55 protein-coding genes and 8 pseudogenes (1 of these 63 running past the window's edge) are annotated in these 55675 nt (G+C 72.7%); 29 read left to right on the top strand and 34 right to left on the bottom strand.

The features are described 5' to 3' along the window. The 3 genes and pseudogenes from H0S67_RS08165 to H0S67_RS27980 all read left to right on the top strand — a co-directional run. Positions 1-338: the 3' portion of a hypothetical protein gene (locus tag H0S67_RS08165; protein ID WP_180936185.1), read on the top strand. Its footprint begins 199 nt before the window's first position; 338 of the gene's 537 nt are visible here — the last part of the coding sequence; the start codon falls outside the window, past its left edge; the stop codon is at positions 336-338. A gap of 151 nt (positions 339-489) precedes the next feature. Beyond that, positions 490-1353 (top strand): annotated as a pseudogene (locus H0S67_RS27985) (S1 family peptidase); the annotation flags it as partial. Positions 1354-1510: 157 nt separating this feature from the next. Further along, positions 1511-2014, top strand: coding sequence for a zinc-ribbon domain-containing protein (locus H0S67_RS27980; protein WP_425489926.1), 504 nt, complete (start codon positions 1511-1513; stop codon positions 2012-2014). Positions 2015-3308: 1294 nt separating this feature from the next. On the opposite strand, the gene H0S67_RS23335 is transcribed toward H0S67_RS27980, so the two are convergent. The 4 genes from H0S67_RS23335 to H0S67_RS08135 all read right to left on the bottom strand — a co-directional run bounded on the left by H0S67_RS23335 (position 3309) and on the right by H0S67_RS08135 (position 5278). After that, complete coding sequence (locus tag H0S67_RS23335; protein ID WP_219635572.1) at positions 3309-3659, bottom strand: APC family permease; 351 nt, start codon at positions 3657-3659, stop codon at positions 3309-3311. Continuing rightward, on the bottom strand, positions 3649-4062 hold the full coding sequence (locus H0S67_RS08145) for a hypothetical protein (RefSeq protein ID WP_180936184.1): 414 nt from the start codon (positions 4060-4062) through the stop codon (positions 3649-3651). Before H0S67_RS08145 ends, H0S67_RS23335 begins: the two co-directional genes overlap by 11 nt. Before the next feature lie 24 nt (positions 4063-4086). Next, entirely contained in the window at positions 4087-4398 is a 312-nt protein-coding gene (locus tag H0S67_RS08140; protein ID WP_180936183.1) for a hypothetical protein, read from the bottom strand. Positions 4399-4489: 91 nt separating this feature from the next. Beyond that, entirely contained in the window at positions 4490-5278 is a 789-nt protein-coding gene (locus tag H0S67_RS08135) for a glycosyltransferase 87 family protein (RefSeq protein ID WP_180936182.1), read from the bottom strand. Between the two features lie 93 nt (positions 5279-5371). Between H0S67_RS08135 and H0S67_RS08130 the strand changes: the two genes are divergently transcribed. The 3 genes from H0S67_RS08130 to H0S67_RS08120 all read left to right on the top strand — a co-directional run bounded on the left by H0S67_RS08130 (position 5372) and on the right by H0S67_RS08120 (position 9612). Further along, entirely contained in the window at positions 5372-7093 is a 1722-nt protein-coding gene (locus H0S67_RS08130; RefSeq protein WP_180936181.1) for a SulP family inorganic anion transporter, read from the top strand. Between the two features lie 102 nt (positions 7094-7195). Beyond that, positions 7196-7576 carry a response regulator gene (locus tag H0S67_RS08125; protein WP_180936180.1) on the top strand — a complete coding sequence of 127 codons (381 nt, stop codon included), beginning with the start codon at positions 7196-7198 and terminating at the stop codon, positions 7574-7576. Then, positions 7573-9612: a sensor histidine kinase gene (locus H0S67_RS08120; RefSeq protein ID WP_180936179.1), complete on the top strand. Its 2040-nt coding sequence runs from the start codon at positions 7573-7575 to the stop codon at positions 9610-9612. Before H0S67_RS08125 ends, H0S67_RS08120 begins: the two co-directional genes overlap by 4 nt. Before the next feature lie 16 nt (positions 9613-9628). Here the strand turns inward: H0S67_RS08120 and cls are convergent, their stop codons facing one another. From cls to H0S67_RS08105, 3 genes are read right to left on the bottom strand one after another with little or no spacing between them, the layout of a single operon-like run. Further along, positions 9629-11080 (bottom strand): cardiolipin synthase, encoded by a 1452-nt coding sequence (gene cls, locus H0S67_RS08115; RefSeq protein WP_180936178.1) that lies wholly within the window; start codon positions 11078-11080, stop codon positions 9629-9631. Next, the gene (locus tag H0S67_RS08110; protein WP_180936177.1) at positions 11077-12444 is read right to left on the bottom strand and encodes a chloride channel protein; all 1368 of its coding nucleotides are present in this window, start codon (positions 12442-12444) and stop codon (positions 11077-11079) included. The genes cls and H0S67_RS08110 overlap by 4 nt, the downstream gene beginning before the upstream one ends. A 49-nt stretch (positions 12445-12493) precedes the next feature. Further along, positions 12494-18031 (bottom strand): ATP-binding protein, encoded by a 5538-nt coding sequence (locus tag H0S67_RS08105; protein WP_180936176.1) that lies wholly within the window; start codon positions 18029-18031, stop codon positions 12494-12496. A gap of 379 nt (positions 18032-18410) precedes the next feature. On the opposite strand from H0S67_RS08105, the gene hypF reads away from it, so the two are divergent. From hypF to H0S67_RS08070, 7 genes are all read left to right on the top strand, one after another. Beyond that, the gene (hypF, locus tag H0S67_RS08100; RefSeq protein ID WP_219635571.1) at positions 18411-20714 is read left to right on the top strand and encodes a carbamoyltransferase HypF; all 2304 of its coding nucleotides are present in this window, start codon (positions 18411-18413) and stop codon (positions 20712-20714) included. After that, positions 20705-21046 carry a HypC/HybG/HupF family hydrogenase formation chaperone gene (locus tag H0S67_RS08095; RefSeq protein WP_180936174.1) on the top strand — a complete coding sequence of 114 codons (342 nt, stop codon included), beginning with the start codon at positions 20705-20707 and terminating at the stop codon, positions 21044-21046. The genes hypF and H0S67_RS08095 overlap by 10 nt, the downstream gene beginning before the upstream one ends. Next, positions 21043-22173, top strand: coding sequence for a hydrogenase formation protein HypD (gene hypD, locus H0S67_RS08090; protein ID WP_180936173.1), 1131 nt, complete (start codon positions 21043-21045; stop codon positions 22171-22173). The genes H0S67_RS08095 and hypD overlap by 4 nt, the downstream gene beginning before the upstream one ends. After that, positions 22166-23245, top strand: coding sequence for a hydrogenase expression/formation protein HypE (gene hypE / locus H0S67_RS08085; RefSeq protein WP_246355215.1), 1080 nt, complete (start codon positions 22166-22168; stop codon positions 23243-23245). Before hypD ends, hypE begins: the two co-directional genes overlap by 8 nt. Position 23246: 1 nt before the next feature. Then, positions 23247-23540: a muconolactone Delta-isomerase family protein gene (locus H0S67_RS08080; protein ID WP_180936172.1), complete on the top strand. Its 294-nt coding sequence runs from the start codon at positions 23247-23249 to the stop codon at positions 23538-23540. Next, positions 23530-23928 carry a helix-turn-helix domain-containing protein gene (locus tag H0S67_RS08075; protein WP_180936171.1) on the top strand — a complete coding sequence of 133 codons (399 nt, stop codon included), beginning with the start codon at positions 23530-23532 and terminating at the stop codon, positions 23926-23928. Before H0S67_RS08080 ends, H0S67_RS08075 begins: the two co-directional genes overlap by 11 nt. 162 nt (positions 23929-24090) lie before the next feature. Then, a complete protein-coding gene (locus tag H0S67_RS08070; protein ID WP_180936170.1) occupies positions 24091-24564 on the top strand; it encodes a hypothetical protein in 474 nt (157 codons plus the stop codon). A 44-nt stretch (positions 24565-24608) separates the two neighbouring features. Here the strand turns inward: H0S67_RS08070 and H0S67_RS08065 are convergent, their stop codons facing one another. Then, positions 24609-25007, bottom strand: coding sequence for an NUDIX domain-containing protein (locus H0S67_RS08065; protein WP_246355214.1), 399 nt, complete (start codon positions 25005-25007; stop codon positions 24609-24611). A gap of 24 nt (positions 25008-25031) precedes the next feature. Next, entirely contained in the window at positions 25032-25610 is a 579-nt protein-coding gene (locus H0S67_RS08060) for a GNAT family N-acetyltransferase (protein WP_180936168.1), read from the bottom strand. 88 nt (positions 25611-25698) lie between these two features. Between H0S67_RS08060 and H0S67_RS08055 the strand changes: the two genes are divergently transcribed. The 7 genes from H0S67_RS08055 to H0S67_RS24715 all read left to right on the top strand — a co-directional run bounded on the left by H0S67_RS08055 (position 25699) and on the right by H0S67_RS24715 (position 32651). Then, positions 25699-27354, top strand: a complete 1656-nt coding sequence (locus H0S67_RS08055; protein WP_219635569.1) for a bifunctional 3'-5' exonuclease/DNA polymerase — start codon at positions 25699-25701, stop codon at positions 27352-27354. Between the two features lie 246 nt (positions 27355-27600). After that, entirely contained in the window at positions 27601-28932 is a 1332-nt protein-coding gene (locus H0S67_RS08050; protein ID WP_180936166.1) for an HNH endonuclease, read from the top strand. Between the two features lie 85 nt (positions 28933-29017). After that, the gene (locus tag H0S67_RS08045; protein ID WP_180936165.1) at positions 29018-30184 is read left to right on the top strand and encodes a sensor histidine kinase; all 1167 of its coding nucleotides are present in this window, start codon (positions 29018-29020) and stop codon (positions 30182-30184) included. Then, positions 30181-30825, top strand: coding sequence for a response regulator (locus tag H0S67_RS08040; RefSeq protein ID WP_180936164.1), 645 nt, complete (start codon positions 30181-30183; stop codon positions 30823-30825). The genes H0S67_RS08045 and H0S67_RS08040 overlap by 4 nt, the downstream gene beginning before the upstream one ends. Positions 30826-30925: 100 nt before the next feature. Then, positions 30926-31852, top strand: a complete 927-nt coding sequence (locus H0S67_RS08035; protein ID WP_180936163.1) for an ABC transporter ATP-binding protein — start codon at positions 30926-30928, stop codon at positions 31850-31852. After that, positions 31849-32334 (top strand): hypothetical protein, encoded by a 486-nt coding sequence (locus H0S67_RS24720; protein WP_246355213.1) that lies wholly within the window; start codon positions 31849-31851, stop codon positions 32332-32334. The genes H0S67_RS08035 and H0S67_RS24720 overlap by 4 nt, the downstream gene beginning before the upstream one ends. Continuing rightward, positions 32235-32651 (top strand): hypothetical protein, encoded by a 417-nt coding sequence (locus H0S67_RS24715; protein ID WP_246355212.1) that lies wholly within the window; start codon positions 32235-32237, stop codon positions 32649-32651. Before H0S67_RS24720 ends, H0S67_RS24715 begins: the two co-directional genes overlap by 100 nt. A 3-nt stretch (positions 32652-32654) precedes the next feature. Here H0S67_RS24715 and H0S67_RS08025 read toward each other — a convergent pair whose 3' ends face one another. The 23 genes and pseudogenes from H0S67_RS08025 to H0S67_RS07955 all read right to left on the bottom strand — a co-directional run bounded on the left by H0S67_RS08025 (position 32655) and on the right by H0S67_RS07955 (position 47624). After that, complete coding sequence (locus H0S67_RS08025) at positions 32655-33449, bottom strand: phosphatase PAP2 family protein (RefSeq protein WP_180936162.1); 795 nt, start codon at positions 33447-33449, stop codon at positions 32655-32657. Positions 33450-33613: 164 nt separating this feature from the next. Beyond that, positions 33614-33715: a DUF6893 family small protein gene (locus tag H0S67_RS27975; protein ID WP_425489900.1), complete on the bottom strand. Its 102-nt coding sequence runs from the start codon at positions 33713-33715 to the stop codon at positions 33614-33616. Continuing rightward, positions 33712-34278, bottom strand: a complete 567-nt coding sequence (locus H0S67_RS08020) for a hydrogenase maturation protease (RefSeq protein ID WP_180936161.1) — start codon at positions 34276-34278, stop codon at positions 33712-33714. The genes H0S67_RS27975 and H0S67_RS08020 overlap by 4 nt, the downstream gene beginning before the upstream one ends. After that, a complete protein-coding gene (locus H0S67_RS08015; RefSeq protein ID WP_219635568.1) occupies positions 34278-35159 on the bottom strand; it encodes a hypothetical protein in 882 nt (293 codons plus the stop codon). Before H0S67_RS08015 ends, H0S67_RS08020 begins: the two co-directional genes overlap by 1 nt. Positions 35160-35612: 453 nt before the next feature. Continuing rightward, positions 35613-36317, bottom strand: a complete 705-nt coding sequence (locus H0S67_RS08010) for a DUF6084 family protein (protein WP_219635567.1) — start codon at positions 36315-36317, stop codon at positions 35613-35615. Continuing rightward, complete coding sequence (locus H0S67_RS08005) at positions 36314-36949, bottom strand: DUF5947 family protein (RefSeq protein WP_180936160.1); 636 nt, start codon at positions 36947-36949, stop codon at positions 36314-36316. The genes H0S67_RS08010 and H0S67_RS08005 overlap by 4 nt, the downstream gene beginning before the upstream one ends. Continuing rightward, positions 36946-37821, bottom strand: a complete 876-nt coding sequence (locus H0S67_RS08000) for a NifU family protein (RefSeq protein WP_180936159.1) — start codon at positions 37819-37821, stop codon at positions 36946-36948. Before H0S67_RS08000 ends, H0S67_RS08005 begins: the two co-directional genes overlap by 4 nt. Continuing rightward, entirely contained in the window at positions 37799-38056 is a 258-nt protein-coding gene (locus H0S67_RS27970; RefSeq protein WP_425489899.1) for a GTP-binding protein, read from the bottom strand. The genes H0S67_RS08000 and H0S67_RS27970 overlap by 23 nt, the downstream gene beginning before the upstream one ends. Positions 38057-38126: 70 nt before the next feature. Next, positions 38127-38573, bottom strand: a pseudogene (gene hypB / locus H0S67_RS27965) (hydrogenase nickel incorporation protein HypB); the annotation flags it as partial. A gap of 367 nt (positions 38574-38940) precedes the next feature. Continuing rightward, positions 38941-39276 (bottom strand): annotated as a pseudogene (locus H0S67_RS27960) (nickel-dependent hydrogenase large subunit); the annotation flags it as partial. A gap of 367 nt (positions 39277-39643) precedes the next feature. Further along, complete coding sequence (locus H0S67_RS23325; RefSeq protein WP_219635565.1) at positions 39644-39781, bottom strand: hypothetical protein; 138 nt, start codon at positions 39779-39781, stop codon at positions 39644-39646. Beyond that, the gene (locus tag H0S67_RS24710) at positions 39772-40020 is read right to left on the bottom strand and encodes a hypothetical protein (RefSeq protein ID WP_246355211.1); all 249 of its coding nucleotides are present in this window, start codon (positions 40018-40020) and stop codon (positions 39772-39774) included. Before H0S67_RS24710 ends, H0S67_RS23325 begins: the two co-directional genes overlap by 10 nt. Beyond that, on the bottom strand, positions 39969-40301 hold the full coding sequence (locus H0S67_RS24705) for a hypothetical protein (protein WP_246355210.1): 333 nt from the start codon (positions 40299-40301) through the stop codon (positions 39969-39971). The genes H0S67_RS24710 and H0S67_RS24705 overlap by 52 nt, the downstream gene beginning before the upstream one ends. Before the next feature lie 106 nt (positions 40302-40407). Then, positions 40408-40470 (bottom strand): annotated as a pseudogene (locus tag H0S67_RS27955) (nickel-dependent hydrogenase large subunit); the annotation flags it as partial. Next, positions 40448-40648 (bottom strand): hypothetical protein, encoded by a 201-nt coding sequence (locus H0S67_RS23315; protein ID WP_219635563.1) that lies wholly within the window; start codon positions 40646-40648, stop codon positions 40448-40450. The pseudogene H0S67_RS27955 and the gene H0S67_RS23315, both read right to left, overlap by 23 nt. A gap of 235 nt (positions 40649-40883) precedes the next feature. After that, positions 40884-41180: pseudogene (locus tag H0S67_RS27950) on the bottom strand (hypothetical protein); the annotation flags it as partial. Further along, a pseudogene (locus H0S67_RS27945) lies at positions 41135-41662 on the bottom strand (NADH-quinone oxidoreductase subunit B family protein); the annotation flags it as partial. The pseudogenes H0S67_RS27945 and H0S67_RS27950, both read right to left, overlap by 46 nt. 174 nt (positions 41663-41836) lie before the next feature. After that, a complete protein-coding gene (locus tag H0S67_RS07980; RefSeq protein WP_180936158.1) occupies positions 41837-42586 on the bottom strand; it encodes an SbcC/MukB-like Walker B domain-containing protein in 750 nt (249 codons plus the stop codon). 27 nt (positions 42587-42613) lie between these two features. After that, on the bottom strand, positions 42614-43786 hold the full coding sequence (locus tag H0S67_RS07975) for a hypothetical protein (RefSeq protein ID WP_180936157.1): 1173 nt from the start codon (positions 43784-43786) through the stop codon (positions 42614-42616). After that, positions 43783-44703 (bottom strand): hypothetical protein, encoded by a 921-nt coding sequence (locus H0S67_RS07970; protein ID WP_180936156.1) that lies wholly within the window; start codon positions 44701-44703, stop codon positions 43783-43785. The genes H0S67_RS07975 and H0S67_RS07970 overlap by 4 nt, the downstream gene beginning before the upstream one ends. A 274-nt stretch (positions 44704-44977) precedes the next feature. Beyond that, complete coding sequence (locus H0S67_RS07965; RefSeq protein ID WP_180936155.1) at positions 44978-45358, bottom strand: ATP-binding protein; 381 nt, start codon at positions 45356-45358, stop codon at positions 44978-44980. A gap of 2 nt (positions 45359-45360) precedes the next feature. Then, positions 45361-46134: a DUF4194 domain-containing protein gene (locus H0S67_RS07960; protein ID WP_180936154.1), complete on the bottom strand. Its 774-nt coding sequence runs from the start codon at positions 46132-46134 to the stop codon at positions 45361-45363. Further along, positions 46131-47624, bottom strand: a complete 1494-nt coding sequence (locus H0S67_RS07955) for a DUF3375 domain-containing protein (RefSeq protein ID WP_180936153.1) — start codon at positions 47622-47624, stop codon at positions 46131-46133. The genes H0S67_RS07960 and H0S67_RS07955 overlap by 4 nt, the downstream gene beginning before the upstream one ends. A gap of 206 nt (positions 47625-47830) precedes the next feature. Between H0S67_RS07955 and H0S67_RS07950 the strand changes: the two genes are divergently transcribed. Then, a complete protein-coding gene (locus tag H0S67_RS07950) occupies positions 47831-48742 on the top strand; it encodes a glutaminase (RefSeq protein WP_219635561.1) in 912 nt (303 codons plus the stop codon). Positions 48743-48775: 33 nt separating this feature from the next. On the opposite strand, the gene H0S67_RS07945 is transcribed toward H0S67_RS07950, so the two are convergent. Then, complete coding sequence (locus tag H0S67_RS07945) at positions 48776-49447, bottom strand: hypothetical protein (protein WP_180936151.1); 672 nt, start codon at positions 49445-49447, stop codon at positions 48776-48778. Positions 49448-49604: 157 nt separating this feature from the next. Between H0S67_RS07945 and H0S67_RS07940 the strand changes: the two genes are divergently transcribed. After that, positions 49605-51467, top strand: coding sequence for a sensor histidine kinase (locus H0S67_RS07940; protein WP_180936150.1), 1863 nt, complete (start codon positions 49605-49607; stop codon positions 51465-51467). Beyond that, on the top strand, positions 51464-52105 hold the full coding sequence (locus H0S67_RS07935; protein ID WP_180936149.1) for a response regulator transcription factor: 642 nt from the start codon (positions 51464-51466) through the stop codon (positions 52103-52105). Before H0S67_RS07940 ends, H0S67_RS07935 begins: the two co-directional genes overlap by 4 nt. Positions 52106-52162: 57 nt before the next feature. On the opposite strand, the gene H0S67_RS07930 is transcribed toward H0S67_RS07935, so the two are convergent. Next, complete coding sequence (locus tag H0S67_RS07930; protein WP_180936148.1) at positions 52163-52696, bottom strand: ribonuclease H family protein; 534 nt, start codon at positions 52694-52696, stop codon at positions 52163-52165. 124 nt (positions 52697-52820) lie between these two features. On the opposite strand from H0S67_RS07930, the gene H0S67_RS07925 reads away from it, so the two are divergent. The 6 genes and pseudogenes from H0S67_RS07925 to H0S67_RS24695 all read left to right on the top strand — a co-directional run. Further along, a complete protein-coding gene (locus H0S67_RS07925) occupies positions 52821-53417 on the top strand; it encodes a 2-oxoacid:acceptor oxidoreductase family protein (protein ID WP_180936147.1) in 597 nt (198 codons plus the stop codon). A 149-nt stretch (positions 53418-53566) separates the two neighbouring features. After that, positions 53567-53713, top strand: a complete 147-nt coding sequence (locus H0S67_RS27940) for a hypothetical protein (RefSeq protein ID WP_219635560.1) — start codon at positions 53567-53569, stop codon at positions 53711-53713. Further along, a pseudogene (porA, locus tag H0S67_RS27935) lies at positions 53665-54023 on the top strand (pyruvate ferredoxin oxidoreductase); the annotation flags it as partial. The gene H0S67_RS27940 and the pseudogene porA, both read left to right, overlap by 49 nt. Before the next feature lie 254 nt (positions 54024-54277). Further along, positions 54278-54667, top strand: coding sequence for a hypothetical protein (locus tag H0S67_RS27930; protein ID WP_425489925.1), 390 nt, complete (start codon positions 54278-54280; stop codon positions 54665-54667). A 9-nt stretch (positions 54668-54676) separates the two neighbouring features. Then, the gene (locus H0S67_RS23295) at positions 54677-54892 is read left to right on the top strand and encodes a hypothetical protein (protein WP_219635557.1); all 216 of its coding nucleotides are present in this window, start codon (positions 54677-54679) and stop codon (positions 54890-54892) included. Beyond that, positions 54859-55329, top strand: a pseudogene (locus tag H0S67_RS24695) (thiamine pyrophosphate-dependent enzyme); the annotation flags it as partial. The gene H0S67_RS23295 and the pseudogene H0S67_RS24695, both read left to right, overlap by 34 nt. Between the last annotated feature and the right edge of the window lie 346 nt (positions 55330-55675).

The following is a 55675-nucleotide window of genomic DNA, read 5'->3' as shown; positions in this document are numbered from 1 at the left end:
TGCCGCCCGGGTCCCGGATCCTGTCGGTCGACGCACCACAGCCCCTGGTCCTGACCGGGCAGACCAACGCCTCGCGCTTCCAGGTCTTCAGCGGCGGCCTGACGGCCTACCTCCAGGACACCTGGCCCGGCGGCACCCAGGGCTACGGGGAGTGGGTGGCGGAGCAGGCGCCGACGGTCATCGCCCTCGGCAACGCCGGCGCTCCCGGCTGGCTCGACCCCGTGCTCGCGGAGTCCTACCACCGCCTCGGGCGCTCGAACGGCTGGACCTGGGCGGTCAGCGACAGCGTGCCGCTCGCCGACCGCGAGGCGATCCGCGCGACGCTCGCCGAGAACTGAGGTGTCCCTGCGCGCGCTGGGCGGGGGTCGGGTGCTCGGCCCCAAGTGACTCGGGCCCGAGTGACTCAGCCCCAAGTGAAGGGCAAGCCGCCTCCAAGAGGCGCGGCGCACGCTCCTGGTGAGTCAGGAACCACCCCACCAGGAGACCCCCATGAACCGCACGACCCGATCCCTCGTCCGCCGCACCGTCGCCTCCGGCGCGGTGCTCGCCGCGGCCTCGCTGACCCTCGCGGGTCCGGCCTTCGCCGACGGCCCCGCCACCACTCCCTCGAGCTCGCCGGGCACCGCGACCGAGGCGACGCCGGTCCAGGTGGCCCCGCTGGTCCAGCCGTCGGTGGTCTACGAGACCGTCAGCTGGTCGGGCTACGTCTACGACCGCTTCAACGGCCAGTACCTGCAGAACAAGCCGTTCCGGGTGACGATGCAGTGCACCGGCTTCGTGGTGAACCCCGACGGGTACGTCGCCACCGCCGGCCACTGCGTCGACCCGGAGGGCGGCAAGGACGCCATCCGGCGCGTGGCCGCCCAGTGGGCGCTGCAGCACTACTACAACACCCCCGGCGCGCTCACCGTCGACGACGTCCTCGGCGACTACCGCGTCGACATCCTCGGCGACGGCAACCAGGTGCTGCACAACCGCGTGGACCGCGAGGTCGGCGTCTCGTGGGGCGCCTCGGTCTCGGGCGTGAAGGTGCAGAAGCAGAAGCCGGCCCGCGTGCTCGCGTTCCAGCAGTACGACGAGGGTGACGGCGCCCTGCTGAAGGTCGACGAGACCGACCTGAACGCCATCGAGCTGGCCGACACCTCCGGCGTCGAGATCAACTCCGGCGCGGTCGCGATCGGCTACCCGGCCATCATCGACTCGTTCACCGACCCCGACCTGACGCCGACCTTCGACGCCGGCAACGTCAGCTCGATCAAGACCGTGGCCCACGGCCTGCTCTCGGTCTTCCAGCTCTCGGCCCAGCTCTCCGGCGGCATGTCCGGCGGTCCCACCGTGGACGCCGAGGGCCACGTGATCGGCGTGAACAGCTCCCACTTCGTGGGCGAGCCGTTCAACTACGCCGTCCCCGCCGAGCGGATCAAGGAGCTGCTCGACAGCGCCGGCGTGGACAACACCGTCTCGCAGACGACCGAGACCTACCGGGACGGGATCCGGGCCTACTTCGAGGGTGACCGGACCACCGCGGTCGCGGACCTGTCCAAGGTGCTGCGGGACCAGCCGGCCAACGGCCTGGCCGAGACCTACCTCGGCAAGGCCAGGGACCTGCCGGCACCGGAGCCGGCCGACAGCGGCACCGCCTGGGCCTGTGGGCGGCCGTCGCGGCCGGCGTGGTCGCCGCGATCGGAGGGGCCTGACCGCCCTGGTGCTCCTGGTGCGCCGCCTGCGCCGGCGCCCGTCGCCGAGCATCGCGACGGTCACCCAGCCCGCTCCGGCAGCCCCGCCCGCTCCGGCCGCCCCGGCCTGGGCACCCGAGCCCGCGGACCGTACGGTCCCCACGGGGTTCTCCCCCGCCGGGGCTCCGGGCTCCGCGCCCCTCGGCCAGGCGCCCCGGGCCCAGGCCGCCGGCGTCGCCACGGCCACCGTGGCCACCCCGGCGTACTGCCCGTCGTGCGGGCACTCGCTCGAGGCCGGGGCGCGCTTCTGCGGCTCGTGCGGCGCGGCCCGTGCGTGACCGGATCGACCGCCTCCCGACCGAAGGGGCCCGGACCAGACGGTCCGGGCCCCTCCGGCGTCAGTCGCGGAGCTCCTCGGGGACGACGTAGCCCTCCATCTGCTTGGCGGTGCGCTTGGGAGCGTCTCCCCCCGGAAGTACGCCGGCATGAACACCCAGGTGATCACCATGAGGACCAGTCCCAGCACCAGCGCCCCGATGCCGGTCAGGAAGATGCCGCCGATCTCCCAGTGCGGTGCGAACGGCAGCTTCCACGACGTGGTCGAGTCGGCGTTGGGACCGACCTGCCAGTAGTCGTGGGCGGCCTGGATGAACGCACCGAGCAGGATCAGCCCACCGAGGAACGGGATCACGCCCCGCACCAGGAAGTGGCGGACGGAGCTGGTCAGTGTGTGCCGGTAGAAGACGGGAGCCGTGAAGCCGGTCATCCCGTAGTAGAAGGCGATCAGCAGCCCGATCGACGCGATCGAGTCTGCGAGCACGTTCCCGCTGAGCGCGGTGAGCCCGACGTAGAAGGCGATCGACGCCAGGCCCATGCCGATCGTCGACCAGGTCGGCGTCATGAAGCGGTCGCTGACACTGGCGAACCGGCTCGGGATCGCCCGGTGGGCCGCCATCGACAGGGTCGTGCGCGCGGTGGGCAGGATCGTGGTGAGGGTGGAGGCCGCGGCCGAGCTGAGGACCATGAGGACGAGCAGGTGGACGGCGAAGCTGCCGATCGCGCTGCCGCCGAACACGGCCCGGCCGAGCACCGAGAAGACGTCGTCGCGTTGTTCGGGTTGCCCAGGCCGATCCCCGCCGTGCCGACGCCGGCGTACGCCTGCGTCGCCGTCGTCACGACGACGTAGATCGCGAGGAGCACGAATGTCGCGGTCACCGCTGCCCGACCGGGCGTCCTTCGGGCGTCCTTCGTCTCCTCGTTGACCGAGACGGCCGTGTCGAACCCCCAGTAGATGAAGACCGCCAGGAGCAGGCCGCTGGCGAGCGCGCTGGTGCTGTGGATGTCGAACGGGTTGAACCACGACAGCGGGGTGGATGGAGACGCCGTGCACGGCGTTGTTCGCGTAGACCCGGATCAGGGCGACCACCGAGAACACCGCCAGGACGAGGACCTCGATGCCGAAGAGCGCGTACTGGACCCGTGCCGAGATCTCGATCCCGATGTAGCAGATGGCGGTCAGCAGCACGATCCAGCCCACCCCGACCACCGTCGGCCAGAACACCTGTCCGGCGACCGTGTCGGCGTTGAAGAGGAGGAAGAAGTACGAGCCGGCGATCGCCGCGAGGTTGGCCATCACGATGACGTCGGCGGCGACGATCCCCCATCCGCCATCCAGCCGGTCCGCGGGCCGAAGGCACGCGCCGCCCAGGTGAACGTCGTGCCGGCGTCCGGCTCGGCCTCGTTGAGCTCCCGGTAGCCCACGGCGACGCAGTACATCGGGATGAACGCCAGGACCATGATGACGGGTGCCTGGAGGCCCACGGTGATGACGACGAAGCCGATGGTCGCGGCGAGGCTGTAGGCGGGGGCGACCGAGGCCAGCGCGATGACGGTGCTGGACAGGAAGCCGAGCGCACCCGGTTTGAGTCCCTTCTCGAGGATGTCGAAGCCCGCGTCCTGCAGCTCCGACCGGTCAGTTGTCATGACGGTCCTTCCTGTGCGGGCCGGGCACCGGGCCGACGGCCCGCCCGGCGGTGTGGGTGCCGTGGGTCGCCGCTCCCGGCGCCGTCGGCGAGGTCGCCAGCAGCTCGTAGCCCGCGCCGCGGCCCAGCACGGTGAGCCCGTCGATCACCCGGAGGGTGTGCGCGCTCAGCCCGTCCGCGTGCGGGCGCGACAGCAGGGTCGCGTCCCCGGAGAGCAGGTAGGCACGGAGGTCGTGCTGCCAGGCACGGTTGCGGCGGCGGGGCAGCCGGCCGGCGGTCTGGACGGACGCCGAGTCGCGGTCGTAGGTCAGGCCGCTGACGTCGACCATCACCCTGCAGCCGCGGGCGAGGTCGCGGCTCAGGACGTCGAGGAGGACGAGGTCGACGGGCGAGTCGGCCGTCACGCAGGCTCGACGCGGTCAACCGGCTCAGCTCCGCGGTGGGCAGGGCGACGCCCACGGAGGTCTCGGCGTCGACGGTGACCAGCCAGGCAAGGCCGACTCCGACCGCCACGAGTGCCGGACGCCGCGCCCGCGCCGCGCGCGCGACCGTTGTCGTGCGTGCTCGGGCGAACCCGGCATCGAGGACGGCCACGCCGCCCGCGACGCCAGGGCGAGCGCGGGCGCGGGGTAGGCCGCGTAGAACGAGAAGTACGACGGGCTGAGCACCAGGACCAGCACCTGAACGGCCAGCATCCCCACCGCCCAGCGGGCCAGGGACCTGCGGGAGAGCAGCGCCATCGCGACCAGGGCGCCCAGGCACAGCGCCGTGGCCCAGGCCCAGGGAGTCCACGACGAGAACCCGAGGATGCCGCCAGCCGCTGCGAGGTGGTCACCCGGAGGTGAGGCCGGCCCAGCTGGTCGAGGACGACCATCCGGAACATGTCGCTGCGAGCTGCGAGCCAGAACGGCACCGCGACCACCGCTGCGCGCTCACGCCGGCCGCGGCAGCCACACGGAGCGTCGCCCGGGTGCCGAGCCGCGACCGGCAGAGGAGCAGCACCACCAGGACCGGGACCACCGCCCAGATCTTGACGACCAGGGCGAGCCCCAGCGCGCAGCCGGCGAGGACCTGCGCGCGGCGGGAGCGCTCACCCAGCGGGTTGGCCAGCACCAGCAGCCCGACCAGGACGCCGAGGCTCACCAGCGGCTCGAGCCGGGTCGTCGTCTCGGTCACGGCGACCGGCTGCCACACGGCGTAGAACAGTCCCCCGGCCAGCGCGGCGACCAGGCCCAGCCGGCGTGCGACCCCCAGCACCAGCACGGCGTTCACGGAGCCGAGGAGCATCCACCCGATGCGCGCGCTCTCGAAGCCCAGCGCGTCGTGGGTGAGCCGACCGAGCACTGCGAACGGCGCCAGGGCCAGCACGATGCCGGGCGGGTGCAGCAGGATGAAGTCCCGGTAGGGCAGCCGCCCCCACACCAGGGCGTCGGCCGCCGAGTAGTAGACGCCGTCGTCGTAGGCCAGCTTCCCGTCGAGGCCGCTCCCGCGCAGCACCATCGCCAGCCGCACCGAGAACGCGGTCACCGCCACCGCCACCGCGGCGGCGGTCCACAGCCACGTCGGCTCCCGTCCCGGCGCGCCCGCGACGGAGGGTGCGAGTGGTCCGCCTGGGGACACGTGGACACCTCCCTGGCCCGACGCGATGCTGTTTCCCGAGGCTGGTTCCAGTGGACACCCGGCACCCAAGGGGTCAGAGGCAGGAGGCGCGCGATGGGCAGCTCCCATGAGCGTCCCGACCTGCGCCCGCCGGTGCTGTCCTGGCTGCGGGGCTACCGGCGGACCTGGCTGCGCGGCGACGTGCTCGCCGGCGTGACCATCACGGCCTACCTGATCCCGCAGGTGATGGCGTACGCCGAGGTGGCGGGTGTCCCGGCGGCGGTCGGCCTGTCGGCGGCGGTCGGATCCCTGCTGGCGTACGCCCTGCTGGGCTCGTCCCCCCAGCTGTCCGTGGGGCCGGAGTCGACCACAGCGCTGATGACCGCCGCGGCCCTCGGATCGGTGCCCGGCATCGCAGGCGACCGGTACGGCGAGTTCGCCGCTGCCCTGGCCCTCGTGGTGGCCGGCGTGTGCGCGGTCAGCTGGCTCGGCGGCCTGTCGTTCGTCTCGGAGCTGCTGTCGCGGCCGGTGCTGGTCGGCTACCTCACCGGCATCGCGGCGATCATGATCGTCTCCCAGCTCGGCAACCTGAGCGGGATCACCGTCGAGGCCGACGGCTTCCTCCCCGAGCTGGCCTACGTGGCGCGTCACCTCGACCGCGCCGACGCGTCAACCCTCGCGGTGGGCCTGGTGACGCTGGCCGGGATGCTCGTGCTCGCCGCTCTCGCACCGCGGGCCCCGGTGGCCCTGATCGGGATGCTCACCGCGTCGGCCGTCGTCGCGTGGTTCGACCTCGAGGCCAGTGGCGTCGCGGTGATCGGCTCGGTCCCCGCGGGGCTCGCCACGCCCGGCCTCCCCGAGGTGTCCGTGCACGACGTCCTCTCACTGGTGCCGGCTGCCCTCGGGGTGGCCTTCGTCGGCTACACCGACAACATCCTGACCGGCCGCGCGTTCGCCCACCGGCGCGAGCAGCGGATCGACCCCCGGCGCGAGCTCCTCGCGCTCGGGGCCGCCAACCTGGGCGCCGGCCTGATGCACGGCTTCCCGGTGAGCAGCAGCGGCAGCCGCACCGCCATCGGCGACGCCGCAGGCGGACGCACCCAGCTCACCGGGCTGGTCACCGTGGCCGCGACCGTGATCGCCGTGCTCGCGCTGCGACCGGTCCTGGAGGCCTTCCCGACGGCCGCGCTCGGCGCGGTGGTCGTGTACGCCGCCGTCCGCCTGATCGACCTCCCGGAGTTCCGCCGGCTGGCCCACTTCCGTCGCAGCGAGCTCCTGCTCGCGCTGACCACGACCGCTGCCGTCCTCGTGGTGGGGGTGCTCAACGGGATCGTGGTCGCGGTCGGGCTGTCGGTCTTCGACCTGATGCGGCGGGTGGCCCGACCGCACGACGCCGTCGAGGGCTTCGTCCCGGGTGTGCCCGGCATGCACGACATCTCCGACTACGCCGGGGCCGAACCCGTGCCGGGGCTGATGATCTACCGCTACGACTCACCCCTGTTCTTCGCCAACGCCGAGAACTTCCGCAGCCGGGCCCGGGCCGCCGTCGCCGAGTCCGCCGACCCGGTGAGGTGGTTCGTCCTCAACACCGAGGCCGTCGTCGAGGTCGACATCACCGCCGCGGACGCCCTGGAGACGCTGCGCCGCGAGCTCAGCGAGCGGGGCGTCGTCTTCGGGCTGGTCCGCATGAAGATGGACCTGCGCGACGAACTGGCCCCCACCGGCATCCTCGAGCGGATCGGCGAGCAGTACCTCTTCCCCACCCTGCCCACCGCGGTCGCGGCGTACCGGGACTGGCTTCGCACGCACGGCGCCCCGAGCGGGGATGGCTGCTGATCCACCCGCCCGGCGAACGCGCGGCCGTGTCGCGGGTGCGCTTCGCGCCCGGACGGGCCTCCGGCGTGGTTGGCTGGTGCCCCGCACAGAGGAGGAGAGCACGTGGCCCGCGTGATGGTGGTCGAGGACGACGAGGACGTCGGCGACTGGATCGCCTACTGCTTGCGACAGGACGACCACGAGATCGTGTCGGTGCCCAGCTCGGAGCTGGCGCTGGAGGGCCTGCGAGCCGACGCGGCCGAGGCACCGGACCTGGTCGTGCTCGACTACGCCCTGCCCGGCATCGACGGCGTCGACCTGCTCGAGACGCTGCGCGGGGCCGACCCGGACCTCCCGGCGGTCTTCGTCACCGTCCAGTGGACCGGGAAGACCCTGCAGCGCATCGACGCCACCGGCGCCGAGCGCCTCGCCAAGCCGTTCGAGCCGCAGGACCTGCGCGACGCCGTACGCCGGGCGCTCGCCGGCAGGAGGTCATCGGGATGACCGTGCTCCGTCGGCTCGGGACGTCGGCGCTGTTCGCGACACTCTTCGTCCTCACCGGACTCCTGGGGCGCCTCACCGTCGTCCCCGACACCACGCTCGCGCTGGTCTGGCCGGCGTCGGGGGTGGCGGCCGTGTGGTTCGCGACCACGGGATGGACCCGCTGGCTGGCGGTCGACGCGGCCGCCCTGGTCGTGGCCAGCTGGGCCGTCAACGACGCGACCGGAGCCGGCACCGACCTCGCCCTCGGACTGGCTGCCGCCGCGCTGGTCCAGGTGCTCACGCTCGGCGCCCTCCTCACGCGCTGGTGCCCGCAGCTGTGGGGGCCGCGGGCGTCCGACGGCACCGGGCTCACCCGGTTCGTCGACGTCGGAAGGCTGCTGGCAGCGGCGGCGCTCGCCTCGTCGGCCTCTGCCCTCCTCGGGCCGGCCTCGGCACTGTCGCTGACGCGCTCCGACGAGCTGGTCCTCGGTTCGTGGGTGGTCCGCAACGCCGTGGGCATCGTCGTCATCCTCCCGCTCGGGCTGATGGCGTGGCACTGGTTGCTGAACCTCGGAGCCGATGGTGGGCCCGACAGCGCCCGCACGCGTCCTCCCCTCGCGCGCACCGCCGAGCTCGCGGCCCTCGCGCTCGTCACCGCGGCGACCTGCTGGCTGGTCTTCGCGGTCAACCGCGACCTGCCGGTGCCGTTCCTGCTGCTCGCCACGAGCGTCTGGGCGGGCAGCAGGTTCCGCCCTGCTGTCGCCGCCTCGCACACGGTCCTGGTCGGTGCGGCCGTGGTCGCCCTCACTCTCCACGGGCTCGGCCCCTTCTCCGGGATCGCCGAGGGTGACCAGCGCGCCCTCGTCGTCCAGACCTATCTCGGGCTCGCCGCCCTGCTGACCCTGGCCCTGGCCGTCGGCCGGCTCGAGACCACCGCCCTCACCGCCCGCCTCACCCACTCGGAGCGCCAGGCGACCAGCCAGGCGACGCTGGTGCGGGCCATCCTCGACTCCATGGCCGACGGCGTCACGGTGGTCGACGCGGCCGGCCAGGTGGTGCTGCGCAACCCGGCGGCCTCGCTGCTGGTGGGCGACCTGCCCGGGGACAGTCTCGAGTCCATCCCGCCCTCGGCCTACGGCCTGCTGCGCCCCGACGGCACGTCGGTGGCGCCCACCGAGATGCCGGTGGCGCGGGCCCTGGCCGGCGAGCGCGTCGTCGACGTGGACCTGTTCGTGCGCAACCCGGCGATCCCCGACGGCCGCCTGCTCGAGGTCAGCGCCACCCCGTTGCCCGACACCGACCCGCCGTCGGCCGTCGTCGTCTTCCACGACGTCACCGCCGACCGGCGCGAGCGCGACGAGCTGGCGTCGTTCGCGGGCGTCGTGGCCCACGACCTGCTCAACCCGCTGACCACCGTCGAGGGTTGGTCCGAGGCGTTGGCCGACGAGATCGCGGCCCCGGAGCCGCCCGACCCGGACCTGCAGGCGCACCACCTCGACCGCATCCAGCGCGCCGCCCGCCGGATGCGCGACCTCATCAACGACCTCCTGGCCTACACGACCGCGCGCGACCTCAAGATCAACCCGGTCCCGGTCGACCTGACCGCGATGGTGGAGGACGTCGCCCGGGGCCGCGCCGAGGCGAGCCGGGTCAAGGGCGGGCAGTCGCCGGTGATCACGGTCGGACCGCTCCCTCCGGTGCTGGCCGAGCCCGTGCTGCTGCGCCAGGTCGTCGACAACCTGCTCGGCAACTCCGTCAAGTACGTCGCCCCCGGCGTCCGGCCCGAGATCGAGGTGTCCGCACACCGCGACGACGACCTGGTCGTGCTGGAGATCCGCGACAACGGCATCGGCATCCCGGCCGACCAGCACGCGCGCGTCTTCGACACGTTCCACCGCGCGCACGCCGAGGGCTACCGGGGCACCGGCCTGGGCCTGTCGATCGTCAAGCGCATCGTCGAGCGCCACGGCGGCAGCATCACCGCGAGCGACAACCACGCGACGGGTGGCACCACCATGGCGCTGACCCTGCCGGCGGCGGCCACCGGCGAGGGCTGAGCCGGGCTGCGGAGCCCTACAGCAGCCGGGAGAACAGCCGGCACAGCGAGTTGCGCAGCGTCGCCCACCTGCTCAGGGCGGCCAGGTCGGCGAGCGTGACCTCGGAGCAGTGGGCGAGGTCGCGCTCGTACTGCTCGCCGCAGGTCCGCGCGACGCCCTGGTCGTAGAACACCGAGACGACCTCGTCGTGCAGGATCAGGCTGCGGATGTCCCAGTTGCAGGTGCCGATGATCGCCAGGTGCTCGTCCATGGTCACCGTCTTGGAGTGCAGGAAGCCGGCGTCGTAGGTGAAGACCCGCACGCCCGCCCGCAGGATCGTCCCGAAGTAGGCGTGCGCCGCGTTGAACGGCACCTTCTTGTCCGGGTGGCCGGTCATCATGAACCGGACGTCCACCCCGCTCGAGGCCGCGACGCACATGGCCGTCAGCAGCGGCTCGTCCGGGATGAAGTACGGCGACTGGATCCAGACCCGGTCCCGGGCGTTGGTGAGCGCGACGACGAAGACGTCCCGGATCGTCGGGAACGCCGTGGACACGCTCGAGTGCAGCACCTGCACCGGCACCCCCTCGTCCACGGGATGGTCCACCAGGAGCTCACCGCCCGCGGGGAAGACGTCCTCCTCGCGGCCGTTGAGGAGCCAGGTGTCGGCGAACAGCCGCAGGTAGACCGCCACCACCGGCCCGGTCATCCGGAAGTGCGTGTCGCGCCAGGTCTCGAAGCGCTTGCCGCCGTCGATGTACTCCTGCCCCATGTTCATGCCGCCGGAGTAGACGACCGCGTTGTCGACGAAGGCCATCTTCATGTGGTTGCGGTAGTTCAGCTGCCGCGGCCGCTTGTAGCAGGGCGCAACCACGGCGCCCGCCCGCGCGAGCTGCTCCAGCTCGTCCTTCTTGTACGGCAGCGAGCTCAGCCAGTCGAAGAGGATGTGCACCCGGACGCCGGCGTGGATCCGGTCCAGGAGGATGCCGGTCACCTCGGCCGTGAGCTCGTCCTTCTCCCAGATGAGGTACATCAGGTCGATCCGCTCGCGGGCGCCCCGCAGGTCGGCGAGCAGGTCACGGAACTTGTCGGCCCCCGCGAAGTACAGCCGCACGCTGTCCGCCGGCACCGGCACCGACCCGCCCTCACGGTGGCCCGCTGACTCGACGCGCTGACCCGGGGTCCCGTCCAGCGCGGCCACCGCGGCCTTCGAGAAGTCTCGGCTGGCCGCGAGGACCGGCGCGAGGTCGCGCTGGTCCATCTGGTGCAGCCGCGAGCGCTGCTGGCCGCGCTGGTGGGTCTCCTTGCGCTGGTTGCGGCCGACGAAGAAGTAGGCGACGACGCCGAGGACCGGGATGAGCACGATGACGAACAGCCAGGCCAGCAGCACGCTGGGGTCGCGGTCGTCGGTGAGCAGTGCGACGACGACGCCCACGACCGCGGCGACGACGAGCACGGTGGCGAGCGTGGCCAGGATGGACAAGATCATGGCGCGGCCGCCCCGTCTGCCGTCGACGGCCTGGGCGTGAGCCGCGCCGACACGACGTACGACGTCACCACGCCGACGATGATCAGCGGCATCAGGCTCGCTGCGTCACTGAGCAGCAGCAGGGAGGGCAGCAGCACCGACACCAGCGGCAGCCTCAGCATGGCGACCGAGAACGCACCGATCCCGATCCCCACCCCGCCGATCGTCGAGAGCCCGGGCAGCTGCGCGGCCAGGAGGCCCAAGGCCCCACCGAGGAACATGCCGGGGAAGACCGGGCCGCCGCGGAAACAGCTCAGGGAGAGGCTGTAGGCCACGCCCTTGCACGCCAGCAGCAGGACCAGCGCGCCCGCGGACCAGCTCGACGACTGGTGAACCAGGTCAGGCAGCGCTTCCTGCCCGGAGAACAGGACGAACGACGCGTCCTTGTCGGTCACCGCCTCGAACAGGATCGCCGCCAGCGCCACCAGCACCCCGACCACCGGGGTGAGGAGCACCTGGCGCCGCTCGACCAGCGGCTGAAGCCACAGCGCACCGGTCGTGACGAGCCGACCCAGGATCGCGGCCACGACGCCGATCGCCACCGCCCAGGCGAGCTCCGCGACCGTCGGCGCCGTGGAGGCAGGGAGATTCGGGATCGTCAGCGAGAAGGTGCCCAGACCGGTCCAGCTGTCGAGGCCGATGAAGATCAGGGCGCCGATGCCCGCGGCGAGCAGGCCCGGGACCAGCACGACGCCCATCATCGGCCCGGCCAGGCCGGCCGCCTCCATGAGCAGGAAGGCACCGGTGAGCGGGGAGCCCATGAGCGTCGCGATCGCGGCGAAGCTGCCGGCCGCGGCGATCACCCCGACGGCCTGCTGAGGCGCGTCCTTCTTGACCAGGAGCACCGCCAGCACGCCCAGCCCGCTGCCCAGGGCGATCAGTGGCGCCTCGGGCCCGAGCACGGCGCCCAGGCACAGGGTGGCCAGGGCGGCCAGCACGACGGCCGGCAGGTCCCGGGGCTCGACCGGTCCCCCCGCCTTGAACCCCTCGGCCGGGCGGTGGCCCCCGGTGCCGGGAAGGTAGTGCAGCGTCAGGCCGACCAGCAGGCCGCTGAGCGCCAGTGGCAACACCGGCCACCACAGCGGCGAGCCCAGGCCGAGGTCCTGGGGCAGGTCGGTGAAGGCGAGGGTCTGCACCTTGGCCACGAAGGCCAGGAAGAAGTACGCGACCGCGGCGACCGGGATGCCGACCAGGGCTCCCAGGACGAGCAGGGCGACGTAGCTCTTGCTGCGCAGCAGCTCGACTGGATCAGGCGCAGCCGGGGCGGCGGGGGCGGGCGGTGCCTCCCCCGTCGTCGACTTCGCGCGGCTCAGATCGTCTCCCATGCTCGGTCCTCCTGGGACCGAACATTCCGCCACGCACCGGCCCGGCGCATCACCCCAGGTGGGTGACCCCGCCGGACCGGGCGTGGTCCTCGATGACGCGGATGATCTCGGGGCGCAGCCTCGAGGCCGGGATGACCGCGTCGACCGATCCGACCTCCACCGCCCGGTGGATGTTGTGGATCCCGTCGAACTCCGCGGCCACCTCGCTGATCTTCTCCGCCCGGATGGCGGCCCGCACCTCGGCCTGCTCGACGACCAGCCTGCTGCGCTCCGAGCCGGTCGCCTCGCCGATCCGCGCCTCCAGGTCACGCACCGCGGGGCTCGCCGCGGTCCGCTTCTCGACCTCGCCCGTGAACACGACGGCCGCCGCCGGGGCCCCGCCGATGACGGAGGCGAACGACCCCTCCAGCGCCAGCACCGTCATGTTCGGGTTCAGCGCCTTGGAGAACACGACGAACGCGCCGCCGTGGTAGCGCGAGATGACGCAGAAGACGATCGGCCCCTCGAAGTTGACGATCGCGCGGCCGATCTCGGCGCCGTACTCGAGCTGGAGGTTTCGCATGGAGTCGGGCGACCCGTCGAAGCCGGACAGGTTGGCCAGCACGACCAGCGGGCGGTTGCCGCTGGCGGCGTTGATGGCGCGCGCCGCCTTCTTCGACGACCGCGGGAACAGCGTGCCGGCCGTGTAGGTGTCCGGGCCGTCGGTGGGCGGGAAGCCGCGCCGCCGCACGGGCCGCGACTCGATGCCCAGCAGGCAGACCGGGTAGCCGCCCAGGTGGGCGTCCTGGACCACGGCGGTGTCGGCGTCGGCCATGCCGGCCCAGCGCTCGAGCGTCGGGTGGTCCTGGTCGGCCAGCGCCCGCATCACGGTGCGGATGTCGAAGGCCTTCTTGCGGTCCGGGTTGGTCACCGAGGAGAAGATCTCGCCGACCGTGCGGAAGTCGCTGCCCTCGGCCTCGTGCGGGTACGACGAGACGTCGCGGTCCGTCGTGTCCGTCGTCGGGGCGCGCCGCGGACCCTGCTCCCCCGGCACCACGTAGGTGTGCTCGTAGTGCGACAGCAGGATCTCGAAGGCACCCGCGAGGTTCGGCGCCCAGTACTGCGCCTGTCCGTTGGGACCCATCACCCGGTCGTAGCCACCGATGCCGTAGTTGTCCTCCGCCGACACACCGCCGGAGAAGTCCAACGACTGCTTGCCGGTGAGGACCATGGCGCTGTCCGGCGTCATCACGAGGATGCCCTTGGTGTGCATGAGCATCGTCGCCTCGGCGTTCCAGTAGGGCTGGGCGCCGACGTTGATGCCGGCGACGACCACGTTGATCTCGCCCCCGGCCTGGGTGAACTCCACGATCCGGCGCAGGGCGGCCGCGACCCAGTCCATGTTCTCGGTGCCCGAGTCCATCGAGATCCGGGCTCCGGCCGACAGCGCGAACCACTCGACCGGGACCCGCATCTCCTCGGCCAGGTCGAGGGCCGCGATGACGCGCAGGCACTCCGGCTCGGAGACCGAGCCCAGCGACTTGGTCGGGTCGCCGCAGAGCACCACCCGGGTGACGCCCTCGGGGTGCAGCGGGGTCGGGGTGGTGACGACCGCAGTCAGGATGCCGGCCTTGTTCAGGCCGTGCGGCCGGTCGACCGGGACCAGCCGGCCGGTGTCGTCGAGGTCGTGCTCGACCAGGGTGCCGCTCGGGCCGGTCAGCACCGACTCGAGCTCGTAGGGGTAGACCAGCCCGCGACGGCGGGCACGGACGACCTTGCCCGCGTAGTCGTCGAGCGGGCGCAGCAGCTCCGTCGGCGGCTCCTCGACCGAGGAGACCACCCCCGCCCCGGGCTGGGCACCGAAGCGCACCGCGACGGGGACCGGCGCGCCGCCCGCGACGGCGACACGGCCCTGTGCCAGCACCTCCTCGATGCCGGCGCCGTCGGTGAGCGGGCGGATCTTGTTGCCCAGCGCGGTCAGGCCGCCCTCGTCGATCTCGACCACGGGCCACACGTGCACCCAGACGTGGTTCATGTCGAGCTTGGCGCCCGCCGCCCCGCGTGCCACCCGGGCCCGCCGGATCGCCTCGAGGCAGTTCTCCACGGCTCGCTCGGCGTGCGGCAGGCCGGTGACCCTGCCCTCGTCGTCACGCACGATGGCGAGCTGGCGCACCTGGGCCAGCGCCACCAGACGACGGTCGGCGGGGTTCTCGTGGGCGACGCACTCGTAGAGCAGCACGTCCTCGGGCGCCTCGATGCGGGTCACGTCGAAGTTGCGGAGCCGCCACAGGTTCAGCCGCCGACCGACCATCGGGTGCACGCCACGGGTGAGGTCGTCCTCGGCGACGCCGCCCTCGGCGGCGGGCCGGAAGGCGTAGTAGCCGACCGGCCGGGCTCCTCCGGCGCACACGGCGACCGAGACCCGGCGTACGTCGCGGGCGAAGGGCAGCGCCTCGACCAGCGGCCGCAGGTGCTCGCTCGCGGCGTCCGCCGACTCGGGAGCCTCCGGCCAGTGCAGATAGAGGTCCACCACGGCCTCGTCGCCCTCGCGTCGCCCGGCGAGGTGCGTGGCGACCGCGGTGGCCAGCCCGCCGGCAGGGTCGGCCAGCTCGGTGACGGTGCCGATCGACGACACCAGGCGGGTCGGGCGACCGTCCAGCGTGTAGTCGGCGACCACGAAGGGCCGGTCGGCGCTCTCGATGGTCTGCAGGTCGTGGAGGTCGAACTCCCGGTAGTGGCGTCGGGCGAGCACCTCGAGCATCGGCTCCCGGGCCGGCACGCCGTCCTCGAGCCGCTCGGCCAGGAACCGGACGATCTGCTCCGGGATGGCCGCGAGCGCCTCGATCCGGTCGGCACGGTCGGTCAGGCCACCGTTGGCCACCAGTGCGGCGAGCTCGTCGCGGACGCCAGCGAGGACGTCGGCGCGCTCGGCGTCGACCGACGGCTGGTCGAACCAGCGGAACCGCACGCTGCGGGCGAGGTCGCCGACCACCGGGTAGCGCAGCTGGGTGGCGCGACCGAGCCGCTCCAGCAGCTGCCTTGCCCGTACGGCGAGCTCACCGGTCGGCGGCGGCTCGTCGATCCAGGTCCCGAGCACCGCGGACGCGAGGGCCACCTCGGGGGCGGAGCGCTGCTGGGCCAGGAAGATCCGGAAGACCGCCTCCTCCATGGCCGGGGTCCGGTCGAGACCCTCGACCCCGTAGTGGTGCAGCACGCGCAGCAGCCGGTCGCGGAACTGCTCGGGCAGGCCGCCGCGCTCCACGTCGAGGCTCTGCAGGTAGGTGTGGAAGTGCTCGCGGGAGCTGTGCACCCGCAGCTCGGTGTGCCTCTCCTCGTCGGCGGGCCGGTTGCGGCTCAGCTCGGCGAGGTCGGCGAACGTTCCCAGCAGCGTCATCTCGTCGGCGACCGCCGACACGCCCTCGGCGGTGAGCTCCGTGCGCGCGGCGAGGTACTCGGCCAGCGGGCCGTTCTGGTCCTGCGGCGGCACGTCGTAGCCGAGGACGACCGCGCTCAGCGCCTCCCGGGCCCGCGCCGCGCGCTCGGCGGGCGAACGCCCGGTCTCCGGCTCCGGCAGGTCCAGCGCGGGTCCGGCCACCTCGACCGCGACCTCCTCGCTGCCGTCCCCGAGGGGCTCGAGGCGGACCAGCGCGGCGCCGGTCTCCACCTGGCTGCCGGTGATCACCAGCAGCTCCTTGACCCGGGCCGCGAACGGCGCCTGCAGCACCGTCTCCATCTTCATGGACTCCAGCACCAGGACCGGGGCACCTGCCTCGACCTCCTCGCCGACCGCGGCGGGGGTGGCGACCACCAGCGCGGGGGCGGGCGAGCGCAGCACGCCGCCCTCGTCCCGGCTGACCCGGTGGGCGACGCCGTCGACCTCGACCAGTGTGCTGGGGCCGTGCGTGGCGGTGACGACGTGGTGACGCCGCCCGCCGACGACCAGCCGGCGGTGGTAGTCGTCGATCCGGTCGAGCTCGACGTCGACCGTCTGCTCGGCACCGCCGGAGGCGACGGTGACGCGGTAGTGCGACGGGCCGGTGTTGACCGTCGAGACGTGGTACGTCGTGCCGCGGAGCTTGAGCTCCACCGGACGACCCGCCTGGTGCTGGGCCTGCGGGCGACCGCCGTGCGCGGTCTCCAGCAGGCGGGCCACCTCGATCTGGAGCTCGTCGGCGTACGCCTCGATCGCGGCCGCGACCACGGCGACCCCGGCATGCCGCTGGGCCACGAGCCGGCCCTCGGCCCGGACCCGGTCGATCCAGCTGGTGTCGGCCCACGCAGGGACTCCGTCGACCACCTCGGGCTGGTCGAGAAGCTCGAGCACGAAGCTCTTGTTGGACGTGCCGCCCTCGATCACGACCGTCGTCCCGGTCATGGCGCGCCGCAGCCGCGCGAGCGCCTCCGCGCGGGTGGGCGCGTAGGCGATGATCTTCGCGATCATCGAGTCGAAGTCGGACGGGATCGTGTCGCCCTCGGCGACGCCGGTGTCCACGCGGATGCCCGGGCCGGCCGGCAGCTCGAGGCGGGCGATGTGGCCCGGGGCCGGCGCGAAGTCGCGGTCGGGGTCCTCGGCGTTCAGGCGCGCCTCGATGGCGTGCCCCCGCTCCACCGGTCGCTCGCCCTCGAGGCGGCCGCCACCGGCGACGTGGATCTGCGCCTTGACCAGGTCGACGTCGGTGGTGGCCTCGGTGATCGAGTGCTCGACCTGCAGCCGGGTGTTGACCTCGAGGAAGGCGAAGGTCCGCTCGCCGGGGTGGTAGAGGAACTCCACGGTGCCCGCGCCGACGTACCCGACGGCGAGCGCCAGGCGCTCCGCCGCAGCCTTCAGCTCGTCGGTCTGCTCGCGGGAGAGCAGCGGCGAGGCCGACTCCTCGATGACCTTCTGGTTGCGGCGCTGGATGGAGCAGTCGCGCACCCCGATCGCCCAGGCGGTGCCGTGAGCGTCGGCGATCAGCTGCACCTCGACGTGACGGGCCCCGGTGACCAGGCGCTCCAGGAACACGGTGCCGTTGCCGAACGCCCGGGCGGCCTCGTCCCGGGTCCGCTGGTAGGCGTCCTCGAGCTCGGCGGCCGACGCCACCATGCGGATGCCGCGGCCGCCGCCGCCGGCGGTGGCCTTCAGCATCAGCGGGTAGCCGATCTCCTTGGCCGCCACCAGGGCGTCCTCCAGCGTGTCGACGGGGCCCCGGCTCCACGGGGCCACGGGCACGCCGACCTCCTCGGCGATCAGCTTCGAGCCGATCTTGTCGCCGAGCTTGCGCATCGCCTCCGCGCTCGGGCCGATGAAGGTCACCCCGAGCCGGTCGCACAGGTCCACGAACGCCGGGTCCTCCGCCACGAAGCCCCATCCGGGCCACACCGCGTCCGCGCCGGTCTCGACCAGCGCGCGCTCGAGGACGGCCAGGTCGATGTACGGGCGTGCGGAGGCCGGGCCGAGGTCGTACGACACGTCGGACTCGCGCACGAACATCGCGTGGCTCTCGCCCTCGGTGTGCAGGGCGACCGTCTGGATGGGCCCCCCGCCCGACGCGTTGATCTCCCTGACTGCGTGGATCAGCCGCATCGCGGCCTCCCCGCGGTTCACGATCGCGAGACGTGTGAACGCCATCAATAACCTCCGTCGGAGCGGCCCGTCGGGAGGCCGCCGCTGCGACCTCCAACTGGCAACCTGTCACGAGTGGCCGGTTACGAGCCAGTCACATCGCCGACGGCGTGGTGGCGCGGGCGCCCGGCGGCCGCGATTCACGCCCCTGTCGCAGATCGGGTACGGGCGTCAGACGACTCTGGACCCCCGAGTCCGCGAGTCGTAGATTGCTGGACAGCCAGAGTTCCTGCCGACCTACCAGCAACGACTGCCTCGTCGGCCCGGCGGACCCGAACGGGGAGGGTTCCCGCCCACCGGACCACCCGACAGCCGCGCACCGGGGATGCGAGTGCCGATGACGGGCCCGAGCCGACTCACGCCTCGCCTGAGGCGGCGGGTGCGCGTGCGCGGCGTCGTCCAGGGCGTGGGCTTCCGCCCCCACGTCTACGCACTCGCCCGCTCCCTCGACCTGGCCGGCGCGGTCTGGAACACCGCCGACGGCGTGGTGGCGGAGGTCGAGGGCCGCGACGCCGACGTCGACGCGTTCTGCGACCGGGTCGGGGCGGAAGCGCCGCCGCTGGCGGTCGTCACGGACGTCTCGGCCACCGACCTGCCCGCCACCGGCGGGACCTCCTTCACGATCAGGGACTCCGAGCACGCACGGGGGCGGACCTTCGTCTCCCCCGACGTCACGATCTGCGACGACTGCCTCGACGACCTGCTCGACCCCGGGAACCGTCGCCACCGGCACCCGTTCGTCACCTGCACGAACTGCGGACCGCGCTTCACTATCACCACGGCACTCCCCTACGACCGGCCGGCCACGACCATGGCCGGCTTCGCGATGTGCGCCGCCTGCGCCCGCGAGTACGCCGACCCGGGCGACCGCCGCTTCCACGCCCAGACGGTGTGCTGTCCCGACTGCGGGCCGCGACTGTCCCTCGCCCGACCCGGGCGCGGCACGACGTACGGCGACGCGGCGCTGGCCGAGGCGCGCAGCCTGGTCTCGGCGGGGGCGGTCGTCGCGGTCAAGGGCATCGGCGGCCACCACCTCGTCTGCGACGCCACCAGCGAGTCGGCGGTGGCCACGCTGCGCAAGCGCAAGCAGCGCGGGGACAAGGCGTTCGCGATCATGGTCCGCACCCTCGAGGAAGCCCGGGAGGTGGTGGACCTCGACGTCGAGGAGAGCCGCCTGCTGACGAGCCGGGCCCGCCCGATCTTGCTCGCGGCGCGGCGGCCGGGTGCCGCGGTCGCGGCCGGGGTGGCTCCCGGCAGCGCCGACCTCGGGGTGATGCTCCCCTACACCCCGCTGCACCACCTGCTGCTCGGCCTGCCCGGGGATCCGCCCGGCCCGGCGGCACTGGTGATGACCAGCGGCAACCTGTCCGGCGAGCCGATCGTGACCGACGACGAGGTGGCCCGGCAGCGGCTGGCCTCCCTCGCCGACGCCTGGCTGGGGCACGACCGCAGGATCCACGTGCCCTGCGACGACTCGGTGAGCCGGGTGGTCGGCGGCCTCGAGTCCCCGGTCCGCCGCTCCCGCGGCCACGCCCCGCTGCCGCTCGACCTGCCGTTCGAGGTGACGCCCGCGCTTGCGGTCGGCGGCGACCTGAAGAACACCTTCTGCCTCGCCGAGGGGCGGTTGGCCTGGCTGTCCGGCCACGTCGGTGACATGGACGACCTCGCCACGCTCGACGCGTTCACCGGGGCCGTGGCGCACCTCGAGATGCTCACCGGCGTGGCTCCGGTGGCGCTCGCGGCCGACCGCCACCCGGCGTACCGGTCCCGGCGGTGGGCCCGCGACCAGGCGGGTGACCGGGTCGTGCACGAGGTCCAGCATCACCACGCCCACGTGGCCTCGACCATGGCCGAGCACGGCGTGCCCACCGACGTACGGGTGCTCGGCGTCGCCTTCGACGGCACCGGCTACGGCGACGACGGCGCGGCGTGGGGCGGGGAGTTCCTCGTCGCCGACTACGCGGCGTACTCCCGGGCCACCCACCTCGGCTACGTGCCACTGCCGGGCGGCGACGCCGGGGTCCGCAACCCGTGCCGGATGGCGCTCTCCCACCTGCGCAGCGCCGGCGTGGCGTGGGACGACCGCCTTCCCTGCGTCGCGGCCTGCGGCGACGACGAGCTGGCGCTGCTCGGGCGTCAGCTCGACACGGGGCTCCGCTGCGTGCCGACGTCCAGCATGGGGCGGCTCTTCGACGCCGTCGCCTCGATCGCCGGCATCCGGCACCGGGTCGGGTACGACGCGCAGGCCGCCATGGAGCTCGAGTCGCTCGCGCGTACGGCCGACCCGCGAGGCGGCTACCGCTTCGGCCACGACGGAGACGCCGTCGACCCGGGTCCGGTGGTCGCCGAGGTCGTCGCCGACGTGCTCGCCGGCGTCCCGGCGGCCGTCGTCGCCGCCCGCTTCCAGCTGTCCGTGGTCGACCTGGTGGTGACGGTGCTCTGCCGGCTGCGCGAGGAGACCGGGCTCGCCCGGGCGACGCTCAGCGGCGGGGTCTTCCTCAACGCCTGGCTCACCGGGCACTGTGCCCGGACCCTGGGCGAGCAGGGCTTCGAGGTCCTCCGGCACCAGCGCGTCCCGGCGAGCGACGCCGGCCTCGCCCTCGGCCAGATCGCGGTGCTCGCCCACCGCACCCCCACGCCCGACAGGCGGCGTACGACGCCACCGGAACAGGAGCAGCCATGTGCCTAGCGGTCCCGGGACAGGTCCTGGAGATCACCGAGCGCGACGGGACCCGCGTCGCGCAGGTCGACTTCGGCGGGGTCACCAAGGAGGTCTGCCTGGAGTACGTCCCCGACCTCCAGGTGGGCGAGTACACCATCGTTCACGTCGGCTTCGCGCTCCAGCGCCTCGACGAGCAGTCGGCGCTCGAGACGCTCGAGATCTTCCGGCAGATGGGCGAGCTCGACGCGGAGTTCGGGGACCACTGGGGGCGCGCGGCGGAGCAGGCCGGCCTCCCCCGGCCCGACGCGGCACAGGCCGATCGAGAAGCGGGGGCCGATCGAGAAGGAGGAGCGCTGTGAAGTACCTCGACGAGTTCCAGGACCCCGCGCTGGCCGAGCGCCTGCTCGACGACATCAGGGCCACCGTCACGAAGCCGTGGGCGATGATGGAGGTCTGCGGCGGCCAGACGCACTCGATCATCCGGCACGGCCTCGACCAGCTGCTGCCCGACGGCATCGAGCTGATCCACGGGCCCGGCTGCCCGGTCTGCGTCACCCCGCTCGAGGTCATCGACAAGGCGCTCGAGATCGCGGCGCGGCCAGAGGTGATCTTCTGCTCCTTCGGCGACATGCTGCGGGTCCCCGGCAGCGAGAAGGACCTCTTCCGCGTCAAGAGCGCCGGCGGCGACGTCCGGGTCGTCTACTCCCCGCTCGACGCGCTCACGCTCGCCCGCGAGAACCCCGACCGGCAGGTGGTCTTCTTCGGCATCGGGTTCGAGACCACCGCCCCGCCGAACGCGATGACGGTCTACCAGGCCAAGAAGCTGGGAGTGGACAACTTCAGCCTGCTGGTCAGCCACGTCCGGGTCCCCCCGGCGATCGAGGCGATCATGACCTCCCCGGTCTGCCGGGTGCAGGCCTTCCTCGCCGCCGGGCACGTCTGCACGGTCATGGGGATGGGCGAGTACCCCGCGCTCGCCGAGCGGTTCGGCGTCCCCATCGTGGTCACCGGCTTCGAGCCGCTCGACATCCTGGAGGGAATCCGGCGTACCGTCCACCAGCTCGAGGAGGGCCGGCACGAGGTCGAGAACGCCTACCCCCGCGCCGTGTCCCCGGAGGGGAACCCGGTCGCGATCCGGATGCTGGAGGACGTCTTCGAGGTTGTCGACCGCTCCTGGCGCGGCATCGGGATGATCCCGCAGAGCGGCTGGCGGCTCTCCGAGCGCTACCGCGAGTACGACGCCGAGGAACGCTTCCGGGTGGGCGACATCCACACCCAGGAGTCCTCGGTGTGCCGCAGCGGCGAGGTGCTGCAGGGCCTGATCAAGCCGCACGAGTGCTCGGCGTTCGGCACGCTGTGCACCCCGCGGAACCCGCTCGGCGCGACCATGGTTTCCAGCGAGGGGGCCTGCGCCGCCTACTATCTCTACCGGAGGATGCAGGTGCCCACCTCGGGCGACGCCCGGGAGGTGAGCTCCGTTGGCTGAGCCACTCACCCTCACCGGGTCGGCACCCAGCTTCGAGGGCTGGACCTGCCCGCTCCCCCTGCGCGACAGCCCCACCATCGTGATGGGGCACGGCGGCGGTGGGGCCATGTCCGGCGAGCTGGTGGAGCACGTCTTCCTGCCGAGCTTCGCCGACGCCTCGCTGGCGCAGCTCGCCGACTCGGCCGTGCTCGACGTGGCCGGGTCCCGCCTGGCGTTCTCGACGGACTCCTTCGTCGTCCGGCCGCTGTTCTTCCCCGGCGGGAGCATCGGCGACCTGGCGGTCAACGGCACGGTCAACGACCTCGCGATGAGCGGGGCGCGGGCGCTCTTCCTCTCCGCGGCGTTCATCCTCGAGGAGGGCACCGACGTCACGCGGATCGGCGCCGTCGCCCAGCGGATGGGCGAGGCGGCGGCCCGGGCGGGCGTCCGCATCGTCACCGGCGACACCAAGGTGGTGGAGTCCGGCCACGGGGACGGGGTCTACGTCAACACCGCCGGGATCGGGATGGTCCCGGCCGGCGTGGACATCAGGCCGGACCGCGCCGAGCCGGGTGACGTGGTCATCGTCAGCGGTGACATCGGGATGCACGGCATCGCCGTGATGAGCGTGCGCGAGGGGCTCGAGTTCGGCACCGAGGTGGTGAGCGACTGCCAGCCGCTGGGCGACCTGGTCGCGACGATGCTCGCGGTCACTCGCGACCTGCACGTCCTGCGCGACCCGACCCGGGGCGGGGTGGCGACCTCGCTCAACGAGATCGCCCGCGCCTCCGGGGTGGGCATCAGCCTCGACGAGCGGAGCCTCCCCATCCCCGAGGTGGTCGCCAACGCCTGCGCCTTCCTCGGCCTCGACCCGCTCCAGGTGGCCAACGAGGGCAAGCTGCTCGCATTCGTCCCCCGGGCGCGGGCCGACGAGGTGCTCGCGGCGATGCGGGACCACCCCGCCGGGGCAGGCGCGACCATCATCGGCGAGTGCGTCGAGAGCCACCCGGGCATGGTGTCGGCCCGCACCGGCTTCGGGGCCTCCCGGGTCGTGGACCTGCCGATCGGCGAGCAGCTCCCGCGGATCTGCTGAGATGAAGTTCCTCGCCCTGTGGCAGCTGGAGCAGGCCCTCCTGTCGGATGCGATGGTCCGGGCCATCGCCCGGATGCCCGAGTACGGCCGGCGGCTCGAGCAGGAGGGGAAGGTGCTGATGCGCTACCACATCGTGGGGGCGCACGGAGGCGCGTGGATCTACGACGTCGACTCGCACGAGGAGCTCGAGAGGCTGCTGGCGATGGCGCCGGTCTTCAACTTCGCGAGGTACACCCTCCACCCCCTGGCGGACATGACCGGGGCCGACATGACAGGAGCGAGCGATGACGGCTGAGGTGAGCCGCAGGCTCCAGTCCTACGACGAGCTCGGAGCACACCGCCACCTGGTGGTCAGCGAGCGGCTGCGGCTGCGTCGCCGCGAGCTCGGGCTGACCCAGAAGGAGGTGGTGAGCAGGCTGCGGCGGATCGGCGTCGTCACCACCAACAAGGCGCTCTCCAGCCTCGAGCACGGGGCCGGGCTCGACGTCGGGAAGCTCCCCGAGATCGCCCGCGCCCTCGAGTGCTCGCTGACCTGGCTGGTCGGTCTGACCGACGACCCGGCGAGCTGGGAGCCGGACTTCGAGCACTGGCCCGGCCGGCGCCGCAGCCCCCGGCCGCCCGCCCGGCCATCCGATCACGCGACCTCGGTGGGCGTGCCGCCTATCCTCGGGCCGCTGCACTGAACGCGAGGCGAGCGTTGGCCGTACGGCGCGGGTGGATCGGATCGCTGCCCTGTCGATCGCCGCAGGAACGCGGTCTAATGGCGGGGGGAAAGCCGTCATGGGTGGCACCGGCTGCTTCTCGGGCTTTCGACGGCCGGAGATCTGAGCCGATGAGGAGCCGACATGTCACTCTCACGCGGGATTCGACGAGCAGGAACGACAGCCGGAGTGGTTGTCCTCGCGGTCGCCGGAGGGGCGGCAGTGCCGGCGAACGCCGCCGACTTCGTGTTCCCGTCCTGCCCCGGGTTCGACGTCGGTCTCACGCCGCTGTCCAGTCACGGCAATCCGGTCCAGGCTGGTCCCCGGGCGGTCGTGGCGGCGGGCAGCGGGACAAGCATCCTGGACAACGAGACGACGGGAGCGAAGATCCCGTTCCATGGTGCGGGCGCCTTCAAGGTGGCAGAGAACCCCGACGGCTCCCTCACCCTCACCTCGACGGGACGAACGCTCGTGTTCTTGTTCGACACTGACTCCGGTGGACCCGCGACGACCCTGTACACAGGTCCGGTCGTGAGCACCGTGAGCGCTGACGGAACGTTGACCGTCGTCTCGCACAGTGGCGGAACCGTCGACGTCTGCGCACTCCTCGGCAGCTGACCGAGCGCCCTCAGCTCCAAGCACGATCGGTCGCATCCACGTCGTCAGGCACGCGAAGGGGCTTCGTCGTCGAGCACCAGCGGAAGCAGGGCTCGGGTCGTGTCAGTGAGATCGAGAACCGAGGTGGTGCCGGGCTCCACGAAGACGATCTGCCGTCCCTCACCGCAGACGACGGCTTCGTCCGTCAATGAGGTGCGCGCGGTGAAGAGGTCCACCAGGTCCCGCCCGTGGAATGCGCAGGGCAGGTCGTGCTGACCCAACCAGACGAGGTCGTCGCAGACGATCCCGGTCTCCTCTTCGAGCTCTCGACAGGCAGCGGCCTCTGGCGATTCGCCCTCTTCAACCCCTCCGCCGACCAGGCACCACTTGTCGGGCTCGACCGGTGCGTGCTCGTCGCGCTCCTGGAGCAGGATCCAACCTCGCGCGTCGACCAGCCCGATCATGACTACCGACTGCATCGCTGAAACCTAGGGCACCCGGAGCGGTTCGGGCTCGGAGGACGGCCGCCACTCCCGCCTGAGCAGTCCGTAGACCCACGAGTCCGACACGTCGCCGTTCACGACGCAGTCCTCCCGCAACGTCCCTTCCCGCACGAATCCGAGCTTCTCCAGGACGCGGGCGGATGCCACGTTGCGCGTGTCGGTCTCGGCCTGGACTCGATTCAGGTCGAGTGAGTCGAACGCCCACTGCAGCACGGCACGGGCGGCCTCGGTCGCGTAGCCCTGGCCCCAGGCTGCCTCGTCGAGGACGTAGCCGATCGCGGCGCTGCGGTAGTCCGGGTTCCATCGGCTCAGGGCGCACCAGCCGAGGAACGCCCCGTCGGAAGCACGCTCCAGGGCCAGCCGCGCCCCGCTGCCGTCCTCTGCCATCTGCCGGCAGGCCGCGATGAAGCGGTCGGCGCGCGAACGGTCGCTCCAGGGCGGCGCGTCCCAGTAGCGCAGCACGTGGGCATTGCTGTGCATCGCGAAGAGCGGGTCCGCGTCCGCGCTTGTGAAGGGACGCAGTCGCAGGCGAGCACTGTGCAGCGTGGGAGTCGGCAACGGCATGCGCGTCATCCTGCCTCGGCGCAGGCAGCCGAGTGCTCAGCGACAGGCGGCTGCAGTGATGTCGGCGCGGGGTGCCAGTGTGTGCCGCGTGGCTCGCATCTCGCTCTCACGGCTGCCGGGTGAGCGTGCGCTGGTCGTGGGCGACGGGAGCGAGCACGAGATCGCGCTGTCCGACCTGCCGGCGTTCGTGCGCGCTCGCGAGGCGGACGACCCGGACGGGCAGCGCTGGGTCTGGGACGACACCGCTCGCTGGTACCCGCCGCTGCTCGCGGCCGGGGTGCGGGTCGAACGCTGCCACGACCTGCGGCTGGGGCACCGGTTGCTCCTGCGGGCGCCGGCTGTGGACACCTCGCTGCTGGTCGGGGAGCAGTCGGAGCACTGGGACGTGCTGGGCCCCAGCACTCCGTCGGATCCGGTGCTCTTCGCCGCCGACGACGTCAGCGAGCACCTGCGCGCCGATCTCGAGGACGCACGACAGCTCGCCGCGGTCGCGGCGTCACCGGAGAAGGCGCGACTCTCGTTGCTGCTCGCCGCCGAGTCCGCCGGGGCCCTCGCCGCCGCCGAGATGACGTACGCCGGGGTGCCCTGGCGCGTCGACGTGCACGAGCGGCTGCTGAGCGACCAGCTGGGGCCGAGGCCGCCACGCGGCACCAGGCCGGTCAGGCTCGAGGCGCTGGCCGACGACGTACGCTCCGCGCTCGGGGCGCCGGGCCTCAACCCCGACTCGAGGCCCGAGCTGCTCGCCGCGCTGCGCCGGGCCGGGCTCGAGGTGACCGACACCCGAGCCTCGACCCTGCGCGCGCTCGACGACCATCGCACCGCGCCGCTGCTGCGCTACAAGCAGCTGGCCCACCTCTTCTCCACCAACGGGTGGACCTGGATCGACCAGTGGGTCAGCGACGGGCGCTTCCGGCCCTCCTACCAACCCGCGGGGTCGGCCACGGGTCGGTGGTCGTCCAACGGCGGAGGCGCCCTGTCGTTCCCGGCCCAGGTGCGCCCGGCGGCCGTGGCCGACGACGGCTGGACGCTGGTCGTCGCCGACGTCGCACAGCTGGAGCCGCGCGTGCTGGCCGGCATGAGCGGCGACCCCGCTCTCGCGCGGTCGGCCCGAGGCACCGACCTCTACCAGGGCATGGTCGACGACGGCGCGGTCGCGAGCCGCTCCGAGGCCAAGCTCGGCCTGCTCGGAGCGATGTACGGCGCCACCAGCGGCCAGAGCGGTCGCATGGTGGCCGGCCTGACGCGGCGCTACCCGCGCGCCTTCGGCCTCGTGGAGGAGGCCGCCCGCGCCGGCGAGCGGGGCCAGGTGGTGCGCACCCTGCTGGGCCGCGGGTCCCCGGGCCTGACCGACGCCTGGGACCACGACCCCGAAGGCAGTCAAGTGAGTGCCGACCGACAAGCAGTGCTGGACCGCCAGCGCCGCGCGTACGGCCGCTTCACCCGCAACTTCGTCGTGCAAGGCACCGGCGCCGAGTGGGCGCTGTGCTGGATCGCCGACCTGCGCAACCGGCTGTGGCGACTGCGCGGCACCGGCCCGCTCACCACCCGGCCGCACCTGGTCTTCTTCCTTCACGACGAGGTCGTCGTGCACACGCCCGCCGACCTCGCCGAGGCCGTCGTCGAACAGGCTCGCGAGGCGGCCACGAACGCCGCGGGCCTGTTGTTCCGGGACCTGACGGTCGACTTCCCGCTGAACGTGTCGGTCGTGCGCTCCTACGCCGAGGCCGGCAAGCCGGGGCCGTGACCGAGCCGCAGGACGTCGAGGAATGACTGTCCCGTCTGAGTCTGCTGCGAGGACCCGAGCGCGCGTGGGTCCGCCGCCGGCGCTGCTCAGAGCTCTCGCACCGTGATCAGGCTGCCGCCGTGGAAGGCGCGCGTCGACGACATGCCCGCAGTGTGCCAGCGGCGCGGACGCGCGGACCTCGTCGCATTCACCGTTCGTGTGGACGACCCATTGCGTGTGTCCAGCCATCGAGGTAGACTCGAACACATGATCGATTCCGTCGCAACGCTCGGCACCCTGCCGGTGCAGGCGTGGACGGACGCGCTCGCCGGGACGGCCCTCCCTGACGGCGGCGCCGAGCAGATCGACGAGATCCGCGCGCTCGAGGAGCTGGTGTGCGCTGCGCAGGCGCGGCAGACCCGGCTTGCGGCGGCGTTCGACGTCGCGGAGCGCGCGCGGCAGCAGGCGGCCGGGGTGGCCGCCGCCCAGCAGGGTCGTGGGGTCGCGGAGCAGATCGCGCTGGCTCGTCGTGAGTCACCGCACCGTGGTCGCCAGCACCTGTCCCTCGCCAAGGTCGCCCACGAGCTGCCGCACGCGATGGAGGCGTTCCGTCGGGGGCTGGTCACCGAGTGGCGGGTCACCACCCTGGCTCGCGAGACCGCGCGCCTGTCCCTCGAGGACCGCCTGGCCGTCGACCGTGCGGTCGCCGGTGACCCCGTGGGGTTCAGCGGCTGCTCCGACCGCACCGCCTTCGCCGAGGTCCGCAAGCTGGTCGCCCGCCTCGACCCGGCCGCGGTCGCCGAACGCCGGCGCCGCGCCGAGGCAGAGCGCCGCGTCACGATCCGGCCGGCACCCGACACGATGGTCCACCTCACCGCCCTCCTGCCGGTCGCCCAGGGAGTCGCGGTGTACGCCGCCCTCACCGCCGAGGCCGACCGGCTCCGCGCCGCCGGCGATCCCCGCGGGCGCCACCAGGTCATGGCCGACACCCTCGTCACCCGCGCCACCGGCGCTCCGGCTGTCGACGGCCGTCCGGTGGTCCCGGTCTCGGTGGGCCTGGTGATGACGGATCGTGCGCTGCTCGCCGGCGCCCACGACGACACGGCACTGGTCGACCACGGCCCCGTCCCCGCCGACCTGGCCCGATCCCTGGTCCTGCACGCGGTCGAGGCCGGCACCCGGACCTGGGTGCGCCGCCTCTACCGCCACCCCGAGTCCGGTGAGCTGGTCGCGATGGACTCCCGCCAGCGTCGGTTCCCCCACCAGCTCGCCACCTTCCTGCGCTACCGCGACCAGTGGTGCCGCCACCCCTGGTGCGGTGCGCCCATCCGCCACGCCGACCACGTCGTTCCGGTCTCCGAGGAGGGTGACACCACCGCCGACGGTGGCCAGGGTCTCTGCGGGTCCTGCAACTACGCCAAGCAGGCACCCGGCTGGCGCCAGCAGCCGCGCCCCGACCCCGCCGGGCAGGGCAGGCACACCGTCGACCTGACCACCCCCACCGGCCACCGCCACCGCTCCACCGCGCCACCCCTGCTCGGCCCGCGACACCCCGCCTTCCGACAGGTCGAACCCGGCCGGTGGGTCCTCATCGCGTGAGCCCGCCCTCAGCGGTGCGCGGGCCGACTCGGACTCCTACTTTCGGACGACGCCCCGCACCCACCGGCTGACGTACCTTGACCGCATGGACCGAGCCTTGCGGTTCCTCGCGGCCTACGGCGTCGACGTCCTCATCGTGCTCGTCGCGGTGGCCAGCGCGTTCGGCACAGCGGCGAGGTCGGACGCCGAGAAGCCGGACGGCGCTCAGCTCTGGTTCGAGGTGGCCGCGATCGGTCTCGTCGTGCTGGCCCTGCTGGCCCGCCGGCAGCTCCCCTTCCTGGCCCCGGCGTCGGTCTGGGTCTTCGCGCCGGCGCTCAGCTTCCTCGACGGGGAGCTGATCTCCTCCCAGCCGGGCGTGTTCCTGACCGGGATGTTCTCCGCGTTCCTGCTGGGATCCGAGCGCCGAGGACAGCTCGCCCGCCTCGGCCTGGTGCTGGTGCTGGTCGGGTCGGCCGCGGTGGTCTACAACGACCCGACGCACAGCTCGGGCGACCTCGTCTTCACCCCCGTGCTGTTCGCCGTCGCCTGGCTCGCTGGCTTCGCCCTGCGGGAGCGCAACCAGCAGGCGGCGGCCGCGGAGGAACGCGCACGGCTGGCTGAGCTCGCGCGCGAGAACGCCGCCCGGGTCGCCGTGGCCGAGGAGCGTGCGCGGATGGCCCGAGAGCTCCACGACGTCGTTGCCCACGCGATGAGCGTGATGGTGCTCCAGGTCGGAGCGGTCCGCCACCGGCTCCCGTCCGGCTCCGAGGAGGCCCGGGCGCTGCAGAACGTCGAGCGGGCCGGTCGGTCCGCCCTGGCGGAGATGCGGCGGCTGCTGGGGGCGCTGCGGGCCGGCGACGAGGATCTCGAGCTCACCCCGCATCCGGGCCTGGGCGACCTGGAGGCCCTCGCCGGGACCGTGCGCTCCGCGGGACTCGACGTGCGGGTCCACACCGACGGGCGGCCGGTCACCCTGCCGCCCTCGCTGGACCTCTCGGCCTACCGCATCGTCCAGGAAGGGCTCACCAACGCGCTCAAGCACTCCGGCGCACGCCGGGCCGACGTCACGGTCGGCTACGCGCCCGGCGAGCTCCGGCTCGAGGTGCGCGACGACGGCCCCGGCGGCTTCGCGCAGAACGGCGGGTCCGGTCACGGGCTGATCGGCATCGGCGAGCGGGTGAAGGCGTACGGCGGGGACATGTCCGCGTTCGCGGCCACCACGGGCGGTTTCGTGCTCCGCGCGTCGCTCCCGCTGGAGGACGAGTCCGCATGAGCATCCGGGTCCTCGTCGTGGACGACCAGGCGATGGTGCGGGCCGGCTTCCGGCTGCTGCTCGCGGACGAGCCCGACATCGAGGTCGTCGCCGAGGCCGGCGACGGGCTCGAGGCCGTCACCGAGGCGGCTCGCTGCGATCCCGACGTCGTCCTCATGGACATCCGGATGCCCGAGCTCGACGGGCTCGAGGCCACCCGACGGATCCTCGCCGCCGACCCGGAGAGCCGCATCCTGATCCTGACGACGTTCGACCTCGACGAGTACGTCTACCGCGCCCTCGAGGCCGGGGCCAGCGGCTTCGTCCTCAAGGACGACCCGCCGGAACAGCTGATCGCGGCCGTGCGCACAGTGGCACACGGCGACGCCCTGCTCTCCCCCGCCGTCACCCGCCGGGTGATCAAGCAGTTCACCCGCGTCCACCAGGCACCGCCACAGGCGGTCGAGACCCTGACCGAGCGCGAGATGGATGTCTTCCGCCTGATCACTCGCGGCTACTCGAACGCCGAGATCGGCCGCGCCCTGTTCATCAGCGACACCACGGTCAAGACCCACGTGACCCGGCTGCTGCAGAAGCTGGACCTGCGGGACCGGGCACAGGCGATCGTGCTGGCCCACCAAACCGGCCTCTTCGAGACCTGAGGGTCGTCCTTTGTGAGGACCCGCATCACCCGATGGTGCCCCCGAAGGCACGACCTCGCGACGACGCGAAGCACCCCCGGTCGTACCTAGCGTCGAAGACATGATCACCATCAACTCATTGACCAAGAAGTACGGCGGCAACACCGTCGTCAACGACATCACCTTCACGGCCCGCTCCGGTCGGGTCACCGGCTTCCTCGGCCCCAACGGCGCCGGCAAGTCCACGTCCATGCGCATGATGGTCGGCCTGACCACCCCCACCGAGGGGACCGCCACCATCGGGGGTCGCCGCTTCGCCGACCTGCCCAACCCCGGCCGCGAGGTCGGCGTGATGCTCGACGCCTCCGCCCAGCACGCAGGCCGCACCGGTCGCGAGATCCTGACCATCGCCCAGCAGATCATGGGCCTCCCCGCATCCCGGGTCACCGAGATGCTCGGACTGGTCAGCCTCACCGCCGACGAGGCCGACCGCCGGGTCGGCAACTACTCGCTCGGGATGCGTCAGCGCCTCGGCATCGCGGCCGCCCTGATCGGCGACCCGTCGGTGCTGATCCTGGACGAGCCGGCCAACGGCCTCGACCCGGCCGGCATCCGCTGGATGCGCGACCTGCTCCGCGACTACGCCGACCGCGGCGGGACGGTCCTGCTCTCCTCCCACCTGCTGTCCGAGGTCGAGATCATCGCCGACGACATCGTGATGATCGGGCAGGGCCGCATCGTCTGCCAGGGCTCCAAGGCCGAGCTGCTCCAGGCCGCCGGCACCGTCGTACGCGCGGCGGACGTCGACGTCCTCCGGCGAGCCCTGTCGACCGCAGGCATCCAGGCCACCGCGTCCGAGGACGGGTCGCTCCGCACCGATGCGGACCCCGCCCAGGTCGGACGCGCGGCGTACGACGGCGGGGCTGTGCTCACCGAGCTCCGCACCGCCGACAGCGGCGGGCTCGAGGAGATGTTCCTCGAGCTGACCGCCGACACCTCACGAGACTCCGCTCCCCGGAAGTCCAGCACAGAGAGGACAGCGGCATGACCGCCACCGCCACCACCGCCGTCGACCACGCCCGCACCAGCCGGCGTACCGACGCCATCCCGCTCAGCCGCGTGGTTCGCGTCGAGCTGCGCAAGATGTTCGACACCCGCTCGGGCTTCTGGCTGATCGCGAGCATCGGGATCACCGGCCTCATCGCCACGGTCGCGACCGTCGCGTTCGCGCCGGACGACCAGCTCACCTACTACACCTTCGCCAAGGCGGTCGGCTACCCGATCACCGTGATCCTGCCGATGGTCGCGCTGCTGGCCATCACCAGCGAGTGGAGCCAGCGCACCGGGCTGACGACGTTCACCTACGTCTCCCGCCGGCGCGCGTGGTGTGGGCCAAGACCCTGTCGTCGGTCGTCGTGGCGATCGCCTCGATGCTCTTCGCCTTCGCCGCCGGCGCGGTCGGGAACGTCGTCGGCAGCCGCATCGCCGGCGTCCCGACGGTCTGGGACCTCTCGCTCGGTCACGCCCTGACGATCGTGCTGGGGAACCTGGTCTCGCTGTCGATCGGGACCATGCTCGGGATGGTGCTGCGCAGCTCGGCCGGCGGCCTGGTCATGTACTTCGTGCTGGTCCTCCTCGTGCCCAACCTCTCGGCCCTCCTGGCCACGAGCCAGCACTGGTACAAGGAGCTGCAGCCGTGGGTGGACCTGCCCTACGCGCAGAGCTACCTCTTCGAGGGGATGCAGACCGGCGCCCAGTGGGCACACGTCGTCACCAGCGTGACGCTCTGGATCGTGCTCCCGGGGATCTACGGACTGCGCCGGGTGATGCACTCGGAGGTGCACTAGCGATCATGTCCGCGTCGAGGCCCTGTCGTCCCCCGGGACGGCAGGGCCCGCTGCCTGTCCGGAGGTGCGCCGATGCCGCCACACGGGCAGGGCGCCGGTCACCCAGGTTGCGGCCAGCCCCAGGGCGACCCCCGTGAAGACGTCGACCACGTAGTGGTTGGCGGTCGCGACCACGACGCATCCCGTCATCACCGGATAGAGCCACAACAGCCACCGGAGCGCCCGCCTGGAAACCAGGGCAGCCCCGACGACGGCGACCCAGGTGGCCCAGGCCAGGTGCAGGGACGGCAGCGCGCCGTACTGGTCGGCCGACGGGGCGTTGGGGGTGCCGAACACAGCGGTCACCGAGTCGAAGAAGCCGGCGTGGGGCAGCAGCCGCGGCGGTGCCGTGGGGAGCGCGTAGACGATGAGTCCGACGACGTTGGTGAGCACGAGCGCGTTGCGCGCACGTGGGTAGGCCGCCGGACGCCAGATGTAGAGGGCCGCGAGCACCGACAGGGCCGCCGTCAGGTGGATGAACTGGTAGTAGCCGGCCGCGAGGTCCGCCAGGTCGTGGTGGCCGGTCAGCCAGTCGTTGCTGATCCGCTCGACCTGCACGTGCAGGCCGGCCTCGGCGTGCAGGATCGCCCGGCCGTGGGCGAGGGCGACCGCCTCGCGCACCGACGCGAAGCGCCGCACCCAGTCGTAGCCGACGAGCAGCATGGCGAGCACGGCGAACTCGCCCACCAGCCGTGGCCGCACCCGCGCCGGCGGGCCCCCGCTCTCGGCCAGGGGTACGGCCCGGGGCACGACGGTCATGGGCGCTCCGATCGGTCCGCCGGCCGTCTGGGCGGCCGTGGGAGGGCAATCGGGGCAGCGACGTCGAGCGCCTTGGCGAGGTCCACCTGATCAAGGCTAGGCGCCGCCGCCGACCAACCGCATCGATAGTCTTCGGGATCTCCGCCGCAGGGCGGCGGCTCGGGCTACATCCGGCGGATCGCCAGGTAGCGTTTGATGTCGGGCATCGACACGACAACCACCGCTGCCGCGCCGGCTCCGACGAGCAGCAGGAACAGCTTCCTCACGTCGTCACCTCCTCGTCGCTCTCACGCCTGGTCCCGGCGCCGGGGTCCGTGGTCGACCGCAGCCGGTCCAGCTCCTCCTCGACGAGCCGCATCACCAGCTCCGCGGCGGGCTCGACCGCCGCACGGACCGCCTCGGTCAGGCCGATGCCCTCCTCGAGCGATCCCGGCTGGCAGCCGACCACCACGATCCGGCCCACCGAGCCGCCCAGCGTGGGCACCAGGGACATCACCCCGCCCGGGGACAGGTCGTGGGCGTCGAGCATCACCTCGGGCAGCAGGTCGGCGCCGGGGTCCCGCGCCGGCAGCTCGGGCTCGATGACGTACAGGGTCCCGGCCGGCCCGGGCTGGTGGGCCACCGTGTCGACCAGCACCAGCACGTCGTACCCGCCGAGCAGCTCGTAGACCAGGTGCACCGAGCGGATCCCGAAATCCTCGACCCGCACCTCCTCCGACCGGGCCCGGCCGCCCGGTGCCCGGCTCCTGAGGGCGGCCGCGACCTCGGTGCCGAAGCCGTCGTCGCCCAGGAAGATGTTGCCCACGCAGGCCACGAGCACGCGCGCCATCAGCCGCTCACCTCCGGGAACGCCTCCACCTCGTCGGGCGCGAAGTAGAGGAACCGGCCGTGCGCGGCCTTCAGGTCCGCACCGGGGTCGTCGTCGACGGTGACGGCCAGGTGGAGGTTGCCGTCGACGTCGTGGAGCACCGCGGCGACGGTGGCCTCGCGGCCGGCGAGGAACAGGTCGTGGGCGTCCGCGCGCCGGGACCCGGGCCGCAGCAGGACGCGGCTGCCACGGCGGACGTCGACGGTCCCGATGCGGACCGCGTCGGTCTCGGGGTCGACCGAGCCGTCCGAGCCCGGGTCCCACCAGGGCGCGTCCGGGGGCACGGGACCGGCACGGGGACCGGGTCCGCCGGTCATCGCGTCGACGTAGCGCACGGTCCCGTGCAGCCGCTCCCACAGCTCGGGAGGCATGTCGTCGACCTCGCGCAGCAGCGCCGCGGTCCTCCTGTCAGTGCCGCGGACCTCGCGCTTCTCGTCCTCCGACAGGGTCATCGTCCGCAGGCTGAGCAGCTCGTCGATCTCGAGGCCGTCGAAGAACGACGTCTCGCTCTGCGGGGCCAGCTCGGGGTGGTCGTAGAGGATGATCGGCGACCCCAGCACGACGTGCGCCTGGCCGGGCGGCCCGGCCAGCACCGGGAACAGCCCCTCGTGGACGCACTCCCCCACGAATCCCGACGCCCACTCCGGCGGCTCGAGCTGGGAGACGAACGACGCGTCGGGGCTCTCGAGGAGCACGTGGCACGCGACCAGGGCGCGGCGCAGCCACGCCGGCCGGTCGGCGGCCGGCACCTCGGGCGGTCCCGTGTCGTTCGCGACCCGGACGGACAGCAGGGTCACGGGGTACGGCGACACCGGGCGCTCGGCCGAGACCGTGACCCGCACCCGTAGCGGCGCACACACGCGGACCAGCCGCCCCGCGCCACCCGGCAGGTCCTCGGTCGTCGTCCCGCGCGGGCACCTCGATCGTCGTCGCCAGGCCCGCGGGCAGGGGCACGTCGAGCACGACCTCCCGCTCGCGTGCCTCGTCCCAGGGGACGTACGCCGCGTCGCCCACCTCCAGCCGGTCGACCCGCTCGCCGCCCGGGGTCTCGACGTACCGCTGCTGGACCTGCAGGAACCGCACCGTCAGCCGCAGCGAGGGGTCGCGCCCGTCCAGCACGGCGCCGGTGCGGCAGGACGCGCGCTCGGACGGATCCACGGCCACGACGTCCTCGGGCATCAGGACGCCCCACTGCCACCGCATCTGGTTCTTGGCCGACGAGGCCCGGTAGGGGTAGAGCACGTAGCCCTCGTAGAGCAGCGCGTCGGCGACCGCGCGCGCGGAGTCGACGGCGGTCATGGCCCCGGCCCGTCGGGGGCGCCCTCGAGGAGCCGGGAGAGCACGTCGTCCCAGCCGAGCATGCCGTGGCGGCCGCGGTACTCGGAGAGCCGGTCGTGGGTCTCCCGCGACACCCGCAGCCACGCCTGGTCGGGGAAGTGGGCGTCCATCGCCTCGCGCCAGACCGCGACCGGGAGCCGCGCCGTGGCCTCCTTGTGCCAGGGCACCGGCTCGACCGCGATCGAGCCCGCCCCCCGGTCCGTCACCCGGGCAGTGAACACCTGGCCGCTGAACAGCAGCAGCAGCGGCACCTCGCCCTCCTCGAGCCCGGCGAGGAACTTGTGCGCCGCGACCTCCACGTCGTAGCTGACCGGGAGCGCGAGGTCGAAGGTGCAGCCGCCGGTGAAGCCGGGCAGCACCTGCGCCAGGAACGCGAGCTGCAGCGGCTGCATGGTCGCGCCCCATCGCGGGCGGTCGCCGAACAGGTCGACGACCCGCGCGGCCTCGCGGTCGTTGTAGTGCCGGCGCAGCGGCTCGATCCGCACCTGGCAGCGCAGCGCGACCGCGTGGACGCGGACGCCGGACCGCTCCTCGGCCCGCATCCGCAGCACGACGGTGGGCCCCGCCGCGTAGCGGTCCGCGACCACGTCGGTGCAGGTGAAGTCGAGGTCGGCCACCGGCCCCCGCTCGACGGTCTCGACCCCCGTCCCGGCGCCGGTCACCGGACACCGTCCCGCTGCACGGGGACGGCGCGTGCCTCCAGAGCCGTGAAGTACGCGTCGATGTCGCGCCAGACCTCCGGGCCGCCACCGAGGCCGGTCCAGGACCGCCGGACGATGCCCACCAGCTCGTAGCAGTGGTCGATCGGCACCAGGTGGCAAGAGAACTCCCCGTCGCGCCGGCGCAGCAGCGCCGCCTCGACGTCGCTGTGCAGACTGCCCAGCACCGGGTTCTCCCGGATCACGTCCACCCAGGCGCGCAGGTCGAGCAGGGACTCGGTGGCGCCGGCCGGGCCGGGGTAGAACGCGAGCGGTTGCTCGGCCCCTGTCTGCTCGAAGAAGAAGGCCAAGTCCACGGGGATCCGCAGCGCGTCCCAGCGTGTCTCGTCCAGGACCAGGTCCACGACCCGGCGGACCTCCTCGCCCACGCCCCGGTAGCGACCGCCGCCGGCTCCCTGGGGTGCGAACAGGAGGTAGCACGGCCGGCACACGCAGAGCAGCCGGTGCTGGTCGAGGTCGGCGATGTGTCCGTGCCGCTCGCCGATGCCCGCCGCGCAGAAGTCGCAGCGCTCCTCCGGCGTTGGCGGCGCGGGCCGCGGGGCGCTGATCCGGCGCAGGGAGCCGAGCCCGCTCACGGGTGCACCACCCCTGCCGGGGCGGCCGTCGGCAGCGACACCTTCCAGGCCCCGTGCTCGGGCAGCAGCGGCAGCGGGGTGAGGTGCTCGTGGGCGCCGGCCCCGTCGCCGTCGGCCAGGGCTCGCCCGGCCAGCCGGACGTCGTACGCGTGCCCGCTCGGGCAGGTCACCCGGTCCCCGGTCAGCGTCCCCTCCGACAGCGCCGTCAGGCACGCCGGGCACCGGTCGAGGTAGGCGACCAGGGTTCCGTCGAGGTTGGCGACCAGTAACGCGCGGCCGGCGACGTCCACGGCGCTCATCGTGCGCGGCGGCACGTCCAGCTGCACGTGGGCCCAGCCCGACGCGTCCGGCTCGACGTGCGGCCGGAACGGCGCGATCTGCAGCAGTGACGGCCCGGTTTCGACCATCCCTTCGGCCTCGACGGCGACGACGTCCGGCGCGGCCACCAGGATGGCGTCCTCGATGGCGCTGCGCACGGTGAGCGAGGAGGACGGGCACCCGTCGCAGCTGCCCTCGAGCCGCAGGTGGACCACCCCGCGCTCGTCGACCCCCGACAGCGTGACCCCGCCGGCGTGCGAGCCGAGGTAGGGGCGGACTCGCTCGAGCGCCTGCTGGACCCGGGTGTCCACGTCGTCGGGGTGCAGGTCGTGGAGGACGAGGAGGTTGCCGACCACCTCGTCGTCGGCCAGCCGGCGCAGCGTCGCCTCGTCGAGGGAGTCGACCACGCGGCCGAGCCCCTCGCCGTACAGCGCCATCACGCACTGCACCAGGTCCTCCACGCGCTCCAGCGCCGGCGCGGGCACGCTCTGGCGCAGCTCGTCGAGCAGGGTGTCGATGCGCTCGCTCACCTCACGGACCGACAGCGGCTCCATGGGGCTCTCCTTCCTCACGGCGCTCTGCGGCCGCGCGCTCCTCGTGGTGGACGGTGAGCGAGCCGAGCCAGGCGTACCAGTCCTGGACGTGCTCCCCCGTGCGGACCGACAGCGGCAGTACGGCCACGTCCCGGTTGAGGCTCCGGGCCTGGTCCCGCAGGCGGTCCAGGTCGAAGTCGACGTGGGGCAGGAGGTCGATCTTGTTGACCACGACGAGGTCGGCGGCCGCGAACATGGTGGGGTACTTCAGCGGCTTGTCGTCGCCCTCGTGACCGAGATGACCACGACCCGCGCGTGCTCCCCACGTCGAAGAGAGCCGGGCACACCAGGTTGCCGACGTTCTCGACGAAGAGCAGCGAGCCCGGCACCGGGTCCAGCGCGTGCAGCGAGCGCCCGACCATGTCGGCGTCGAGGTGGCAGCCCGATCCGGTGTTGACCTGGACGGCGCGGGCGCCGGCGCGCTCGATGCGATCCGCGTCGAAGGACGTCTCCTGGTCCCCCTCGACGACGTAGACCGGTCGGCCGTCGCCGAGCTCGGCGACGGTGCGCTCCAGCAGGGAGGTCTTGCCCGACCCGGGAGAGCTCATCAGGTTGACGGCCGTGATCCGGCGTACGTCGAGGAAGGCCCGGACGTGCTCGGCCAGGTGGTCGTTCTTGGCCAGCAGGCGCTCCTCGAGGACCAGCGTCTCGTGCTCGTGGCCGTGCGGGTGCGGGTGCGGGTGAGGGTGCTCGTGCGCGCCGGGGAGCGACACGCGCGCGTCGTCGGCGCCGCAGCCGCAGGTCAGCACATGGGGCCTCCCGCAGCAGCTCGACGTGCGAGAGGTCCAGCTCGTCGCCGGCGGTCCGCTCGACCACCAGCGTGGCGCCCTCGAGCGGCCCGCCCGCGGTGACGACGTCGAAGGAGAACTCCATCGCCTCGGCGACCACCCCGACAGCTCCCCCACCCGCAGGTGGACCGCGACGACCCGGCGTCCCGCCGTGCGGTCCGCGACCAGGTCGACGAGGCTCTGGGTGAGGGCGAGCTCGTGCACGTCGGACCTCAGTAGGGCTTGACCGGCATCGAGGGGTGTGGAGTTGCTCGACGACGTTCCCGCCGCCGGTGTACATGTGCACGCCGCAGGGCAGGCACGGGTCGAAGCTGCGCACCGCGCGCATGATGTCGATGCCCTTGAAGGTGTCGGGCGGGTTCTCCTCGAAGATCGGGGTGTTCTGTACGGCGTCCTCGTAGGGGCCCGGGGTGCCGTAGGTGTCCCGCACGCTGCCGTTCCACGGGGTCGGCGGGTAGGGGTGGTAGTTCGCGATCTTCCCGTCCCGGATCACCATGTGGTGGCTGAGCACGCCGCGCACCGCCTCGGTGAAGCCCACGGAGACCGCTGTGTCCGGCACCTCGAACGACGTCCACGTGTCGGTGCGGCCCGCCCGGACCTCCGCGAGCGCCTTGTCGGTGAAGTGCAGCGCCAGGGCCGCGGCGTACCGCCTGGAAGTAGGTGCGGGCCCGGTTGCGCTCGATCGCGTTGCTCCACTTCGGCACCTTCCACTCGAAGGTGACCTCGGGCAGCAGCGCGGTGCGAGGCAGGTTGATGACCACGCTGTTCCCGGTGGCCTTCACGTAGCCGCAGTCGACGAGGCCGCTCAGCGCCGTCGACCACAGCCGCGCGATCGGCCCGCCTCCGGTGTCGAGGGCGAGGTGGTCGGTCCCGTCGAACCACCGCGGGGACATGGTCCAGGAGTACTTGTCGTCGAAGTCCCGCTTGGCCGCTTGGGGATCGTGTGCTGGTTCCAGGGGTGCCGCGCGTCACCGGGTTGCCGAGCGGGTCCCGGGTCACGAAGGTCTCCCGGCCGCTGGCCACCCAGTCCTCGTAGTAGGAGTGCCCAGCAGGATCCGGATGCCGAGGTTGATGTCCACCAGGTCGTTGGTGACGAGCGTGCCGTCGACGACCACGCCGGGGGTCACGAACATCCGCTTCCCCACTCCGACATGGTCTGGTAGCGGAAGTCGCAGTACGCCGGGTCGTTCAGGCTGCCCCAGCAGCCGAGCAGGATCCGCCGCTCGCCGACGTGCTCGTAGCCGGGCAGTGCCTCGTAGAAGAAGTCGAAGAGGTCGTCGTGCAGGGGCACGACCTTCTTCATGAACTCCACGTAGCGCATCAGCCGGGTGAGGTAGTCGGTGAACAGCTGGATGGTCGCCGTCGTGCCCACGCCGCCCGGGTAGAGCGTCGAGGGGTGCACGTGCCGCCCTCCATGAGGCAGAACATCTCGCGGGTGTAGCGACTGACGTGCAGAGCCTCGCGGTAGAAATCGCCCTCGAGCGGGTGAGGGCGCGCATGATGTCGCCCGATGGTGCGGTAGCCGTGGATGCCGGCGTTCGGCGCCTCGGTGGTGTTGGCCCGCTCCAGCACGCCGGGGTTGGTCTCCTTGACCATCCGCTCGCAGTAGTCCCACCCCGACCAGGTTCTCTGGAAGATGTTGTGGTCGAACATGTACTCCGCGGCCTCGCCGAGGTTGATGATCCACTCCCCCAGGTGCGGCGGGGGCGATGCCGTAGGCCATGTTCTGGTTGTAGACCGAGCAGGTCGCGTGGTTGTCGCCGCAGATGCCGCAGATCCGGCTGGTGATGAAGTGCGCGTCACGCGGGTCCTTGCCCTGCATGAAGAGGCGTAGCCGCGGAAGATCGACGACGTGCTGTGCACTCGCGGACCTCCTTCTGCTTGAAGTCGATCGAGGCGTAGATGCCCAGGCTGCCGACGATGCGGGTCACCGGGTCCCACGACATCTCGACGACGTCGGTGTCCGTGGAGGACGTCTTGCGGGGTTCGGTCATGGTCATCGCGATCCGCTCCTCACCAGGTCTTCTGGAAGCCCGTCTTGAGCTCGCGGCCCCGGGTCCGCCAGCGGGGCTCCTTGTCGAGGGTGGCCTGCGTCAGGCCGCGCAGCCGCTTGACCGCCATCCCGTAGACGGCGCTGCCCTTCGAGGAGAGCTTCGCGCCGGGCGGCTCGTCCATGAACGGCATGAACTTGTCGGGGAAGCCGGGCATGGTGCAGCCGATGCAGATGCCGCCGACGTTGGGGCAGCCGCCGACGCCGTTGATCCAGCCCCGCTTCGGGACGTTGCACTTGACCACGGGACCCCAGCAGCCGAGCTTGACGATGCACTTCTCCGAGCCGTACTCGGTGGCGAAGTCACCCTGCTCGTAGTAGCCGCCCGGTCGCAGCCCTCGTGCACGGTGGCGCCGAAGAGCCAGCGAGGCCGCAGCGCCTCGTCCAGCGGGATCATCGGGGCCTGGCCCGCGACCTGGTAGAGCAGGTAGGTGATCGTCTCCGAGAGGTTGTCGGGGTGGATCGGGCAGCCGGGCACGCACACGATCGGCAGCCCGGCCTTGGACTTCCAGTCCCAGCCGAGGTAGTCGGGCACGCCCATCGCGCCGGTCGGGTTGCCGGACATCGCGTGGATCCCGCCGTACGTCGCGCAGGTGCCGACCGCGATCACGGCCGTCGCACGCGGAGCCAGCCGGTCGAGCCACTCCGAGGTGGTCATCGGCTGCCCGGTCAGCGGGTTGTTGCCGAAGCCGCACCAGTAGCCCTCGTCCTTGATCGCCTCGTTGGGGATCGACCCCTCGACGACCAGCACGAAGGGCTCGAGCTCGCCGCGGTCGGCCTTGTGCCACCACTCGATGAAGTTGTCGGCACCCTGCTCGGGCCCGCACTCGAAGTCGATCAGCGGCCAGTGCACGGCGATCTTCGGCAGCCCCGGCAGGGCACCGAGCACGATCTCCTCGATGCTCGGCTGGGTCGCCGCCGTCAGCGCGACCGAGTCGCCGTCGCAGCTGAGGCCACCGTTCATCCAGAGGATGTGGACCACACCCTCGTCCGCCTGCGTCTGGGGCTCTGCCACGCTCGTCATCTGCCCACCGCCCTTGCACGTGTCCCCGGGTCACGGCCATGTGGCCCCACCGGTCATCGTGCGCACAACCCGGTCCACGGGTCAGCCGTCAGGGTCGACCCAGTTTCGCGGCAGTCAGGGAGTCGGGGACTCCGCGATCTCCGCCGTCCCGCGTTCGGCGTCGGTGATCCGGTGGATCGAGGCCAGGTGGGTCTCGGTGTGCTTGGTGATCAGCAGCAGCTCGTCCATGTGCGGCTCGAGGCCGGTCACCTTGTCCAGCGGCACTCCGATGATCAGCTGGAAGCCCAGCCCCTTCCACGCCCGTACGGCGCGGCCCGCGAACTCCGAGTCCGCCTTGACGAAGCCCTCGTCCAGGAAGACCGGTGCGAACCGGGGCCGCGAGCGCATCTCGTCGCCGAGCCGGAACCGCAGGGCCGAGCCGACGATGAAGGCCACCAGCTCCTGGCTCTCCCCGCCGCTCTTCTCCCCCAGCGTCCGGTAGGTCGCCTTCAGCTCGCCGCTGAGCCGGTCGTAGCGCTCGGCGCTGATCTCCACGTGACGGCGTACGTCGAGCAGCCGGTCCCGCTCGGAGCCGCGGTCACCGTCGTAGACGTGCTCGGGCCGGCGGAGCTGGTCCATGAAGCGACGCAGCTGCGCGAAGCGCGCCTCCATCTGCTCCTCGTCGAGGTCCCGGGTGGTGCCGCGGGACAGCTCGCGCAGGTCGCGGACGAACACCTGCACGTGCGCCGGCGCGAGCCGCCGCAACCGGATCCGGAGACGGTCCTTCTCGGCGCCGAACTCCAGCCGCCGCAGGATGGCGTTGATCGGCTCGAGCCGGTCCTCGATCTCCTCCACCGACGCCGACATGGCACCGGCGAGCGGCACCAGGTCCTGTCCGTCCGCTCCACTCGGTCAGCCGGCGGCGCCACTCCGAGCGGCGCTGCGCCAGGCCGGTGGCCTCGATGTCGGTGAGGATCCGCGCGAAGTCGGGGTAGGAGTCGGCGCCGGTGCCGAGGTTCGGGTCCTCCCACTGGAGCTGGTAGGCCCGGAAGATGCCGGCCAGCTCCCGGTCGGCGTGCTCGACCTCGACCTGGGGGCGGAGACGGCGGCGTTCAGCCGGGCCTGGAGGCGTCCGGCGTTCTCGTGGAACCGGGCCAGGTCGGCGGGGTCGTCCGGTGCGGCCGCGGCGGCGAACTCCTCGTCGAGCCGCGACGCCTGCTCGTCGTCGAGGACCACGCGCCCGGCCCGCTCGATCCGCTCGAGCTCGTCGGTGACCTGGTCCTCGTCCTCGACCAGCTCACCGTGCTCGGCGTCGAGCCGGGCCTTCTCCTCGCCGAGCTGGTAGCGGTGGCGGCGAGCCTCCTCCAGCTGTGCCTCGAGCGCGCCGATGTGCTGCTCGAGCGTGTTGAGCCGGTCGTCCGCGGACAGGATCTCGTCGCGTCGCCGCTCGAGGTCCGCGATCCGGGCGTCACAGGAGGCCACGTCGAGGTCGTCGAAGCCGTGGCTGCGGACCGCGTCGTACGCCGCCCGGCGCTGGTCGAGCAGCCGGGTCGCGATCTCGACCTCCTGGAGCCGTTCGTCGAGACCGGTCAGCGACTCCTCGATGCCGTCGAGCTCCTCGTCGATCTCGGCGAGCGAGTCGGCGTTGCTGAAGCCGATGATGTTGCGGCGCTCGCCGCGCCCGTGCGAGCCGCGCCGCCCGGAGCGGGTCTGCCCGGCCAGCGTGACCCGGAAGCCACCCCCGGCGAGCCCGTCGGCCGACTCCACGCAGAGCGCGTTGCGCGCGGGCTCCGCCACGTGCTTCTGCACCCAGCCGCGGAACGGCGAGTCCTGGAAGAGCAGCTTGCCGGCGACGTGGTCCCGGTCGGGGGCTGCGGGCGCGGGCAGGTCGAGCTCGGCCCCCGAGAAGGTCAGGCGCCCGCGCAGCCGGAGCGAGTCGATCGCCGCCGAGAAGTCCTCGAGCCGGTCGGCCGGCACGAGCATCAGCCGGGCACTGGAGCCCAGCACGGTCTCGATCGCCAGGCGCCAGCGCGACTCCTCGGGCGCGACGTCGACCAGCTCCGCGACGAACGGCAGGTCCGTCACCGGCAGCCCGCTGGCCCTCGCCACCTCGCTGCGCAGCGCGTGCAGCTGCTCGGGGACCGGCCGGACCGTCCCTCCAGCGAGGCGCGTTCGTTCTCCAGCTCCTTGCGGCGGGCCAGCAGCGGGTAGCGCGAGCCCATGACCTCGTCGCGCCGGGCGACCAGCGCCTCGGCCTCACGCGGGTGCTCCGCCAGCCAGTGCCCGGCCCGCGCGACCAGCTCGGTGAACTCCTCGCGGGACCCCAGGCCCCGCTCGTCCTCGCCGGGGCCGAAGGCCTCGAGGTCCAGCAGCGGGGCCATCCGGTCCAGGAGGCCGCCCCGCCGGCCGACCCTCTCCTCGCGCAGCACCTGCTCCCGCTCGATGTCGGCGGCGAGCCGCTCCAGGCTCGCGCCGCCGGCGGACCGGTGCTCGTCCTTGGCCGCCTCGAGGTCGGTGTCGAGCGCGGTCACGGCGCGGGCGCTCGCCTGCAGCTCGTCGGCAAGACGGGTGCGGCCCTGCCGGTTGGCCTCCACCGCGGCGCCGAGGAGCCGGGCGTGGGTGCGGAGGAGCCAGAGCCGGACCGGGGTGTCCCCCGTCGCGGCCACACCGAAGGCGTCGAGCTCCCGGGTGCTCGCCAGCGCGGCGGCCTTGCGGTCGTGCAGGTCGGTGATGGGCGCGAGGAGCTCCTGCTTCTGCTCCTCGGTCCGCATGGCGGTGTACGCCGACTCGAGGTCGTCGAAGTGCTCGACGGCGCGGTCCGCGGCGGCGAACGTCGTCGGCCGCTCGAGCACCATCTCCTTGTAGAGCTCGTCGACGCTGCGCACCTGGTTACCGGCCTGGATCCGCGAGAGCAGGCGCAGCGCCTTCGCGCCGTCGCCGTTGGCCCCGATGCCGAGCCGGGCGTGCAGGACCGCGGCGTACTCGGCGTACGTGCGATGCACCCGGACACCCGGGTAGAGCTTCTTGAGGGTGTTGGCGTGGAAGCGGTCCGGACGGCCGCCTCGAGGCTCGCCAGGTCGACCGGGGCGTCGAGCGTGGCGAGCTGCATCTGCACCTCGCTGGAGCGGGTGGCCCGGCGCGGGACGTAGTAGGTGCGCAGCGCGGTGAACCGGCGCTGCTGGTCGTTGACGAACGTCATCGCGACCGCGCCCCACGTGTCGCTGTTGCGTCCTCGCAGCAGCGACTCGACCGGTCGCCCGGTCCGCGGGTCGTCGATCACGTCGACGGCGCACGCAGGTAGGACAGCAGGTTGCGCTGCCCGGCGCTGCGGGCCCGGCCGGCGACGGCGTCGTTGGAGGCGCCGTTGAACTTGGTGTCCGATGGCATGACCAGCGCCGTGTAGGCGTCGAGCACGGTGCTCTTCCCGACGCCCGAGGCGCCGGAGATCATCGTGGCGTCACCGTGCAGGTCGACCCGGACCCGGCCGGAGAAGCCGCCCCAGTTGACCAGCTGCAGCAGCTCCGCGCGCCACTGCAGGGTGTCGTCCGAGGGCGTCGCGACCACGCCCGGGGCGAAGAGGCCCTCGCCCTCCTCCGCGGGCTCGATGCCCTCATCGTCCAGCTCGGCTTCGGGGTTGAGCTCGGTGTCGGTCGACATGCTCAGTCCTCCTCGTCGTGGCGCTGGTCGGCCTGGGTCTCGTCCCCGAACAGCGGGTCGTCCTCCGTGGCAGCTTCGGGGTCGTTGGTCCGCTGCAGGCTCACCAGCAGCTCCTTGAGCAGCTCGAGCGGCAGCAGCGGCTCGATGGCCTCGCTGATCTCGTAGCGGTCGTCGGTGGGTGCGCCGATGAGCAGCCCGGCCCGGTTGACGTTGGCCACGGCGTTGCGGGCGCGCTTCTCGTCACCGGCCACGTCCGTGGCGTGCGGCGGGCGGAAGCCGGCGACGTAGTCGACGACGTCCTCGCGGTCGACGTAGACCCGCCCCTCACCGGCAGCGGTGGCGGCCCGGAAGCGGTCGCGCAGGTGGACCAGCACGATCGTCTCCTCGCGGCTCCACGCGGCGTCGTACAGCAGGGTGGGGAACTTCTGGCCGGTCTCGGAGACGGCCTGCCGCTTCCACGCGACCTCGCGGACGGGGTCGATCTGCAGCTCGAGGAAGAGGTCGTTGAGCCGCGCCCGGATGACCCGCTCGTTCTCGGTCAGGGCCCGCCAGTCGCGCGGGTGGGTCCGCGCACTGATGAAGCGCTGCTTGAGCAGCGCGACGAGCGCACGACGCTCGGCGTACTCCAGCCCGCCCTCGTCGCCCTCGAACAGCGAGACGGAGGTGGTGGCCTCACGCTCGGGGTCGTCGGGGTCGAGCGCGGCGAACCCGTCGGGGCCGTCGGGGCCGAGCTCGTCGGGCGCGGTGCGGTCCTGCTGGTCCTGGATCGTGTTCATCGTGGTTCCTCGGTCCGGGCCGTGAGGTCGGGGTCGTCGAGCGGCACCCTCGGCACCGCGAAGGTCCGCTGCGAGCCGTCGGGTCGCAGGGCGCGGTAGCGCTCCAGCACCGTCTCCGCCGGCAGCTCGCGGTCGGCCGCGAGGTGGAGCAGGCCGAAGATCTCGACGGGGCGCCGCAGCGCGGGCTCGAGCGACTCGAACACCTCGCCCAGGGACGCTGCGGGATCCAGCGAGGCGAGCGCCTCGTCGAGCCGCTGTCGCAGGACCGAGATGGACGGCCCGCCCTGGGCCAGCACCGTGGCGAGGGACGGTGGCGCGTCGACGCTGGCGGGGGTGTCCACCAGTCGGGTCGGGGCGACGTCGTCGGCCGGGTCGTGGAAGCGCTCCCGGAAGTGCTCGACGTCCACCCGTGCCGGCAGCAGCGGCAGGTCGACGCTCGCCCGCGGGCCGGTGGTGGCCATCCAGCCCATGACCTCGGACTCGATCTGCCGCAGGGTCTGCTCCAGCTCGCGGTCGCGGACCGCGTCGTGGGCGACGATGTAGTCCTTGAGCGTCGAGGTGACCCGCGAGCGCTGCGAGAGCACCCGGTCCAGGCCGTCGCGGATCAGTCGAACCGTGCCCCGCAGCTCCGCCCGGTCGCCGTCGGCCAGGAGCCCGTCGGACACGGGGTGGTCGAGCAGCGCGCCCAGGTCGTCACGCAGCTGCGCGACCATCGCGTCGTCACGCAGCAGCGCGAACGCCCCCTCGAAGGCACGGCCCTCGGGGGTCGCCGTCATCAGCGAGTCCGCCCGGGCGAGGTAGGCGTCGATCACCTCCCCGGCCGGCCGGTCCTCGGAGCGGAACGACGCCAGGATTCCGGCCCGGATCTCGGCGAAGCGCTCCTCGACGCGCGCGAAGTCGCTGGGCAGCGCGGAGATCAGCAGCTGGAGCTCGGTGAACCCCTCCAGCATGTAGTCCTCGGACGGGGCGTCCATCTCCGCGCCGTCGACGAGTCGGTCCCGCTCCGCGCCGAGCCGGGCGATCTCGGCGTTCAGGATGGCGACGCGGGCAGACCGGTCGGGGTTGGCCTCGCTGTTGAACCGGCGCACGGTGTTGAGGATGGTCGCGATCCGGTGCTCGCTGAGCGTGGCCCGGTCGCGCGAGAGCGTCTTGACCAGCTCCAGGGCCTGCTGGGCATGGGAGGTCAGCGTGTAGACCTCCTGTCCGGCGTCGTCCAGGGCCCGGACCAGCCACTGCCCGCGCATCCATCGCTGGCAGATGTCGCGACCGCTGCCGGCGGGCAGCTCGGTCTCCCCCGCCAGGCGCAGCTGCGCGAGGTGGTCCTCGACCTGCGCGTGCAGCCGGGCGGTCGGGATCGGCTTGTTGTCGCGTCCGAAGGCGGACCGGAAGACCGCGATGACCACCGGGGCCTGCCGCTGGTGCAGCAGGGTCAGCGTCGGCTGCTCGAACGCGCGACGCACGCGCGCCAGCTCACCCGCGACCTCGCTCATCCGACCCTCCCGGCGTGTCCGCCGCCCCGTCCAGGGCACAGCGGCCAGACAGCATGCCATCGGACCCGGCGTGTCCCCTAGACGGGGTGGCCCGCCCGGCGCCGGCTCGCGCGGAGCGGCGTCCTCGGCAGCTCCTTGGGGAGCCTGCCACCTGCGTCCGGAGCCCGGCCCGACGGCTCGACCCTGCCTGCGCGAGGATGACGGCCGTGGAGATCGAGGACGCCCTGGTGCGCGCGCAGGAGGCCGCCGCCCCCGAGGTGGGCAGCGGCCGGGTCGCCGAGTACATCCCCGGCCTGGCGGCTGTGGATCCGCTCCAGTTCGGGATGGCGGTCGCCTCCTGCGACGGCGAGGTGTACGCCGTGGGCGACGCGGACGTGCCGTTCTCGGTGCAGAGCATCAGCAAGGTCTTCACGCTCGCGCTGGTGATCGCCGCCGAGGGAGAGCGCATCTGGGAACGGGTGTCGCGCGAGCCGTCGGGCAACCCGTTCAACTCCTTGCTCCAGCTCGACCAGGAGGCGGGGCGCCCCCGCAACCCGTTCATCAACGCGGGAGCCCTCGTCGTCACCGACCGGCTGCAGTCGCTGACCGGCGACGCGTTCGGCACGCTCCGCGACCTGATGCGTCGGGAGAGCGGCCGCGGCGACGTGGACATGGACCCGGACGTCGCCCGGTCGGAGCTCGAGGCCGGGCACCGCAACTCGGCGCTCGCTCACCTGCTCGCCAGCTACGGCAACCTGGAGTGTCCCGTCGACCGGGTGATCGAGCAGTACGTCGCGCAGTGCGCACTCTCGATGACCTGCCGCGAGCTGGCCCTCGCCGGGCTCTTCCTGGCCCGCGACGGCGTGCTCTCGGACGCGACCCGGCTGCTCAGCGAGCGGGAGGCGAAGCGGGTGAATGCCGTGATGCTCACCTGTGGCACCTACGACTCGGCCGGCGACTTCGCCTACCGGGTCGGCCTGCCGGCCAAGAGCGGCGTCGGCGGCGGCATCCTGGCCGTCATCCCCGACCGAGGTGTCGCCTGCGTGTGGAGCCCGACGTTGGGACCCAGCGGCAGCTCGGCAGCGGGGTTGGCGGCGCTGGACGCCTTCACCACGTACTCGGACTGGACCGTCTTCTGATCCTCTCCCGGCCGCCCCTTCCCGGCGGCGGAGTCACGCGATGCGCTGGGCCTCGACGGGGGTCGCTGCGGCGGTGGGCCTGGCCTGCCTGCGGGCGAGGATGACCGCGGTGCCGATCAGCCAGAACGGGAGCAACAGGTAGTTCACCAGCCCGCCCGGAGGGATCCCGGCGGCACCCAGGGCGCTGAGTGCCCCCATCACGAGCGTGACGATCGCGAACCACCGCGGGAGCACCGCGTTGCCGAGGCCCGCGAGGCCGGTCGCGAGCAACGTCGTCGCCAGGCCGATGCCCATGCCGGCGAAGCCGAAGTAGCCCACGAAGCTGAGGACGTGCAGGGCGGCGTCGTCCTTGGCGTCGGCAGCCCCGTTGATCAGTCCCCAGCTCCACATCACCATCTGGGAGAGCCCGGCCGAGGCGAGCAGCAGCCCGCCGTACGCGATGCTGGAGTAGGTCGCCTCGCCTGCCTCGGCCGACCGCAGCCGGCTGCGGAGCGCGGACGCGAAGAACACCAGGGCGATGCCCATGACGACCAGGCAGCCCACCGCGGCGTAGTTGAGGGCCAGGTGGTCGTGGATCGTGGCCGTGGTCGCCTTCCCCGGACTGTCCGCGGCGTCGAGGTGGAACAGGGACGCCTGGCCGATCCAGGCGAGCCCGGCGATGGCTCCGGTCCAGGGGAGGAACCTTTCGAACGTGCTGAGCGGCATCTCTCCGCTCCCTTCTGACAGGTGGTCGGCGGCTCTCGCCGACCCGGCAACGGTCGCCGGGCTGCCGACCCGGGGGCACGGTGCCGGAGTCCCGGGTCGCCCGGGAAGTGTTCCCGGGACGGGTGACGTGAGCCTCTGCGGACGGGAGACTGAACGCATGTTCTACGCAGCCGTCGCGCTGTCGACGGCCATCCCGGTCGTGCTCGGGCTCCTCGTCGTCCGCGCCGGCCAGGTGCGGATCGGCTGGCTGCTGGTGGCCCAGGGAGTGTCGGTCGGCCTGCTGCTCGGGGGTTCTCGGACGACCAGCACCAGCACGGCGGGCCTGGTCGCTGACCAGCTGCTCTCCGGGAGCTGGATCTTCCTCTTCCTGTGGCTGGTGCTGATCGCCTACCTCCTGCCCGACGGGTATCCGCTCAGCGACCGTTGGCGGAGGTGGGTGCTGACCGGGCTCCTCGGGGCGGTGCTCTTCCTGGTCGGCGCCGCCGGTGACCGGTCAGGGTTCCGACAGGAACACGGCGGTCGGGCTCCCCCGCTCGCGTGGCTGCCGCCGTTGGTCTCCGGCCTGCTCGGCTCGATCGGCCTGGCGCTGGTGGTGGCACTCTTCTTCGGGTCCGCGGTCGCCATCCGCAGCCGGCTGCGTGGCTCGGCCGGCGAGGTGAGGGTGCAGCTGCTGTGGCTGGTCTGGGGCTCCCTCGCGGTGCCGATCGGCCTGCTGGTCGTCTGGGCGAACCACTTCGTGCTGGGCGACCATGGGTGGCTCACCGATCTCACGCTCACGCTGGTCGGTGTCTGGCTCCCGGTCACCATCGCGATCGCGATCCTCCGTCATCGCCTCTTCGACATCCAGGTCGTGCTGAGCCGGACTCTCACCTACGGGAGCCTGGTGGTCGGGGTGGTCGCTCTCTATGCGCTGCTGCTCCTGGTCGCCGAACGGCTCGGTGGCAACAGCAGCGCGGGCGGCCTCGTCGCGGTCGCCGTGGTCGCGGTCGCCGTGCAGCCGGCGTACTCCTGGTTGCGGCAGCGGGTCGAGCGTTGGGTGTACGGCTACCGCTCGGAGCCGAACCGGGCCCTGCGGCTGCTCGCGGACCGCGCGGACGCCGCCGGCCCCGAGTCGCTGGGCGCGGCGGTCACCGAGGCGGTCGCCGAGGCGCTGCACGTCGACCGGGTCCGGGTCGTCACCGGCGACGAGGATGCCGACGCGTGCGTGGTCCGGACGCCGCTGGTGCACCGGGGCGAGCAGCTCGGCGACCTGGCGGTGGAGGTCCCTCCGGGCCGGCGGCTCTCCACGGCGGACCTGTCCCTGCTCCGGGACCTGGCGAGATACGCCGCGGTGCTGGTCCGCTCCGAACGGCAGGGACAGCAGCTGCGCGAGTCCCGGGCGCGGATCGTGGCCGGTCGCGAGGAGGAACGGCGTCGGCTCCGCCAGGACCTGCACGACGGGGTCGGTCCGTCGCTGGCCGCGATCGTGCTCAAGCTGAACGCAGCCCAGTCCCGCGCCGACGGTGCCGAGCGGTCCGCCCTCCTCGCCGAGGCGCGTGACGAGGTGCGGGACGCGATCGCCGAGGTACGACGGGTCGTCGACGACCTCAGGCCCCCCGCGATCGACGAGGTGGGCCTGCTCCCGGCGATCCGTCAGCGGGCAGCGGCCCTCTCCGCGGGGTTCACCACCGAGTTCGCCGGACCGGATCCGATGCCCCCGCTGCCCGCAGCGGTCGAGGTCGCCGTGTTCCGGATCGCGTCCGAGGCGATGGCCAACGTCGCCCGCCACGCCGGGGCAACACGGTGCCGGATCGAGGTCAGGGTCGACGACCGCCTCGAGCTGACGGTCGCCGACAACGGTCGCGGCACGGACGCCGCGACCGGCCGAGGGGTCGGCTGGAGCTCGATGCAGGAACGAGCGGCCGAGCTCGGCGGCAGCTGCACCATCGCCAACCGTGCCGAGGGCGGCCTGCTGGTCCGGGCCGTGCTGCCGATCGGGCAGCACGGAGCGGCCCGGGCCGACGTGGAGGCACTCGCGTGACCCGCGTGCTCGTGGCCGATGACCACCCGGCGTTCCGCCGGGGGCTGGACCTGATGTTGCAGGGCCTCGACGGCGTGGAGCTCGTCGGGGAGGCAGAGACGGGACAGCGCGCGATCGAGCTCGCGGAGGAGCTGTCCCCCGACGTGATCCTGATGGACCTGCGGATGCCCGGCCTGGACGGCCTCGAGGCGACCCGCCGGATCACCCGCAGCTCGCCCGGCGTGGCCGTCGTCGTCCTCACCATGTTCGAGGACGACGACTCGGTGTTCGCGGCGATGCGGGCCGGCGCACTCGGCTACCTGCTCAAGGGTGCCGAGCAGGACGAGATCGTGCGCGCGATCCGGGCTGCCGCCGCCGGGGAGGCGATCTTCGGTCCCGAGGTCGCACGGCGGGTGATCGCGCACTTCGCGACCGGCCCCGGTTCGGCACCCGCCGCGTTCCCGTCACTGACCGAGCGGGAGCGAGAGGTGCTCGACCTGGTCGCCGCCGGCAAGGGCAACGCCACCATCGCGCACGAGCTGATGATCAGCCTCAAGACCGTGCGCAACCACGTCTCCAACATCTTCACCAAGCTGCAGGTGTCCGACCGGTCGGCCGCCATCGTCAAGGCCCGGGACGCCGGTCTCGGTGGGGGCTGATGCCGACGGGTCAGGGCGAAGGGCCGAGCGAGGGGGCCGTCGACGGCGTGGGGGCGCTCAGAGGCCGCTGAACAGGTCCGGCTCGTCGTACGACGCGGCGGGGAACTCCTCGGGGTGGCGCGTCACGGCGCCCTCGAAGCCCGGGCCCGGAGCCGGAGCCACGCCGCCCTTCCACGACGCAGCCGCGCCGTTGGCCAGGCGGTCGGCCGCCTCGTTGAGCGGGTGGCCCGAGTGGCCCTTCACCCAGGCGAACTTCACCCGGCGGCCGGACATCGCCTCGTCGAGGGCCTTCATGATCTCGACGTTGAGCACCGGCTTGCCGTCGCCCTTCTTCCAGCCGCGGCGCTTCCAGCCGGCCATCCACTTGGTGACCGAGTTGATCACGTAGGTGCTGTCGCAGTAGACGAGCAGGTCGTCGGCGAGGTGGGCGGTCTGCTGCAGCAGGTCGAGCACCGCCGTGAGCTCGGCCTTGTTGTTCGTCCCGTGGGCCCAGCCGCCCGCCGCCCAGCAGGTCTCGTCGACGTACCAGCCCCAGCCGGCGGGACCTGGGTTGCCGAGCGCCGAACCGTCCGCTGCCGCAATGATCGTCACGGGCGCATCCTTTCATCGCCCGCACGGCCCGATCTCGTGGGGCCGCACCGTCCTCCGGGACCGGGCCCAACGGCCCTAAGCGCGCCCCGGGCCAGCACCTAGCCTCCGTGGAGAGGAGGCCGCGATGTTCGCTGTTCGCATCCACGGTCGCGGGGGCCAGGGTGCCGTCACCGCGGCCGAGCTGCTGTCCGTGGCGGCGTTCGACGAGGGCCGCCACGCTCAGGCGTTCCCGACCTTCGGGTCCGAGCGCACCGGCGCGCCGGTCGTGTCGTTCTGCCGCATCGACGACCGGGCGATCCGGCTCCGTGAGCCGATCACCGACCCGGACGCGCTGATCGTCCAGGACCCGACGCTCCTCCACCAGGTCAACCTGTTCGCCGGGCTCAAGCCGGACGGCTTCCTGGTGCTCAACACCTCGCGCACCCTCGAGGAGCTCGGGCTCGGGGACCTCGTCGACGGGCTCAGGCGCGACCACGTGGTCACCGTGCCCGCCACCGAGCTGGCGCGCGAGCACCTCGGTCGCCCGCTGCCCAACGCGGCCCTGCTCGGTGCGTTCGCCGCGCTCACCGGCCAGGTGTCGCTCGGCGCGGTGTGCGACGCGATCAGCGACCGGTTCCCGGGCGAGGTGGGCGTCGGCAACGCCCGGGCCGCCCGGGCCGCCCACGAGCACGTCCGCAGGTCGCTGGGGTCTACGGCAGGCGGGAGGGTGGCCGGTGCTTAGCCAGATCGAGGGCTCGCAGGCCGTGGCCCGCGCCGTCACGCTGTGCCGGCCGGAGGTGATCGCGGCGTACCCCATCTCGCCGCAGACGCACATCGTGGAGTCCCTCCGACCGGGTCCGCACCGGCGAGCTCACCCCCTGCGAGTACCTCATGGTCGAGTCCGAGTTCGGCGCGATGTCGGCCTGCATCGGCGCCTCCGGCGCCGGCGCCCGCACCTACACGGCCACGTCGAGCAGGGCCTGCTGTTCATGGCCGAGGCGCTCTTCAACGCCTCGGGCCTCGGGCTGCCAGTCGTGATGACGGTGGCCAACCGCGCCATCGGCGCGCCGATCAACATCTGGAACGACCACTCCGACGCCATGTCGATGCGCGACTCCGGCTGGATCCAGCTCTACGCCGAGTCCAACCAGGAGGCGCTGGACCTGCACATCCAGGCCTACCGGCTGGCCGAGTACCTCTCGTGCCCGTGATGGTGTGCATGGACGGCTTCGTGCTCACCCACGCCTTCGAGCAGGTCGACCTGCCCACCCAGGAGCAGGTGGACGCGTTCCTGCCGTCGTTCGTCCCGCAGCAGGTGCTGGACCCCGAGGACCCGGTGACGATCGGCGCCATGGTCGGGCCGGAGGCCTTCGCGGAGGTGAAGTACCTCATGCACGCCAAGCAGATGGCCGCGCTCGACGAGATCCCGCTCATCGCCGACGACTTCCGCGAGGCGTTCGGCCGCAGCTCCGGCGGGCTGCTCAAGCCCTACCGGCTCGACGACGCCGAGACCGTCGTCGTCGCCCTCGGCTCGGTGCTCGGCACGATCGAGGAGGTCGTCGACGGCCTGCGGACGAGGGCGTCCCCGTCGGCGTCCTCGGCATCACCTGCTTCCGCCCGTGGCCCGTCGCCGAGGTGCGCGAGGCGCTCAGCCAGGCGACCCGCGTGGTCGTCGTCGAGAAGGCGTTCGCGGTCGGGGCCGGCGGCATCGTGGGCCAGAACACCCGGGACGCCACCCGCGGCCTCCCGGTCGAGGTGTACGACGTCGTGGCCGGCCTCGGCGGCCGCCCCGTCACTCGCGCATCCCTGCGCGGGCTCCTCGACGACGTGCTCGCCGGGCGGGTCGACCCGCAGCGGCTGCACTTCCTCGACCTCGACCTGGCCCTCGTCCAGCGCGAGCTCGAGAGGTCCCGTCGCGGCAAGCGGCCGGGGCCGCACGCGGAGCACATGCTGCGCGACATCGGCACCGTCGCGTCCGGCGCCTACGAGTAGGAGACGACCGTGGCGTTCCAGGAGATCAAGCTCTACCAGACCGGCACCTTCGTCGCCGGCAACCGGCTCCTCGACCCCGAGCAGCGCTCGGTGCAGGCCCGGATGGGCCGCTCCAACTCGCTCACCTCGGGCCACCGGGCCTGCCAGGGCTGCGGCGAGGCGCTCGGGGCGCGCTACGTGCTCGACGCGCGATGCGCGCCACGGACGGGAAGCTCCTGGCCGTGAACTCGACGGGGTGCCTCGAGGTGTTCTCGACCCCCTACCCCGAGTCGTCGTGGCAGCTTCCGTGGCTGCACTCGCTGTTCGGCAACGGGCCGGCCGTCGCCGCCGGGGTGGCGGCAGCGCTGCGGGCCAGGGGCCGCGACGACATCCGGGTCATCGGCCAGGCCGGCGACGGGGGCACCGTCGACATCGGCTTCGGCACGCTGTCGGGGATGTTCGAGCGCAACGACGACGTCCTCTTCGTCTGCTACGACAACGAGGGCTACATGAACACCGGCGTCCAGCGGTCCGGCGCCACCCCGCCCGCCGCGACCACCGCCAACACCAAGGCGCTGGGTCCCGAGCCCGGCAACGCCTTCGGCCAGGGCAAGAACGTCCCGCTCATCGCGATGGCCCACGAGATCCCGTACGTCGCCACCGCGACCGTCGCCGAGCTGCGCGACCTGGAGTACAAGGTCGAGCGGGCGATGAGCTTCCGCGGCGCCCGCTACCTGCACGTCTTCGTGCCCTGCCCGCTCGGCTGGGGCGCGGCCTCCGCCGACACCATCAAGCTCGCCCGGCTGGTCAAGGAGACCGGCATGTTCCCGGTCTTCGAGGCCGAGCGCGGCGAGGTGACCGAGGTGTCCAGGATCCGCAGGCAGGTCCCGGTCGAGGACTACCTGCGCCCCCAGCGGCGCTACGCCCATCTCTTCGGCGATCCCGGTCGGCCCGACAGCGTGGCGCGGCTGCAGGCGAGCGCCGACCGCAACATCGCCCGCTTCGGGCTCCTCCCGGAGGGGACGCGTG

Source organism: Nocardioides ungokensis (assembly GCF_013466985.1).
GTDB lineage: Bacteria > Actinomycetota > Actinomycetes > Propionibacteriales > Nocardioidaceae > Nocardioides > Nocardioides ungokensis.
This window is presented reverse-complemented; position numbering and strand designations above follow the sequence as displayed.

Excerpts from the sequence above, each read along its gene's own strand:
- H0S67_RS23335 (WP_219635572.1), bottom strand. The coding sequence starts at position 3,659 with ATGACAACTGACCGGTCGGAGCTGCAGGACGCGGGCTTCGACATCCTC.
- H0S67_RS08140 (WP_180936183.1), bottom strand. The coding sequence starts at position 4,398 with ATGGCGCTGCTCTCCCGCAGGTCCCTGGCCCGCTGGGCGGTGGGGATG.
- H0S67_RS08130 (WP_180936181.1), top strand. The coding sequence starts at position 5,372 with ATGGGCAGCTCCCATGAGCGTCCCGACCTGCGCCCGCCGGTGCTGTCC.
- H0S67_RS08120 (WP_180936179.1), top strand. The coding sequence starts at position 7,573 with ATGACCGTGCTCCGTCGGCTCGGGACGTCGGCGCTGTTCGCGACACTC.
- cls (WP_180936178.1), bottom strand. The coding sequence starts at position 11,080 with ATGATCTTGTCCATCCTGGCCACGCTCGCCACCGTGCTCGTCGTCGCC.
- H0S67_RS08110 (WP_180936177.1), bottom strand. The coding sequence starts at position 12,444 with ATGGGAGACGATCTGAGCCGCGCGAAGTCGACGACGGGGGAGGCACCG.
- H0S67_RS08105 (WP_180936176.1), bottom strand. The coding sequence starts at position 18,031 with ATGGCGTTCACACGTCTCGCGATCGTGAACCGCGGGGAGGCCGCGATG.
- H0S67_RS08095 (WP_180936174.1), top strand. The coding sequence starts at position 20,705 with ATGTGCCTAGCGGTCCCGGGACAGGTCCTGGAGATCACCGAGCGCGAC.
- H0S67_RS08080 (WP_180936172.1), top strand. The coding sequence starts at position 23,247 with ATGAAGTTCCTCGCCCTGTGGCAGCTGGAGCAGGCCCTCCTGTCGGAT.
- H0S67_RS08075 (WP_180936171.1), top strand. The coding sequence starts at position 23,530 with ATGACGGCTGAGGTGAGCCGCAGGCTCCAGTCCTACGACGAGCTCGGA.
- H0S67_RS08070 (WP_180936170.1), top strand. The coding sequence starts at position 24,091 with ATGTCACTCTCACGCGGGATTCGACGAGCAGGAACGACAGCCGGAGTG.
- H0S67_RS08065 (WP_246355214.1), bottom strand. The coding sequence starts at position 25,007 with ATGATCGGGCTGGTCGACGCGCGAGGTTGGATCCTGCTCCAGGAGCGC.
- H0S67_RS08060 (WP_180936168.1), bottom strand. The coding sequence starts at position 25,610 with ATGCCGTTGCCGACTCCCACGCTGCACAGTGCTCGCCTGCGACTGCGT.
- H0S67_RS08050 (WP_180936166.1), top strand. The coding sequence starts at position 27,601 with ATGATCGATTCCGTCGCAACGCTCGGCACCCTGCCGGTGCAGGCGTGG.
- H0S67_RS08045 (WP_180936165.1), top strand. The coding sequence starts at position 29,018 with ATGGACCGAGCCTTGCGGTTCCTCGCGGCCTACGGCGTCGACGTCCTC.
- H0S67_RS08040 (WP_180936164.1), top strand. The coding sequence starts at position 30,181 with ATGAGCATCCGGGTCCTCGTCGTGGACGACCAGGCGATGGTGCGGGCC.
- H0S67_RS08035 (WP_180936163.1), top strand. The coding sequence starts at position 30,926 with ATGATCACCATCAACTCATTGACCAAGAAGTACGGCGGCAACACCGTC.
- H0S67_RS24720 (WP_246355213.1), top strand. The coding sequence starts at position 31,849 with ATGACCGCCACCGCCACCACCGCCGTCGACCACGCCCGCACCAGCCGG.
- H0S67_RS24715 (WP_246355212.1), top strand. The coding sequence starts at position 32,235 with ATGCTCTTCGCCTTCGCCGCCGGCGCGGTCGGGAACGTCGTCGGCAGC.
- H0S67_RS08025 (WP_180936162.1), bottom strand. The coding sequence starts at position 33,449 with ATGACCGTCGTGCCCCGGGCCGTACCCCTGGCCGAGAGCGGGGGCCCG.
- H0S67_RS08020 (WP_180936161.1), bottom strand. The coding sequence starts at position 34,278 with ATGGCGCGCGTGCTCGTGGCCTGCGTGGGCAACATCTTCCTGGGCGAC.
- H0S67_RS08000 (WP_180936159.1), bottom strand. The coding sequence starts at position 37,821 with ATGGAGCCGCTGTCGGTCCGTGAGGTGAGCGAGCGCATCGACACCCTG.
- H0S67_RS27970 (WP_425489899.1), bottom strand. The coding sequence starts at position 38,056 with ATGTTCGCGGCCGCCGACCTCGTCGTGGTCAACAAGATCGACCTCCTG.
- H0S67_RS23325 (WP_219635565.1), bottom strand. The coding sequence starts at position 39,781 with ATGTTCGTGACCCCCGGCGTGGTCGTCGACGGCACGCTCGTCACCAAC.
- H0S67_RS24705 (WP_246355210.1), bottom strand. The coding sequence starts at position 40,301 with ATGTTCGACCACAACATCTTCCAGAGAACCTGGTCGGGGTGGGACTAC.
- H0S67_RS23315 (WP_219635563.1), bottom strand. The coding sequence starts at position 40,648 with ATGACCATGACCGAACCCCGCAAGACGTCCTCCACGGACACCGACGTC.
- H0S67_RS07965 (WP_180936155.1), bottom strand. The coding sequence starts at position 45,358 with ATGTCGACCGACACCGAGCTCAACCCCGAAGCCGAGCTGGACGATGAG.
- H0S67_RS07960 (WP_180936154.1), bottom strand. The coding sequence starts at position 46,134 with ATGAACACGATCCAGGACCAGCAGGACCGCACCGCGCCCGACGAGCTC.
- H0S67_RS07955 (WP_180936153.1), bottom strand. The coding sequence starts at position 47,624 with ATGAGCGAGGTCGCGGGTGAGCTGGCGCGCGTGCGTCGCGCGTTCGAG.
- H0S67_RS07945 (WP_180936151.1), bottom strand. The coding sequence starts at position 49,447 with ATGCCGCTCAGCACGTTCGAAAGGTTCCTCCCCTGGACCGGAGCCATC.
- H0S67_RS07940 (WP_180936150.1), top strand. The coding sequence starts at position 49,605 with ATGTTCTACGCAGCCGTCGCGCTGTCGACGGCCATCCCGGTCGTGCTC.
- H0S67_RS07925 (WP_180936147.1), top strand. The coding sequence starts at position 52,821 with ATGTTCGCTGTTCGCATCCACGGTCGCGGGGGCCAGGGTGCCGTCACC.
- H0S67_RS27940 (WP_219635560.1), top strand. The coding sequence starts at position 53,567 with ATGGTCGAGTCCGAGTTCGGCGCGATGTCGGCCTGCATCGGCGCCTCC.